The organism is Streptomyces sp. R35 (assembly GCF_041053035.1).
GTDB lineage: Bacteria > Actinomycetota > Actinomycetes > Streptomycetales > Streptomycetaceae > Streptomyces > Streptomyces lutosisoli.
In genome coordinates this window covers 115,344-171,392 of record NZ_CP163440.1, presented here as the reverse complement: position 1 = coordinate 171,392, position 56,049 = coordinate 115,344, and the positions used below count along the sequence as shown (strand labels likewise).

Genomic DNA, 56,049 nt, shown 5'->3' with positions numbered 1-56,049 from the left:
CGACGGACGCCCGGTGGTCGACCGCCGTCGTGGGATGTGCCGGTCGGTGTGTACTCATGATTGGTCGTCCTCCTGGGTTGCGGGGTCAGGCGACCCAGCTGCCGGTCAGGGCCAGGACGGATGAGCCGTCGAGGTCGCCGAGCTTGGTGCCGGCGAAGGTGCGGGCCGCCTCCGAGGTCTGGATCCGGAAGGCGGGCCGGTCCCCGCTGAGCGCCTCGATGATCGGTGCGGCGGCGTCCGCCGGGGGCTGTGCGGCGTTGGCGAAAGTGTTCCGGGTCCGCTCGAGGTAGGCGCGCAGAGCGGGCGCGTACGGACCTGCGGCATCGATCACGGCCGGATCGAAGCCTACGTTGCTGACGAACTCGCTCGCCACCGCGCCCGGTTCGACCACGGTGACGCTCACTCCGGTGGTCGCGGCGACTGGCGCGAGCGACTCCATGAAACCCTCGACCGCGAACTTGGCGGCGCAGTACGCCTCATTGAACGGCTGGCCGACGACGCCGCCGACGCTGGTGACGGTCACCACCCGCCCACCGGTCGCGCGCAGGTGCGGCAGTGCGGCCTTGGTGACGTGCAGCACACCGAAGAAGTTGACCTCCAGTACCTGGCGCACGTCGGCGATCGTCTCTTGTTCGAGGGTGCCCACGTGCCCGGCCCCCGCGTTGTTGACCACGGCGTCGAGGCGCCCGTGGTCGGCGATCACGCCTGCGACGGCGGCCTCCACGGAGTCCGGGTCGGTGACGTCCAGCTGCCGTACCTGGATCCGTCCGGCCACTCCGGCCGCGTCGGCGGCGGCGAGCAGGGCATCGGCCCGGGAGGTGTCGCGCATGGTCGCGACGGTGTTCCAGCCGGCCTGGGCCGCGGCGACGGCAGCGGCCAGGCCGATGCCCGAGGAGGTGCCGGTGATCAGGACGGTTTTCTCTGGAGCCGGGGTTCCGGTGGTCATCTCGGTCTCACTCCCCACAATAGTTATGGTCGACCACTAATATGTTCCATAACTATGGTGACCCATATCTGTCACTGTCAAGCCAATGGCTAGAGTGGAGCGATGTCCTACCGACCGGATGACGTCACCCGCCAGATCGTCGCCCTGTTCGCCGCGATCAACCGCCGGTACGCCCGGGAGTCGGAACAGGCGGCGGCCGAGCACGAGCTCACCCCGCTGCAGGCCAAGGCGCTGCTCGCGGCAGAGGAGCCGGTACCCATGCGCCGGATCGCCGAGTATCTGCACGCCGAGCCGTCCAACGTCACCACGATCGTTGACCGCCTGGAGGGTCGCGGACTGGTCGAGCGGCACCCCGCGCCCGACGACCGCCGGGTCAAGCTGGTCGCCGCCACCGAGACCGGCCTGCGCGTGGCTGCCGATCTGCGGACCCGGATGCCGTTCGCCTCCCGGCCGCTCCACGCCCTGGACGACCGACAGCGCGAGACGCTACGCGACCTGCTCCAACTCGTGGCAGGTTCCGAGTCGCCGAACTGACACCGCCCGGCGACGCAAAGGGACGCGGGCAGGGGTGGATCCGGCTGAGCTTGTCTCTTAACCTCTGGCCTCGAACGTCGCGTCGTACGCACTCACTCGTCTGGGGATTCGCCGGGCAGGCGGACGGCCTTCGCATGATCATGCGTTCCGCCACGGAATCACGTTCATACGAAGGCCGCAGAGGTGAGTTTGCTGCACCACGATGCCCGGCGGGACGCGTTCGACTTCGCATCACACTTCCGGGAGGACTTCTACTCGTGCCTGACTCGGCGCGGTGACACGCTGTTCGAGCTCACGGACGCGATGCTCTGCGAGGACGGGCCGGTGACCTCGCCGGTCGATCTGACGCTGCTGGCCGAACACCGGCGGGGGCACGGCGCGTTGTACGACGACGCCTTGAACCACGGCCGTGTCGACGCGGCCGGGCTGCGGCGGGCGCTTGCGGCGTTGCTGCAGCCCAAGGCCGCCGACGGGCGCCTGGTCCTGGCGGTCGATGTCTCCCCGTGGCTGCGCCCGGACGCACCGACCAGCCCGGACCGTCTGTTCTGCCACGTCTACGGGCGCAACGGACGCTCCAGCGACCAGTTCATTCCTGGCTGGCCTTACTCGTTCGTCGCCGCCTTGGAGACGGGCCGCACCTCGTGGTGCCAGCTGCTGGACGCAGTCCGCCTCGGTCCCGACGACGATGTCGCCGAGGTCACCGCCGCCCAGGTCCGCCGCGTCGTCACCGACCTGATCGACGGCGGCCAGTGGGAAGGCGGTGACGCCGACATCCTTGTCGTCTTCGACGCCGGCTACGACGCCCCGCGCATGGCCTATCTCCTCGACGGCCTCCCGGTGGAGGTACTCGGCCGGATGCGCTCGGACCGGATGATACGCAAGCCCGTCCCGCGCCCGTCCCATGCATCTCGCCGCCGCAAGGCGGCTGGCCCCCGAAGCACGGCAAGGAGTTCCGCTTTGCCAGGCCGGACACCTGGGGTGAGCCGGACACGGCGACCGTGCAGGTCACCGACCGGTACGGCACCGCGCAGGCCATGGCCTGGGACCGCATCCATCCCCGGCTGACCACTCGCTCCGCCTGGATCGACCACGAGGACGAACTCCCCGTCATCGAGGGCACGTTGATCCGTCTCCAGGTCGATCACCTGCCCGGCGGTCAGGACCCGCTACCCGTGTGGCTGTGGCCCTCCAAGACCGGCATGACCGGCGAAGACGTCGACCTGCGCTGGCAGGCGTTCTTGAGGCGCTTCGATCTTGAGCACACCTTCTGCTTCGGGAAGCAGACCCTGGGCTGGACCCGCCCCAAGCTCCGAACTCCCGAGGCCGCCGACCGCTGGACCTGGCTCATGATCGCTGCCCATACCCAGCTACGGCTCACCCGCGAGGCCGCGGCCGATCTCCGCCGCCCCTGGGAGAAGCCGGCCGAGCCCGCACGGCTCACCCCGGCCCGCGTCCGACGAGGGTTTCGGAACCTCCGCCCGCACCTGCAGAGGCTGTCGCACGGCTCCTGCCCGGTGAAGGTCAAGAGTGCTTCTTGGGCTTGTGATTGATGAGCTTGTTGATGTTGTGCACCGTGCCGAGGAGCTTGATCTCGGCGTCCACCGCCTGGCGGCCTTGGTAGTTGAGGTGTCGTCCGAAGCGTTGGAAGATCTGGGCGAATCCCGGCTCGACCAGGGCACTGCGCTGACGGTACTGGGCCCGTCCTGTTGGAGTGGCGAGGCGGGCCGTCATGTCCTGCTGGCCGGCAGGGGCCTGCTGACGTTTAGCGGGAAAGCCTGCCTGGTCGGCATCGCTGGTGACCGAGACCAGTAGCGGGAGGTCGGCGAGGGCCTCGAAAGACGCGGCGGAAGCGTACCCGCTGTCGGCGAGCCAGAGTTGGATGTCGCCGGGGAGCCGTGCGGCCTGGTGATTGTGCTGGGTCTTCTTCACCATCGGAACGAGGGCCGTCCTGTCCGAGGGATTGTCGTGCGCCTCGATAGCCAGCAGCAATTGACGGCGGGCGCACACGATCTGGATGTTGTATCCCTGCAGGTAACCGCCGCGTTTGCCGGGAATCAGCCGGGAGTCGGGATCGCTCAGGCAGGCACGGGACTCCGGGGAGGGGGCCGGTCGGGGTGTGCGGGCCCGCTCCAGCCAGGCACGCATCTTCACCAGCCGCGTTCGCTGGCGAACGAGGACGGTCTTGTGCTCCATCGGATCGGCGGCCGTCCGTTCGCTCCACGACGTCCTGCCGCCCGGTCCTTTCGGACGTGGAGCTCGTACTTCTTCAGCTTCTCCTGGTGAGCCTCGGCTCATGGGGATCGCCGTCAGCCGCACCGCGCTCCTGCGCCGTGTGATGGACATGCTCCATCGGTCGGCTTGCAACACGGAGACGAGCCGTTGGATCATCCTGCGGCATCACGCCGGGAACGTCGGAACCCGGCGGCTGACGTTCCAAACCTCACAGTCGTACGGTGCCCGCATGAGCAGAGACGGGATACCCCGGCTGCGGCTCATCCTGCACACGAAGGAGCACGCCGGGCTGTGCGAGAGAGACCACATCGCCGACCAGCTGCCGTAGTGGCGAGCGATCCCTGCTGTCCACCATCCGCCGATGATCGTGGGGACTCGCCACGCAGTCAGCAGTCCGCGATGACAGACCGAAGGCACCAGGCCACTGCCTGCTCGTCGCTCGGGCCTTCGTCGCCGGCCTCCGCGGGCTGCTTCCGGGCCGGGTGCGCAAGCGGGGAGGCTCTGGCTCGGTGTGTCAGGTCAGGGTCTGGGTTCCGATGGCGCTGAGCAGGGCGAATTGTTCGGCTGTGCTGGTTCCCGGTGGTGCGGAGCAGATGGCGATGCGCAGGTCGTTGCCGGGGACGGTGAGGGTGTCGCAGTCGACGGTGACGAGCCCGAGGTCGGGGTGGTGGACGGTTTTGCTGTCGGTGGTGTGGAAGCCGACCGCGTGGGAGTCCCACAGGTCGTCGAAGCGTTCGCTGGCGCCGCGAAGGCTGGTGATCAGTGTCCTGAGGTGCGTGTCCTTCGGGTAGCGGGCGGCGGAGGAGCGCAGGTCGGAGACGAGGGCCGTCTCGAACCGGTCCTGCTGGTCGGGGGTGTGGGTGACGCGGGTGGGCAGGTGGGTGAAGTGCCGCCAGGCGATGTTGCGGTCCTTGCCGCGCCAGGGCGAGGGGTCGCCCATGAGGGCAGCCCACAGGGCGTTCCAGGTGATGAGGTTCCAGGCGGCGTCGTGAACGCTGAGCGGGTTGCTGTGGAGTTGGTCGAGGAGGCGCTGGACGCTGGGCGCGACGTGCGGGGAGACCTGTCCTGTGGTGGGCGGTGCCTGGCCGGCGAGCAGGTAGAGGTGGTCGCGTTCGGTCTCGGTCAGGTGCAGGGCACGGGCGAGGGAGGCCAGGACCTGCGGGGAGGGTGAGGTGGCGCGGCCTCGCTCCAAGCGGACGACGTAGTCGACGGAGAGACCGGCGAGCTGGGCGAGCTCCTCGCGCCGCAGCCCGGGGGCCCGGCGGACACCTCCGAGAGGGAGGCCCAGCTCCCGAGGGCTGGTGCGGTCACGCCAGTGGCGCAGGGCCTGGCCGAGGGCTAGGGGATCGTCGTTCACGCTCCCATTGTCCGTGCTGGGCCATTCATCAGCCTGGTACTGGCCGACCCCCCGCTGAGGAGAGCTCTCCCTGTCCTCCGGTGCGGCGCGCAGGCTGACTGCCATGACAACAGTCACCGTGATCACCGGGGCCAACAAGGGCCTCGGGTACGAAACGGCCCGCCGCCTGATCGAGCAGGGCCACACCGTCTACGCCGGCGCACGCGATCCGCAGCGCGGTGAGCAGGCCGCCAAGGCGCTGGGAGCCCGGCCGCTCCTGATCGACATCACCGACGATGCGTCCGTGACCGCTGCGGCGGAACTGGTCCAGGCCGAGGCCGGCAGGGTGGACGTTCTGATCAACAACGCCGGCATCGCAGGCCCTGTGGCGGCGACCGGGGAGCTGACCGCCGCCGACCTTCAGCAGGTGTACGACACCAACGTCTTCGGCGCGGTGCGCACCACGCGAGCCTTCCTGCCACTGCTGCAGGCCGCGGACCGCCCGGCGATCGTGAACGTGTCCAGCAGCCTGGGCTCACTGACCATCAACGCTGACCCGGCCGCACACACCGACATCCTGCCGGCCTGGGTACCACTGCTGGCCTACAACTCCTCCAAGGCCGCGCTGAACATGCTGACCCTGCTGTACGCCCAAGCGTTCCCGCAGATCAGCGTGGTCTCGGTCGACCCCGGGTTCAGCGCGACCGACCTCAATGGCCACCAGGGCACCCAGAGCGTCGAGGAAGGCGCGGCGGTGATCGCTGCAGCCGCCACGGCCGGCCCCGACGCGCCCAGCGCCGCCTTCGTCGGCACCACCGGCACCGTGCCCTGGTGACCCCACCGACCTTCCGTCCGGCCGTATCCCGCGGCCGGACCGCACGACCAAGAAGGAATGATCATGAACAGCGTGCACCAGAAGTCTCTCGAGACCGCCCAGGCGTTCATCACCGCGTTCGAGAACCGCGACACGTCCGCTGTGGCGGCCCTGCTGTCGGATGAGGCGATCTTCGTCATCCCGCTGTCGATCGCGGGCACTCCCGAGCCCTGGTACGTCTTCGACAGCCCCGCCGGCGTGCTCGCCTACATCGAGTCGGTCGCGGCGAAGTTCGACCACGTCGCCTTCCTGGACAAGGCCTGGACGGTCAGCCAGGACGCCCGCTCGGTGTTCCTGCAGGCCAACGGCGACATCCTGTCCAGCGCGGAGAAGCTCGTCTACAACAACGTCTACATCTTCCGCATCGACGTCGCCGACGGTCAGATCGTCAAGGTGTGGGAGTACGCCAACCCGGTCGCCTACGCCAACCTCGGCATCGCCGACTCCGAGGCGGAAGCAGCCGCCCAGGCTCGCTGACACTCCAGGTCACCGAGCTACAGAAAGCAGCAGCCGCAGAGGGCGCCCCCAGGGACCGCAAGGGTCTCCGGGGCGCCCCCGGATGCCGTCCGAGCCGGCCACGTCACAGCCGCTGTCGCGCGCAGGTGACCGGCGGTCACCGTCCGCAGGATTCGGCGGGGCCGTCACGCCCTTGCCACACCCCGCAATGTTGGTGCTCCGGCCGGGCCCAGGAAGCCGTCAGGACTGGCGCATCTGTGTTCTCCACCCGCTCACCGGCAGACGGCGATCCGCGGCGACCGCCTCGTCCGCCGGTGCGTTCGGCGCACGCCTGCCTGACGCGTTGGGGTGTCCCACTCCCGCCAGCGCGCCGACCACGGCGTCGTTGGCCTCCGGGCTGCCGATGGTGATCCGGAGTCCCTCGCCGGGGTAGTGGCGTGCCTGAACACCGGCCGCGGTGAGTGCGATGGCGCCCTCGTCGACCGGATCGGGCGTGGGGAGCCAGAGGGAGTTGGCGTGGCTCGGGTGTACGTGCCAGCCGAGGTCGACGAGTCCGTTCTGCAGCCGTTCGCGTTCGGCGACGACGGTGTCCACGCGTCGGCGCAGCTCGCTGCCGGCCTGTAGTGAGGCCTTGACCGCCGCCGTTGCCACCGCGTTGATCCCGAAGGGCAGCTGTTGTCGGCGGACCCGTGCCACCAGGTCGGGGACGCCGAGTCCGTAGCCGACCCGCAGGGCTGCGAGGCCGTAAGCCTTGGAGAAGGTGCGCAGGACGAGCAGGTTGGGGTGCGAGTCCAAGAGCGCGGGTGTGTCCGGCAGGGCGGTGTGGCGGGCGAACTCCACGTATGCCTCGTCGAGCAGCACGGTGACGTGTCGGGGCACCTGCCGCAGGAATGCCGACAGTGTGTCCGCGGTGATGAGGCTTCCGGTGGGGTTGTGCGGATTGCACAGCACCACGACGCGGGTGCGGTGGTCGAGCGCCGCGAGTAGGGCGCCCAGGTCCTGGTGTCCGTCCGGCGACAGGGGCACGGGGACGGGGTGCGCGCCGACCATCGTAACCAGCAGGGGATAGGCGTCGAACGTGCGCCAGCCGTAGGCCACTGTGTCGCCGGGTTGGACCACTGCCTGGAGCAACTGCAGGGCCACGCCCACGGATCCGCTGCCGACCGCGACGCGGTCGGAGGTCACCTGGCACCATGCGGCGATCCGCTCGGTGAGGTCGTCGGGATGGAACTGCGGGTAGCGGTGGGCCTGTGCGACGGCCCGTTGCATCGCCTCGCGTACCGAGGGCAGTGGGGGATACGGGCTCTCGTTCAGGGCAAGTCGGTGCAGTACGGGGATGTCCATCGCTCAGTCCCGTCCGCCGTGCCAGCGGACGGCGACGGCACCGGCGAAGTCGCCCGCGTGGGCGAATCCTCCGAGCACCACCAGGTTGCCGTCCTCGACCTGCCCGGAGCCGATCGCGTGGTCCAGGGTGATCGGGATCGCCGCGCCGAAGAGATTCCCGTACTCGTCGAAGGTGTTCAGGTGCCGTTCCGCCGGCAGCTGCAGCGCCTCCCGCCAGTTCCGTAGAAAGGTGCGGTTGGGCTGGTTGGTGATGAGGACGTCGATGTCGGTGGTCGCCACGCCGAGCCGCCGGCACAGGTCCGCGACCACCTCGGGGACTAGGCGGTTCCCGCGAGCGAGGACCTTGGCGATGCTGGCGTCGGTGAAGCCGATTCGTAGTTGGGACTCTCCCGGTTCCCAGTACTTACGGCCGTCGTCGACCGCCACAGTCATGTCCCCGGCGTACTCGCCGATGTGCCGGGTCTCCACGTCGAGGACCGGTGCGTCGGACGACGTCGTCACATACCCCACACCGCAGCCGTCGCCCGGGATCGCGGCCTGAGCCAGCCTACGCACCTGGGACTGGGTGAAACACTGGCCCGCGGCGCTTTGGGCATTGCAGATCAGGGCGGTCTTCGCATCGGTGGTGGTGAGGATCTGCCGGGCCAGCTTCAGCATGTACACGAAAGAGGCGCAGCCCGCGTTGGCCACGTCGACGAGCCACTCCGGGTTCAGGCCCAGTCGGCGAGCCACCTCGGTGCCGGCGCCCACGAACGGCAGGTCCGGCAGCTGGCTGTGCACCAACAGCACGTCGACGCCTCGGATCTCTTCCCTGCCGTGCCGTTCGATCAGAGGCTGTACGGCGCGTTCGACCATGTCCGCGTTGGTCTCGTCCGCGGCTACGTGGTGCCGTAACGGCGGGACCTTGAACATGGGGTGGTTGCGGAGCTTGTCCTCGGCTCCGGGGTACTCGGTGTAGAACTCCGCGGGGACCGGCTCGCCGGGAAGGTAGCTCGCGACGTCGGTGAGGCTGACCGTCGTCACTGCGCCACCGCCCGTGCCGGAGCCACGCTGATCGGCAGTCCGTTGCGGTGGCGGTGTTCCAGGATCGCCTTGAGGTTGTTCATCTCCACGGTGTGCCCTGCGTAGAAGAGGTCCCAGTAGTCGCCGACCCAGGGCCGGTCCGGGCGGGGCGCGTTCTCGGGATGCGGGTTGGCGTCGTAGTAAGGGTGTCGGCAGTTGGTCCAGGTGATCACCGAACCCGGCTTGTCGAGTACCAGTCGGGCCGGGACGACGCGCATCAGGTAGATCATCCACAGCTTCTCGCCCTGGTCCCACGAGCAGTGGTAGTCCACGGTCATGGCCTCGGGGTTTGCGACCACCTTGCAGTAGATCCTGGTGTCGTCCTCGAGCCGGTCGTGGCCGATCCACAGCCCCGGTGTGCCGGAGGGCGCGAAGTCCCGCAGGCTGCAGGTCCACTCCTCCAGGTGGTGCCCCTGGCGCAGGTAGTCGTAGGCCGACTCCGGGGGGCAGTCGACGTACTCGTGGATGGTGCAGTACTGCCCGTAGACCTGATGGTGGGGGTAGACGGCGTGGGTGAGCTCCATGCAGTGGGCGGTCAGTTCCTCCTTGCCGGGGTTCTCGACCCGCATCAGACCGGGGATGTCAGCCAGCGTGGACGACTCCTCGCTCATCTGAACTCTCCTTGCTCTCGGCGCCGTTGGTGCTCTCGGTGATTTCGGCGAAGGACTGGAAGGGAAGAAACGGCGGGATCTCCCGCGGGTCGCAGTTCACAGCGACGAACGCCGGGCCGCCGCCCGTATTGCCGCGCAGCAGCGCCGTGCACAGCTGCGCCCCGTCGCCGGCCCCTGTGGCATCGAGGGACGGGAAGGCGGCGGCCACTCCGGCGGCGAGGTCGGTCCGGGCGAACAGGTCGTCGTTGCGGACCCCGCCCTGGAAGAACTCCTCACGCAGCGCGCACATGGCGTGGGCGTTGTTGTTGAAGATCACGAAGGTCACGGGTGCGGCGTACTCCACGGCGGTGTGCACTTCCATCCCGTGCATGAAGAAGGCCCCGTCTCCGGCGAGGACGTAGGTACGTCGACCGGTGGCGAGCGCGGCGCCGATGCCGGCACCGAAGGTGTAGCCCATCCCACCCATGCCGACCGCCACCACGAAGCGGCCGTCGCGCGGTGCCGGGAGCAGATGGACGGCGCTGGCCCCCGCGTTGCCGGCGTCCACGAAGACGTGCGCGTCCTGGGGGAGTGCCGCCTCCACCGCGGCGACCGCCTGGACATAGGGGATGGTTTGCCCAGGGGCCTGAGGAAGCGGGCTCGGCACGGGGGTGGGAAGGGGACCGGCGTGCGGCGGACAGGGACGTGGGCCGGGCGGCAGGCGGGCGGTCACAGCGCGCAGCGCGTCCCGCAGGTTCCCGCCCAGCGCGGTGCCTGCCACGAACGGCGGTTCGGGGCCGAGGCAGACGACGTCGGTGGTGGCCAGGGCCCGCTCGAGGCCGCCGCGTGCCATCATCGGCAGTCGGGTACCGACGAGCAGGCATACGTCGGCTCGCCGGAGACAGTCTTCGACGTTGGCGTGGCCCATCACTCCGGCCACGCCTGCGAATCGGGGATCACGGTTGTCGAAGACGTCCTTGGCGTCCGGAGTGACCGCCACCCATGCCCCGAGGCGCCGAGCCAGTTCGGCGAGCTCCGTACGCGCGTCGGCGGCGGCGAGATCTTCACCGGCGATGACGAGAACGCGGCCGGCCTTGCGAAGAGTGTCCGACGCGGTGGTGAGGGCGGCTCCGTCGAGCCGCGCCGCTGGTGCCGTCGGCACGCACGGTGTCGAGCCCGCGCCCCGGCCGGGCACCCGGATCTGTGCCTGCTGCACGTCCTTGGGCAGCAACAACACGGCCGGCCCGCGTGGATCGGCCTGGGCCGCCGCCACTGCCCGGGGCAGCAACTCCGTGAGCGAGTCCGCGTCCTCCACCCGGGCGCAGAACCGGGAGACAGGTGCGAAAACCTCCCGAGCATCGAAGGAGCCCGCCTTGCCGCTGGAGTCCTGGAACGCCCCGTGGCCTTCCTGGCCGGTCGGTGGCTGGCCCACCAGGGCCAGCACGGGCACCCGCGAGGCATGGGCTTCTGCCAGACCCGGAACGAGATTCATCGCCCCACCGCCCGAAGTGGCGGCAACAACGCCGATGCGCCTGGTGGTACGTGCGTATCCGTCGGCCATGGTGACGGCGGAGAACTCGTGTTTGGCGACGATGCCGCGGACGGAGCCGCAGCGGTGCACGGCGTCATACAAGTCCTCGATGTTCGCGCCGCCGACGCCGAACACGTGGGTGACGCCGGCCCTGGCGAGTTCCGCGACCAGATAGTCGACCAGGCGTACCGTTTCCGCCTCGCGCAAGTTCGAGGTCGTGCTGGTCATGCGGGGCTCCTCTCTCCCTCGTGGTGCCGGTCGATGAGGCCGGATGGCGAGATGACCTGAAAGCGGTGCCGGTATTCCTTGGGAGTGAGTCCCAGGGTTCGTCCGAAGGAACGGAAGAACGTCTCGGTCGCGGCGAATCCGCAACGGCCGGCTATCTGGCTGATCGCCAGATCGGTGGTCTCCAGCAGCTCGCGTGCGCGGGTGATACGTGTCCGCTCGACGTACTGGGCGGGAGTCGTGCCCACCTCGCGGCGGAAAACCCGGGCAAAGTTGCGCTGACTCATGTTGGCCTGCCGCGCGATCTCGGCCACAGGCAGCGGGTGGTCCAGGTTGCCCAGAATCCACTCCTGTGCTGCCCGGATCGGCGGATGGTCGGCCAACTGGGCGTCGAGGACGGCGCTGAACTGGGACTGTCCCCCGTGCCTCTTGAGGAACAGCACCAGAAACCGTGCCGTCTCCAGCGCGAGCGCCGCACCGTGATCGGCCTCCACCAGAGCAAGCGCCATGTCGATGCCCGTCGACACGCCCGCGGAGGTCACGAAGGGGCCGTCCCACACGAAGATCGGCTCGGCCTCCACTGTCACCTCCGGATAGCGGCACGCCATCGCCTCGCTGTACGCCCAGTGGGTGGTGGCGCGTCTGCCGTCGAGAAGGCCCGCCTCGGCCAGCAGAAAGGATCCGCCGCATACGGAGGCGATTCTGCGCGACCGGGCTGCCGCCCCGCCGATCCAGGAGATCAGCCCCCGGTCCCGAAGCGCGTTGTGGAGACTCCAGCCGCCGGGCACGAGGAGCGTGTCGATCGGCCCCTGCCCTGCCTCCAGGGGTGAGGCTTCCACCACCACTCCTGAACTCATGCGCACCAGTGGTGCGTCGGCGGAGACGAAGTCGATGCGATAAGGGGCGTCCGAGGGGTCGAGGAGCCGGTTCGCGGTATCGAACACTTCAATCGGTCCGGTGATGTCCAGGGCCATCGCGCCCGCGAACACCACCACAACAACACGTCGCTCCTTCACGTTCACAGCCTGTATCGACTGCCGCACTGGCTGCAATGACAGATTACTGACGGATCCTGCCAACAAGCAGCCGGTGGACGGGGAAGAGGGGCGCTCGCCAGGCAGTTCGTGTGTCCGAGCGGACAGTGCTGCGTGAGACAGCTCACAGGGTGTCGGTGTGGTGCTGCGGCGCACCAACGCCCTCGCCTTCGATTCACGTCCGACTTCGAGGCCTGCCCTCGCCGTGGGTCATTCGACCGCGGCTGGCAGTCGTGCCTTCGCGGTTCCGTCAACTGCCTTGGAGGGCCAGGTAGTTGGATCGCGGCTTAGACCGACCGGCAATAGGTGACGGCTGTAGGCCCGGGGGGTGGGGGTAGCGCGGTCACGGATCTGCGTGATCATGGAGTTCTCGACGCTCTGTAATCACGAAGGACGGCCGTGCCCGCGCTGCCATTTTGCCTGCTCGAACCTCTATGGGACCAGTTTGCTGCGCTCCTGCCCGCACGTGAGGCGTTCGTTGCGGACCACCCGCTGGGCTGTCACCGCCGCCGGATCGCCGACCGGACGGTCTTCGAGCACGTCGTGCTCGCGCTGGTGCACGGCTCCGGCTACGAGCGCATCTCCACTCCCGGATGCTCCGACCGCACCATCCGACGGCGTGTCCAAGAGTGGGCTGAACTCGGAATATCCGAGAAGGTTCACGCCCTCGCCCTGGAAGCTTACGACCGGATGATCGGCCTCGGGCTGGGCGAGATCTCGGTGGACGGCTGCATCACCAAAGCCCCGTCCGGTGGCGAGAAGGCGGGGCGGTCACCGGTTGACCGGGGCAAGCAGGGACTGAAGCGCTCGGTCGCCTCCGACGCCTGCGGCGTGCCGCTCGGGATCGTCTCCGACGGGGCCAACCGGCACGACTCTCCCCTGCTCGGCCCCACCCTTGAAGCAACGAAAGGGCAGGTCGGCACGTTGCCGGACACGGTCAACGTCAACCTCGACCGCGGCTACGACAGCGCCAAGTCCCGTGCATTGATAGAAGAGTTGGGATTCACATCCGAGATCGCCCGCAAGGGCGTCCCGGCGCCGATCCAGGCTGGCAAGCGCTGGGTGGTCGAGCGCGCGCACTCCTGGATGAACGACTACGGCAAGCTACGGCGTTGCACCGAGAGACGTGGCAGCGTCGTGGACTTCTACCTCTACCTCGCCGCTGTACTCGTCACGCTCCGCATGCTCATCCGACGCGCGACCAAGCGCTACCTATGGGACGGCCGACCCACCACCCGCAGGCTCAAGTGATCCATTCTTGGCCGGTCGCCCTTGGCCTGGTCACCCAGCCGTCCCAGCGCTGAACCCGCTATATGCGGGGCGTGGAACTCGAAGCTCAGGCACGTTCTTCGTCGTGAAGCGAGGGGGCGTAGGAGATGCCGACGATCAAGCCATCGTCTGTGAGGAGCCGGGTCACTGTCTGTCCCCACGGCTCGGTACGGGCTGGGTGCAGCAGGTCGAAGCCCGCGCGCTCAAGCTCGCCGCCAGCCGCTGCGACGGCGTCTGCGTCCTCGACCTCGAACTCGATCGACGCCTGGGGGACCACCCGGTCGGCGGGCCACGCCGGCGTGCCAAAGCACGCCTCGGCTGCCTGCGAAAGCGGCCACATGCCGAAGTGCTTGCTGCCCGGAATGCTCCCGCTGGAGTAGTAGCCGTCGTCTTCGCCCTCCAGCGGGAGGCCGAGGGTGTCAATCAAGAGTCTGCGGCTCTGCGGCGGGTCAGCGACGACGACCGCCGTACTCGCGATGAAGAGAACGTTCATGTGACGCAGCCTATGGGCCGCAGTTCCCAGGGGGCGGAAACACCAGCAGCTCGGACGTGTCCTGGTCCTTACAGCAGTTTCACTGCCTTTCTGGCCTACAACAGTCACCCTTTTGCCGGTCGGTCTTAGAGCCACTCCGCACCCTGACCGACAACGGCAGCCTCGACGCCGACTGGCGCCTGCACACCCCGCCGGGCGGCAGCGGCGTCCGCGAGCACGAACGCTCTATCTCGTGCCCGACCAGCAGGAGTACGAACTCAACGCTCGATCACACACTTCCTCGGGACGAACTGCACCCATCCCGGGTTGGTGAAAGTGCCGCGGTTATGGGTATCTCAGCCATCTCTGAACGAGACGAGCGAGGAGCTGTGACGGCATCCGCTCGCACGAGATCTGAGCAGTGTCGCATCGGGGATCTGTACAGGGGGCCGGGGTGGACAGCGATCCCGTAAAGGTGATCTTGGTGGAGTACTACGTCACCGAGAAGCGCACCCTGGTCTTCGGTCTCACCGGCGGGGCCCTTGAGCCCGAAGTCGTCAGTGTGGACCTCAATCGCATGGAGTTGCGGAAGCTCGCCGGCGGGCCGGGCGATGACCTTCCTGACGCGGAGGTGTTCACAGACGGCCGCTTGAGCGAGCTCGTGGCCCCAGTGGAGCGGTGGGCCTGTCCCGGCGACATCGTCTACTTGGTTCCGCATGACGCACTACACCGACTGCCGCTGGCTGCGATCCCGTTGGGCGGCCGGCCGCTGATCGACCGCAACCCGGTTGCGGTGACGCCGAGTTCGTCGGTGCTGCGGTATTGCCGGGCCAAGCGCACGGGGCGCCGAGGGTCGGCGCTGGTCGTGGCGGCTCCGCCGACGGAACGGCCGCTGGCCTTTGCTCAGGAGCAGGCGTACGCGGTGGCCGCCGGCTTTGGGCAGTCGGTGGTGCTCAACGGCCCGGCGGCCCGGCGTGCCGTACTGCTGGAGCGGTTGTGCCCCGGCGCAGCCGCGCCGGACATCGTGCACTTCACCACACACGGTGTCTTCGAGCCTGAAGCACCGATGCAGTCGGGCATCGAACTCGCCGACGGTCGGCTGACCGCACAGGACATCCTCGGCCTGACGCTGCAGGTCGACCTGGTGACGCTGGGCGCATGCAGCACCGGCGTGAGCGACCGGAGGCCAGGAGATGAGCTGATGGGCCTCACCCGGGCTCTGCTCTATGCGGGAGCACCGTCTGTCCTGGTCACCTTGTGGGACGTGGACGAGGTGTCCACCAGCATGTTGTTTACCAGGTTCTATGCCGAACTGGCGGCCGGAGCGTCGAAGGCCGAATGCCTGCGCCGCGCCCAGCAATGGCTGCGCCGCCAGACACTGGCAGACGTACTCACCTACGCCCAACTCGCGGGGGAAAGGCTCCGCGACGATCAGGTGGCGGAGACGGCACTCCTGTGCGAGCAGGCCCGGCTGCACGCCAGGGCGGGCGACCCCGCGTGCGCCGAACGATTGCTCACCGGAATCCTGAAGCGTCGCGATCTTCCTGAGCACCTCCGTGACCAGGTGCAGATCGCTCTGCTTCAGATGCGGCTGCTCGGCTCGGGAGCGGTCGACGGCTCCCCGGCCCTGCTCCCTTTTGACGATCCCTACTACTGGGCTCCTTTCCTCCTCGTCGGCGACTGGCTGTGAAGGAATCGTGATGCGTGACAGACACGCTCGATCGATCGCTGACGTGATGGTCACCGACTTCCGAACCTCGACGAGGCTCGACGACAGCCCAAGCGACGGATCGCTGACCGTACTCGTTGACGAAGAGGGGACACCGCGTGGCCTGATCGACTCCGGGGGCGCCGCGCAGGCCGTCGTCGTGACCGACAGCACCCCGCTCGCGGCGGTCTTGAACAGCCAGAAGGCGCTGCAAGCGCTGCTCGACGGCGCGGTGGGACTCGTGGTGGTCGACTCCTCAGGGGACATCGTCGGTCTCGTGGACAGGACGTCCGTACACAAGGAGCTGGCTTGCGAGATCGCCGCGCCTCATCCCCTCGGCTCTGACTTCCAGCCTCCGGGCGACGCCGTCTGGCTGCCACCACCACTGCGTGTCCACTGCGCTGAATGCGGGACTGTCAACGAGTTCCGCCGTTTCAGCTGGATCAAGACCTACCCCTGTCGAGGCGGCGACCACGATCTCGTGCCTCTCTTCGAGGTGGGATGAGTGAACGGGTTGATCGATGCGGCCGCGGGAGCACTGGACCGGCGTGTGTTCACCACACTGTTCATCCCGGTGTTGGCCTTCGTCGTCGCGCTCTCCGCCCTGGTGGCGGCAGGTGTCGGCTGGTCCGAGACGGCCCGCTGGTGGTCGAGCCTCAATGGTGAGGTCCGCCTACTGGCCTTGGCCGTTGTGCTGGTGGCGGCCCTGCTGCTGGCGCAGCTGCTGGCGGTGCAGCGGGTCGCCCTCATCAGGTTGTACGAGGGGTACTGGGCCCCCATCCCGTTTGGTGGCATCGTGGGCCGGCTTCGCGAGCGCCACCAAACGATCCACGACTCCCTGACCGAGGACACGCAGCTGTGGCTCGCCTATCCGTATGAGCGGGACGACGTGATGCCCACGAGGTTGGGAAATGTGCTGCGGGCGGCGGAGGAGCACAGTACTCACCGCTATTCCATCAACGGTGTGACAGCGTGGCCGCGTCTGTACGTGACCCTGCCGGAGACGTTCCGCCAGATCTTCTCCGCCGCGGCAGCCGATCTCGATCTCGCGGTCACCCTGAGCGCGCTGGGTGCGGCCTTCGCCGTCGTCGGGGGAGGGCTGGGTTTGGTGCTGCTGCCGTGGTACGGCACGGTGTTGTGCTGTGCGAGCGGGTGTCTGGTTGCGCGATACGGCTACGCTGCGGCTGTCCGTGCCGCCGAGGCCTACGGGCAGTTGTTCCGCACAGCCTTTGACGTGCACCGCTGGACCCTGCTCGACGAGATGGGACTGCGCCGCCCCAGCGGCTACCAGGCCGAGCAGGCGCAGTGGCGGGCCCTGGACAAGCTCTGGTTCCGCGGTGGTGTGGGCAGCGGCGATCCCGTTCACCTCGGCTACCCCCGAGATGAGGCCGGGGCACCCGCACCCCGGTCGGCTGCTGCCGTACGGCATGAGCCCAGCGTGCGGCCGACCCCACCACCACGACGCCAAGGACGCCGGGGCCGGGCCCTCCTGACCGGTCTTCTCCTCCTGGCGCTCCTGGGCTCCGCCGTAGTGCTGGCCACCCGGACCACGGCGTCCCGCCTGCCCACCGCGACCGGCGTTCTGCCGCCGTACCACCTCATCACCCGTCACGACGTGGACGGGCCGGGAGCGGAAACGGTCCTCAACCGCTATACCCGGCGCCGCATCAGCGCCCATGCTGAGATCACCTCCGCCGACTTGGGCCCCCTCGTCAAGCCGGAACTGATCAGGAACATGGACGTGGTCACGGTGACGCCCCCGGAAACCAAAGTCGTGACACCGCTGGTCGCACCGGGCGACACCGTCATCGTGACGGCAATGCCCTCAGCCAAGAGTGACGCTCGCGCAGCCAAGCCGCTGACCAGCTTCCAGGTATTAGTGCTCGACGCCGATGGACCGCATGGTGAGAGAGGGCTCACCCTCGCCGTTCCTCACGCGCAGGTCGCCGCGCTGCTCAGCGCGGCCGAAGAAAGCGTCCTTGGCATCGTTGCCACGACCTCGTGATCGGAGCCCGCCATGCCCATATTCGGGGGACTCACCACTCATCTCCTGACGCCCCGTGGCCGCATACCCGTCGTCGAGATCAAGGCCGGCCGTCTGTGCTGGTGGTCGCTCCTCGGCTGGATCCTGGTGCACCCCTATACAGCGCTGCTGCACCAAGGGCCGGCGATCCGCGCCTGCATCATCGCTCTGGGACTCGTCCTGGGCATCCTCGGCAGTCTGTCGGCGCTGGCAGGCGGAATCACGATGGCGGCGACCGGGCTTGCGCCGAGCGAGATCGCGTGGTGGGCGCTGCCTCTCGTCCTCGGCTGGCTGGCCGGCCATCCCCGAGGCGGGCGCCGTCGAGTTCCACTGCCCGGCGGGGGCGTGCCGTACGGTCCGGCCCGGTCCTTGCTTGAGGAACGGCCCTTCGGCACGCGGTTTCCCTGGAAGCACATCGTCCCGAAGCGGCCGAGGGCACTCCCGCGCGAGCTGAGGGTCCGCCTCGCCGACATCATGGCCGTGCTCGTGCTGGGTGTTCCGGCCGCGGCGGTCGTCGCTCACAGCTCCGCTCCGGCCACCATTCCGGTCACTGTGGTGATCATGACCTGGCTGCTCGTCAACTCGCACCTCGGGGCGTTTCGCAGGGAGTCGTACGGGCTCACGCGCTACAACCGCTACAACGTGCGTCTGAGCATGACCTTGTGGGTGCTGGCCGCCACCTTGCTCGCAGCCGGCCCGGTCGGATCCGGATACGTCGGCCTGTGGCCGCCGGGAGCCACCGGCTTCGGGGTGGGCACAGCACTGACCGGACTGGGCTTCTACCTGTTCCAGCGAGGCTATTTGGCGGCTGTCCGGGCCTCTCTGGGCAAGGTGGAGATGAGGCGGACATCGCATTGCACCCGCTTTGAGAGGGACAGGTTCGCGGGCCTGTACGGAGCTGTCCTAGGACCTGGCTGGTTCGCGTTGTTGTCTTGCGGCGTCTTCCACCACGACATCCGGGTGTTCATAGGGGCGTCGACTGCGTTTCTGACAGTGCTCCTGCTCGGTAAAAAACCGATCATGCCGATGGCGCCGCTCCGCCATGTCATCGATCGTCTGGACGCAGCGCTCTACCTGTTCTCCGCTGGAGGCAGGAAGGCCGAGATCCAAGCCGCGTGGCTCGGTGACTTCCGACAAACCCTCCAGCAGGTACGCGGCCTGCGGCTGGATGTCGCGACGCTATATGGTTCAACCACATCTTCGAACACGGCGATTCAGGGCGTGCACAGTGCGGTTCGGAAGGTCTGGTTCGCCAAGGTCAGGGCGTCGTTCTCACTGATCGAGACGCTCGCCGCCGAGAGCGTCAAAACCGCCGTGGGCGATATCGGCGACACCATCTGGCTGCCCTTCGAGAAGACCCGTGGGCGACCAGAGATCATGGATGTGGCGCTGCAGTGGATCAATGAGGCGCTCGCTCTGCTCGACCTGCTCCGTAAGTCCGAGATCGTCGACCTGTCCGATCCCGACGAGCCTGTGCGAGTCATGTACTACATGCACCGCTCGTACTGCTACCAGGCCCGCGCCCTGACCTACTGGCTTCACGGTCACCGTGAGGAAGCGGTGCTCGACTACGACAAGGCTGCCCGCATGTGCCGCAGGATCGGCGCCGTCAACAGCGAAGCGATCATGCTTTTGACCGCTGCGATCATGGCTATCGGGATACCCGGGCTCGGAAACTCAGGTACCCGTTCCTCTCTCTTCGGTGAGCTGGACAACGCCCTGATACATGCGACAACCGATGAACGCCTTCACCCGGGCATACGGCGGCAAGTGATTCTCAACGCGGCATCCCTGCGCTACACAGCGGGCGATCACGCAGAGGCGGAGCGACTGAGGACACTGGCCCTGGCGGTGAGGTTTCCCGCAGATGCCGGGCGGGATACCGGCATCGAGGAGATCAAGCGTGACGGGTCTCTCTACGAGGTCTACGTGGGCTATCTGGGCTACACCGCTGGAACCGCGTCCGAACAGCACGCAGTGCTCCAACAGGACTTCAGCGTGCTTCACGACCGCAGTCTCCCGGGCTACATCCCCAACTGCACATTTCTTCACGTCATTCTGAGCGGTGTCGTCGACGTGCCCGGCGCCCGACAACTCCGATCCAAGGTCACCATGTCGCCCGAAGGAATCATCAGCGGCGACCCCTCGGTAGTGGAATCATGGATCAAGAACATCGAGCTGCGTGGAGGCCATGCCATGGCGGCCGACTTCCACGAATTCATCGGCATCGCGCTGCGTGAGACCGATCCCTACCGGGCAGCCGACCATCTCACCCGAGCCCTTGAATACCGGCAGACCGAGCACTTCTACATCCTGGACGAAGATCTCCGGATCGCCATGCGCGGCAGCCTGGAGGCCTACTACGACCTGGTCATCGACCACCTCGCCCGCCTCGCCGAACACCCGACGCCCGAGGGGATGGAGACGCCTCCCGCGACTGTCGCCCAACACGTGATCACGTCGGTGAAGTCCCGGGCCCTTACCGAACTCATGGGCGTCACCTTGCCACCGCCCTCCCTGCCGGACGCCACCGCACTCCTGGCCCGAGAACGCCGCGCCCACCAGCGCTACATCGCGCTGCGTTCCGCGCCGCGCCGCGGCAACCAGGACAAAGCCCATCGCCGACTCCGCCAAGCCCGCGACGAACTGCAACTGTGCTGGACCGAGCTCCAGGACCACGGCGGACCGGCCGCCGAGTACGCGGACCTGCGGGCCGGCGTCCCCCTGAACCCCACCCAACTCCGCGACTTGCTCGCCCAGATGGCCTCACCCTCCGCCGACGCGCACGGCCACGCACAGGGCGCCCCACCTGCGCCCATGGCGGAAACACCGAACCGATACGCAAGCCCCGGCGATGGCGAATTGTGAAACCTGCCCTGGCCGCAGTTCCGTGATCCCGGGAGACGACGGGCGATGCCGTGAGGCATGCCGTTCGCCTCAGAGGGAGCCAGGCCGACCCGTGGCGGCGAACTCCTCAATGCGGAGCCGGAATTGACCCAGGAAGTCGGTCAGGTCAGTAGCCACCGCGTCGAACTCATCCGTCCAGGACGCCGTCCTGGACTTGTGCACCCGGCCGTCCTCAGCGAGGGCGAAGAGTCTCCCGCCGCCGTCGCTACCGAAGACGATGCGGGATGCGTCGTCCGCGAGGGTGACATCGCCATACTCCGCCAGGTGCTCGGTGACGGCTGTCCCCGTACTCGTCTGAGTGCACCGCCAAGTACAGAGTTACATGCACCACTGCTCAGGCCACGTCGGTGTCCCGCTCGATAGCTTGAAGGCGATTCTTCAGCCGATAGCTGTTGCCGTTGATGGAGACGACTTCGCAGTGGTGCAGGAGGCGGTCGAGGATGGCGGTGGCGAGGACTTCATCGCCGAAGACCTGGCCCCATTCGCTGAAGGTCTTGTTCGAGGTCAGGATCACCGAGCCCCTCTCGTAACGCTTGGAGATCACCTGGAAGACCAGGTTCGCCTCGGCGCGTTCGGGGGGCTGGTAGCCGACCTCGTCGACCACGAGGACGTTGGCCGCAGGTAGGTGCCGGACGGTGCGGAACGTGACCGGCTGGCTCACCCGCCATCCCACGTCCCTGAACGAGGAGGACCGTGCCGCCTTGAAGGACGTCCTGGCCCGCTGCCCTGAACTGGACACCGCGGCCCGGCATATATCCGAGACTTCGGCGAGATACTCACCGGCCGCCTCGGCGCCACACTCCCCGCCTGGATCGACGCCGTTGATGCCAGCCATTTACCCGGCCTCACCGGCTTCGCACTCCACCTGCTTCTCGACCTCGACGCCGTGACAGCCGGACTCAGCCGGGAGTGGAGCTCCGGCGGCACCGAAGGCGCCGTTAACCGCATCAAGAAGATCAAAAGGCAGCGCTACGGACAAGCCGGATTCGAACTGCTCCGCAAGATGATCCTGCTTCAGTGACGCTCCGCGACCGCTCCCCAAGATCTGTGCCAGAACCCCCTTTTCGTGGACAAGGCCAGCAGGAGACAGCGCGCCGGGGCGGCGGGTATGACACCGTGGTGGTCATCTGCCCGTCGCTTCCCTCCGTAGCGACGGGCCAGGCCTGTTTCAGCGAGCGAGGGTGATGGGCTGGTCGGGGCACCTGTCGAGGGTGTCGGAGAACGCGGCTTGTTCGACGGGGTCGATGGCGAGGCCCCACCTGGTCTTGTCGGCGATCTTCTCTGCACCAAGAAGGCCTCTGGTCAGACGGGGAAGTGCCGGAGGAGGAACTGCATGCCCCCCGTCACCAACTGCATGCGGATGCGGGCTTCCTGGGCATCAGAGAGCCCCGGGTGCGAGCCGTTCAGGTGGGAGATGTCCCACAAGCCCTGAATCAGAGTTCCTCCATCCTTTTCGGGCAACGGCTCGCCGATGACGGCCCGACCTTGTCCGCCCCGGACATAGAGGCTCTTGATCGCGAGGCCGCCCTGGTTGACCCGACCGCTGTCCGTGTAACCCGTGTGGTCGATGGCCAGGTTGACGATCAGATCTTCGAGCGCTGTCTGGAGCTGTCCGTTCGACGACGGGTGGTCCTGCTCCGAGAAGTTCTTCACCGCCGCCTTGTAGTGGCCCAAGGCCTGGATGTAGCCCCGGACTGCCAACTCGTGTTCAAGCGCGGTCATCTCTTCATGGAGAGGGACCCAGCTGGGGTCGGTGGGCAGGATCCTCGCCTTGTGGCGGAAGCCGCTAAAGGCGCCGAGGTCCACTTCGGGCTGTACGATGAGCTCGTATCCATCGCTCCGGAGCGATTCCGCGAGGTCTTCGACCAGGTCTCGGAGGTCTTTGCGGAGGTTGAACTCCACCAGGGCCCGAGCGAAGTCGAGAAGCGCCTGGTGCGCCTCGTCGCCGAAGAACTCATCGCTGGCCCTGTCGCGGGCATCGTTCAGGACGGCCCGCAGAAGCTCCTGACGGTTCTCGTCTTTCCTGACGTGCTTGGACCAGAGGTTCGCCTCCGTGATCAGGTCGAGGATGTCGGACTTCGGGAGCTCCTTGCCGATCTTGATCATTCGGGCGAGCGTCCTGGTGCTGAGGGTTGGCATGGCGTCCATCCTGCGGCTGCCGGACGCGGGCAGGTATCCATGTTTCAGGGAGGCTGCCGACTTTCTTGTGACACCTGATGGTTATGCGTTAATTGTGCTTTTGGGAGGGCTGGTTCGGCCCGCTGGGCTGAGGCTCGTGCTCCTGGCTGCGGTGGGTGGTCGGCTGTTCGGGGATCGCGGGGATCCCCAGGGAAACGGGGTCGGACCTCTCGAAGCGGCGAGTCTGTTCGCGCTTGCTGCGAAGGAAAGTGAGCGTCAGGTCGATTCCTTCGATCTCGCCCTGCCAGCCCTCGGTGACGGCCCGCTTGCGGCGGGCCTGCAGGTCCTCCTCGATCTCGTCGAGGCGGGGCAGCATCTTGGGGTTGACGCTGAGCATCGGGCAGCGGATGCACGCTTCTCTGAACTTACTGCCGAGCCTTGCTCGTAGCCACGATGTCGATGGCAACTCGGAGCGGTGTTTCCGCATTTCCCAGCAGTGCCCGGGTGATTGCGATCGCCTGGATGATGCTCATGCCGCGCTCGGCCAGGAGGCTCTGGACAGCCTCCATTCCGTCACTCTGAAGGACTGGGCGGGACTCCTCGACCAGCGCCGCCCAACGTGCAGCTTCCTCGGGGCTTAGCCCGATGACGTGGTCAAACACAACTGCTTCCTTCCCATGTTGAGCCGATGGGTTGTACTCACGTCTCGTCGGAACTGACTGCTGCGCTCAGGGCCTTCACGGCGTCATCGTATTGATGGCGGTCGAAATGGAACGGACCGAATCCCGAGTAGTCGCGTGTCCTGCGGTGGGGTTGTTCGAAGGAGTCCCAGGTCACGTGGTCAGGAGTCACGATGATGCGAGCCATGAGCGGCCAGCATCCCCACTCGCCGCATTCGCAGCCGAGAACGGGGGTCTTCGGCCCCATCGCGTTGGTGGACTGTCCGTGGAAGTGATCCTCCATCGGGCCGAACCGGAAGAACTCTGGGATGAGACCACCGTAGGCGTCGCCTGCGGGCTGCATCCCAGCGTCCATCTCGAACCTGTCGATCAGCTCGGTGAGTGGTGCTCCGCCGATGTGGGGCACGATCACGAGCGGGCCGCCGTCGCCACGGTGCTGGCAGTCGAACCGGATCTCATTGCTGGTCATCCTGTGATTGTCTCAGCGACGCTGTTCCCTCCTTCCGGCTGGGTTGAGCTGGGGCTTTGTGTGGCATGCCGAGGTTGATCGCCGTGCCGCCGGAAGTTCGTCGGTCCATTTGAGCGAGCTTGTCTTCGGCGCCGGTCAGGCTGACCCGGAGTCCTTCGACCTCCCCTGAAGCCGTGCCGGTATCTGAAGAGGCCGTCCGTCACTACCAAGAATTGACCGCCGATAATCGTGACGCCTACCTCCCCAACTTCGCCACCGCGTTGAGCAACTATGCGCTCTGGCTGGCTGAGGCTGGGCGACGGGATGAGCTGCCCGGCCGGGAGAAGGAACCCGTCGCCGTCTGGCTGGCCGGCCACCCCGGGATCGAGGTGATCTGCCGGGACCGGGCCGGCGCCTATGCCGAGGCGGCCCGTGCAGGGGCTTCGGGTGCACTGCAGGTCGCCGACCGGTGGCATTTGTGGGACAACCTCGCCACCGCCATCGAACGCATGGTGATCGCTCACCGTCCCTGTCTGCTGGCACCGGAGCCCAGCGCCCCTTCCGCCCGGCGCCTGGCTGCGGCACCGCCCTCGACAGTCAATCCGGACACCGGCGTGGAGAAATGGCTGGTCACGCGGACACGCGAGCGCCACCAGCACCGCCCGGTCGTCGTGCAGGTGCTCCACCACGTAGCCGCACACGTCGTCGCGGACCTGATCGGCATCCCACTTGGCCCTGCCCAACAGGTGCTGCATGCCGTCCGGAGTGGTCTCGCCAGCCCACTCGGCGATGGTCCAGCAGTTCTTGCGCGGCAGGTCGGCCAATAGACCGAGCACCAACCGCGCCGCCCTGCACCGGGGTTCGACCCGGGCGAAGCGCCCCGCGATCCGGCCCATCAGGCCCTCGAACGCGTCCCGCCAACGGGCGGGTTCTATGCTGTGACCTGCGGCCACCGTCTCTTCGTCAGTCCACACAACTCACGATGATCAACGGTGGCCGCACCCGTCTCCACAACGCGTCAGGGGCGCGCAGTTCCGCCTGCCGTCCTGAGTCAGGAGGACATGTGCAACGTGGCGAAGTCTGGTGGGTGGAGTTCGACGAGCGGCGGCTGGTCGTACTGCTGGCGGCAGACGACGCGTCCAGGATCCGGGCGATGCAGGTCGTCACTCCTGCGGGCGTCGACATCAGCGGTCTGGGCGTCGAAGTGCAAGTAGGTGCCATGGAAGGACTGCCCTTTGAAGGCGTGCTGCGGTTCGCGTTCCCGCGCCCGGGCTTTACCCCCTGCACGTGGCTGACCACCGTGTCCCAGTGCGACCTGATCGAGAGGGCGGGCGTCTTGTCCTCCGCGAAGCTCAGCGAGATTGAGGACGCCCTCCGTCTCGGCGAACAGGCGAAGGAACGGACCCCGGCGACAACCGCGAAGCTCAGCGAGATAAGGGACGCCCTCCGTCTCGGTGAACTCGGGTAGGCGGAGAGGCTCCACTCACCATCGAGATCACGATCTACGGCTGGAGTATTAGTACTCCAGCAGGATTTCGCTGTCTGACCTGCGGGTTTCGCTGGGCGGCTGGAGTGTAGCGGGCTGTGGAGTGGTCGGGGGCGGTCTCACGGACGCAGACCCTCGAACGTGCGACAACGCCGCAGGTAATGACAGCGACGGGCGACTGCCTGGTGTCGTCGGCGCCAGTTCGACCAGCTCATCGCGTGGCGTCGGCCTCGGCGTCCGCGCAGCTGCGGGGGCCGGGGACGACAAGCTGCCAGGAGTCGCCGAACCTCCGCCACTGTGAGCGCGATGACCCCGGCTGCCTCACCGGTTTTGCCCCCTTTTCCCTGGCCTGGTGCGCCGTGGCTGCCAGGAAGGCGTGCGCGAGCATGGCGAGGGTGATGTGCCGGTACCAGCCCACGTAGCGACGGACTTCGTACTGGTCCAGGCCGCACTCGTTCTTCGCAGCCTGGAAGCACTCCTCGATCGCCCAGCGTGTCCCGGCGACCCGCACCAGCTCCCGGGCGGGGGCCTCCAAGGGGGCGTAGGCGAGGTAGTAGGCGGTCTCGTCGGGCTTGCGGATGCTGCGACGGGCCAGCGCCCACCGCATCCGGTGGGGGACCTCGCCCTGGTAGTCGAACTCGGCGACGGCCGGCAGTCGCACCGCCGCCCAGTGGTAGACGCGCGGTCCCTTCGCGCCGTCTCCGCATGAGATCTTCTCCCACGCCTCGGCCGGGGCCTGTGCGAACAGGCCCTCGATGCGGGGACAGCCCACGGTGAACTGGGACTTGGGCACGGCCAGCACATAGCCGACGCCCGACTGCTCCAGCAGTCGACGGAAGCGACTCTCCTGTCCGTAGGCGGAATCCGCAGTGACCCAGGCGATGGACAGCGGTGAGGCGAGGGCACGCAGCACCATGCGCCGGGCCAGTTCGCCCTTGGTGGCGAACGCCTGGTCGTCGGGGACTTTGGCCGCGCGGCAGCGTTCACGGTCCTCGGCCCAGGACTTGGGCAGATACAACTCCCGGTCCACCAAGGCACGTCCGCGACCGGAGGCATAGGCGGCGAAGATGCCGATCTGGCAGTTCTCGGTGCGGCCGGCGGTTCCGGAGTATTGGCGCTGAACCCCGGCGGAGGTGGTGCCCTTTTTGATGAAGCCGGTGTCGTCGATGATGAGGACCCCGCCGCCCTCACCGAGCTTGTCGGCGACGTACTGCTGCAGGTCGTCGCGGATGTCGTCCGGCTGCCACTTCGCGCCGGCGAGCAGGTGCTGCAGACCGTCGGGGGTGGCGTGGCCTGCCGCTGCCTTCACCCGGCTCGAGCCCGTCTGCCCGCACATCAAAGCCGCTGATCGCACCCGCCTGACGTCTCGGTTCGAGCGCCTGCAGTCCCGCGGTCCGGACGGATACACGGCGTCGCGTGAGGCGACGGATTTGCCGGCAGGAGGCGGCGCGAGCAGAGCCTGCGCCTGCGCCTGCCCGGAGTCGCGGTGACCGCGCCGGTCGACGCCGACAAAAGCCGGGTGGTCGTCGTGGGGTTTCTTCGCCGTTTGTCCTGAGGCGGGCCCGTCTCAGTCGTCCGGCTTCTTGCGCAGTTTGTGGCAGGCTCCCGCGGCGGCGATGGCCACGCCGGTGAACACGGCCCACGGGACGGCGTCGACGGCTGGTCCCGTGAAGAGCCGGAAGGTTCCCCGGGTGAGGAAGAACGCCGCCAGCAGCCCCAGGAGCGCCGCGACGGTGTCCGCGATGCGGCGCCGGTGCTTCGCGCGCCGTGCAGTGAGTGCCTTCTCCACCGCGGCATTCAGCTTGGTGCCGGGTGAAGCGGACTTTTCTGCGGTGTCGTCCCTTTCACCGGACGTCGGGATCTCGGTGTCCATGGCGGACTTGACCGCCGCGGCATGCCCGCAGGCGGGAGTGGCCGGGTGCTCCGGCTGTGCCGCCTTCTTCTTCCTGTACGCCGGCGCGGGCGTCTGCGCGCGGCGGACGCAGGCCTTGGACGTGCACGGTTTCCCTGCTGAACCTGCCCGTTGCTGACACCGCGTGCAACGCTTGGACATGGGTGCTGCCCTTCGAAGCGATTCGGGGGAGTGGTACCGGACCAAGGGCCGCCGGACTTCTGGCCTCAGAAGCCGAGTCCGGCGGCCCTCTTCTCATGCCCTCAGTGGGCCGCGGCCGGCTGCATTGCCGCGCCGGCCGGACAGGTACCGGGCGCACGCGACAGCGGTCAGCAGCAGGACGAAGACGGCGAAGCTCACCGATGCCATGCACAGGGCTGCTGCGAGACCGAACGCCACAAGCCACGTGATGACGAGCCGGCTGCCGCCCCCGGACCGGGGGACGTGTGCCGGACAGGTGAATTGATCAGATGTGGTTGAGGAGTGTGCCCAGGTCTCGCGCGAAGGGACATCGCCCACGGGAGACGGGGTGTAGTGGCCCGGGCCTGCGGGAGCCGGATACGGTCCGCTCCTGGCCAGGCAGGGGCTGAACTGGCCGGCCGCATACGGCTCCTGAGCGATGGAGCTCAGCCGCCGTCCTGGGTGTCCGTCGGCCGAGTGCTCGCGGGCGGCCCGGTGGGCGGCCCGCTCCTCCACTTCCTGGCGGATCTCCAGGTAGAGCGCCATGTTGGCGGAACGCCGTTCCTCGAGCGTGGTCGGACCGGCCGGGTACACGAACTGTTTGGCGCCCGGCGTGCGGAGGAACACCCGCACGAGCGCGCGAAGCAGCGCGTAGATCGATTCCACCCCCGGAACGTGACCACCGCGGCCGGGACGGTCGAGGTCAAGGCTCCATGCGTTAACGACAAGCGCATCGACGAGGAGACGGGCGAGCGCAAGCGGTTCTCCTCGTCGATCCTGCCGCCCTGGGCATGGAAGTCCCCGAAGGTCAGCGCGGTGTTGCCGCTTCTCTACCTGCACGGCCTGTCCAGCGGCGACTTCGTGCCCGCGCTCGAGCAGTTCCTCGGCTCCTCCGCCGGCCTTTCCCCGGCCACCGTGACCCGGCTGACCACCCAGTGGCAGGCCGACCACAAGGCGTTCGGCGAGCGCGACCTGTCCGCCACGGACTACGTCTACGTCTGGGCCGACGGCATCCACCTGCGCATACGCCTGGAAGAGGCCAAGGCCGCCGTCCTGGTTGTGATGGGCGTGCGCGCGGACGGCACCAAGGAACTGATCGCCATGGCCGACGGCTACCGGGAATTCGCGGAGTCCTGGGCGAGCCTGCTGCGGGATGCCGCCCGGCGGGGCATGCGCGCTCCCGTCCTCGCCGTCGGCGACGGCGCCCTCGGCTTCCGGAATGCGCTTCACGAGGTCTTCACCGAAACCCGCCACCAAAGGTGTTGGGTTCACAAGACGGCCAACGTCCTCGACAGCCTGCCCAAGTCGGCCCAGCCCGCGGCGAAGAAGGCCATCCAGGACATCTACAACGCCGAGGACAAGGAGCACGCGGCCAGGGCGGTCAAGGCCTTCGAGAAACAGTACAAGGCGAAGTTCCCCAAGGCCGTCAAGAAGATCACGGATGATGAGGCCGAGCTGCTGCCCTTCTACGACTTCCCCGCCAAGCACTGGATCCATCTGCGGACCACGAACCCGATCGAGTCGACCTTCGCGACCGTGCGGCTGCGGACGAAGGTCACCAAGGGTGCCGGCTCCCGCGCGGCCGCCCTGGCGATGGTGTTCAAGCTCGTCGAGTCCGCCCAGGCACGATGGCGGGTCGTCAACGCACCCCACCTCGTCGCCCTGGTGAGGGCCGGAGCCCGCTTCGAACGCGGTGAGCTCCTCGAACGCCCCGAGACGCTCGCGGCATAAGGTCAGGCCACCATGACCGACTACGACACCTACGGCACCAGCACACACACCGCGAGTGAACTGGTCCGCCTCGTCACCGGCCACCTCGATGTGGTTTTCACCGAGCGCGAAAGTGACTACCGGGGCGTCTACCACCTCGCCCAGGGCACCTACGGACGCATCGAGATCCAGCCGAACGCCATCCCCGGCGATGACGGCCAGGACGACCTCTACACTCCGGAACACCCGTCGGTCCGGGTCCTCTTGCTCACCGACACCCCGGCCCCAGAGCCCACCCTGCACACCCGCCTGGGCACCATCCAAGGTCTCGTGCACCTGAGCCGCGAATCATGGTGAGCCGCTGCTGACCCACAACTCTTGACAATTACTCGAGCCGGAGCCGCCTCCGGCCGAGCCGGTCGCCGAGCTGGTCATGCGGCCGGGCGACGTGCTGTATCTGCCGCGCGGCTGGTGGCACGCCGTTACCGCAGACCAGGGCACGCACTCCCTGCACCTGACGTGCGGCATCACCCCGCCGCACACCGGCGCCCGGCTGCTGGCCTGGCTCGCCGACGAACTCCTCGTCAGCGACACCTTCCGCGCGGACCTGCCGCTGCACGCCGACCAGGCCGAGCAGACGGCCTTCGTCGAGGTCCTCAGAAGCTGTGTCACATCCCTTTGCGCAGGTCAGAGCGATCAGGCTGGACCGTTCCGGGCATCAGGGTTCTGTCATGTCCCAGGCCGACAGAGCTTCTGAGCCGCGCATGGGGATCGGCCCGCCCGGGAGGGTCCGAAGACCGCGGTATCAATTGTCCGGCCCACGAGTTCACGATCATGAGTTCCTCGCCCCCTTAACTCTTGCCCGGCCTCAAGGACGGGTCCGTAGTACGAGCAAGGGGGGATCCCTGATGGACCCGACCACGGCCGTCATCGTCTCGACCGTCATCGCCAAGGCCTGCACGCTGTTGGCACTCTGGATCCGCCTGCGCTGGCGGGCACGCCGTGAACAGCAGCGGCAGCGATACCTTCTCCAGGTCACCGAGACGGTGGCCCCGGACGGCCAGGTGGAGCTCGATGACCGGGACGGCGAGGGCAACCACCTGCACGTGAAGATCACCCGCACTCCGGTTCCAGGAGAGGACCAGGCCGCGTGAGCGAACATGACCCGGCGGACAGCGCCGACCGCCCTGTGACCGCGCCCGCACCCCCTGGCCCGCCCGGCCAGCGCCACGGCGCCCGGCAGCAGACGGACCAGGAGTTCTCCGCCTTCTATCGCGAGAACATCCGCCCCCTGACCGGCTTCCTGATCAACCACGGCGCCGCCGTTCAAGTGGCCGCGGACATTGCCCAGGAGGTCATGACCGATGCCTACCGCAACTGGGGGCGCATCACCTATCCGAAGGCCTGGGTCCACAAAGCCGCCTCACGCGCACTCGTGCGCAAAGTCGCCTCCGTCGAAGAACCCGTCGGCGACGTCCCCGAGCCCACCTCCCTGGTACCCCGCCCCGACGCCATCGCGGAATGGGAGGCCCAGCACGACGCGCTACCCCTGCTACGCAGTCTGCCGATGAAGCAGCGCCAGGCCATGGCCTGGACACTGGCAGGCTTCACCCCCACCGACATCGCCGACCACCTCGGCCTGCCGGCCGAGAACGTACGCGCCAACCTGAAAAAAGCCCGCCGCGCCGCAGCCGCCTACCTCAAGGCACGGGAGGGGGAACAGTGACCCGCCACTTCGGACCCAACGACCACGATCAGGCCGCGCATCACTGGCTCACCCAGCATCAGCACGCCTTGACCCACGCCCTCGACGACCTCCTCGATACCGAAGCAGGCCTGCGCGAAATCCTCCTTCACTCCCACCACGACACTGCCACAGACAACCTCGACACCGTCCTCGACACCGAAGCAGGCCTTGCCGCCATCCTCCCCGCCCCCCCAACCCCACCGGCTGACACACACGACACGCCGCCCCACCACACCGACACAACGGAACTCCTCCGCGCGCTCAGCCCCGCAGACCGAATGACCCTGCGCAACGACCCCAACGTCAAAACAGCCAGCCAAGCCCTCGCCCGCGACCTCGGCCTCGCCCTCGCCGTCGGCCTCGACTTCGCCCGCGACCGCGCCCGCGAACTCGCCCGCGACCGCGCCCGCGACCTCGCCCGCGACCTCGCCCGCGACCTCGCCGACGCCCTCGCCGTCGGCCTCGGCCGCGCCCTCGGCCGCGCCCGCGACCTCGCCCTCGACCTCGACCGCGCCCGCGACCTCGCCCTCGCCGTCGGCCTCGCCCGCGACCGCGCCAGCGACCTCGCCAGCGAACTCGCCCGCGACCTCGCCCGCGCCCGTGACCTCGCCCGCGAACTCGCCCGCGAAATCGCCGACGCCCGCGCCCTCGACCTCGCCCGCGCCAGCGACCTCGCCCTCGACCTCAGCCTCGGCCTCGGCCTCGCCCGCGTCCTCGACCTCGCCCGCGTCCTCGACTTCGTCCTCGCCCTCGACCTCGGCCTCGACCGCGACCTCGGCCTCGACCTCGACCGCATTGTCGAAATTCGTACCGCCGAGGTTGGCCGGGCCATCGGCCTGGCACTCCACCGGGAGCCCCTCGTGCTCGACAAGGATTCGCTGCACGCGCTCCTGAACGATTTCACCGCCACCGACCTGAGTAACGCTGACCTGACCGGCATTGACCTCAGCGGTGTCCACTGGTCTGAACACACCACGCAGTGGCCGCCGGCCATCGACGTCGAAGACCTCAAGACCCGCTCGGACGAAACCCCGCCCGGCAGCGGTACCTGGATCGTCCGGTCCGGCACCGCGACCATCCGCGACCTCGCCGAACGGTGAGACGTACTGGAAGCTGGCGGCGCCCGGGGGAGGGAGTTCACGGATGGCTTCAGCCCCGTTGGCATGGCCTTCGTGCCAGGCCGGGTATCTCGTTCACCGAGACGTCGTCACGACGCTCTCCCGAACGGCACTGCCGGCGCCGTACCCAGCCTGATCGCTTTGACCTGTCGCCGGCTGGACCCTGACCAAAACACTGACCGAAGGGTGGCGCCGCACCATCGGACGCCGGCGCTATGTCACCACCCGACTCCGCAAGATCTCCCCGGGTGTCCGGCACGACTATGTCGCGTCCCTGCTCGGTGAGCCGAGGTGGCAGTCGACGATGCGCTACACGCGGCTCCCCTCAATCGAGGCCCCTGAGGCCGATGCCGGGGAGTGGAAGGTCGGGCTCACCGTCCGGACCTGGCTCCTGTCGAAACTCTGCTACCTGGTCACCTGGTGTGAGGACGATGCCGTAGTGATGTACGGGATCACCACGACCAGCTGGTGGTTCAGGCCCTGGGTACGGATCCATGAGGCGCGGATCCGGCTGGGCAAGAGCACCTTCGCGGATCTCGCTGATCGCGACGACCATCAGGCCTGGCTTGGCAACCGCCGCTTCGGGTAGTTCGAGACGCACTACTTCGGCAACGTCGGCGGATACCGCTCGTGGTACGTCGGCGTCAACGACTCCGGATACAACGCCTTCCCCGTCGCCGACGACTGGTTCGACGACGCGGACGAACTCGGAGGCCGGCTCCTGCCCGAGCTCCGCGAGACCTATCGTGCGAGCGCGCCAATCAACACGGTCGTCGTCAGCGGCTACGCCCTGTACGAGGAAGTCCTGGATGGCAGCTTCTTCGGCATCTCCCTGGGCGCCGACCAGGACCTGGTCCGGCTGGCCGATCCCGAGTACCGCGTGCTCGACAGCCGAATCGGTCGCGCGCACCGGCGGATCCGGGCATGGCGCGGGGACCGGCGATACCGCCGCTAAGAGAAGAGACAGCAGGCCCGGCAGGGCTAGCGACCGTGGTGGGTGAGGGCTCTCGGACGGAGGGGACAATGACCGCCCAATCAAGATCAAAAGGAGTTTGCCATGCCCGGTACACCAGATGAGCCCGACTTCTCCGGCCTGGGCGGGGGCGAGGATCAGCAGGCTGACGACATCGTGCGGGAGGTGGTGGGCTGGTACAACGCTGAGATCATTGCGGAACGTCGGGCACCGGTGCCCGACGATGAACGGATCGAGGAGCTGAAGGCCGGCCGTGAGGCCGCTCTCGCTGACCAGACACAGCTGGCGACCGCCGATTTGGAGGAGGCGGCCCGGATCGCCGCCGTCTACGCGGCCCGGCTGAGAGAGCTCAAGGAGTCGTAGCCGGAAGTCTGCCACCGTACGGGCAGGGGCCAGACGGGTGGGTGCGGCCGGTCGATGCGGGCCGGCTGCATGTGAGGCGGCATCAGGGGCCGGGCGAGCGCGGCAATGTCGTCCAGTTCGCCGCGGTGGCGGGGCAGCGCCCGGCGCAGCGCGTGGTGGAGCTGGAGGAATGCCATGGCCTCCTCCTCGGTGTACGGGCGGAGCCGTTCCGCGGCGAGCGCCCACGATGCCCGGCCGGAGCCGTCGGCTTCGTGGCGCACCAGGGCCTGCCCGTCACGGCGCATCACGGTGATGGCCGCGATCTGCGGGTGCCGCTCGGCAACGGCGACGGTATCGGCGAGCGCCCTGAAGCAGGTGTCGTGCCCGGAGCGCGTGGTGAACCGGCCAGTACCGCCGATCTGCAGCGCCCGGGCGTAACGCAGCGCGGTGGCGAGACGGCTGTCGGCTGCGCGTACGGCCAGGACGACGAGCTCCACTGGATAGCCGTCGGCCGCGAAGGGCAGTGCGCTGTCGAGGAACTCCTCCACGCTGCCGGGAGCGGCCTCGATCAGGACGCCGCGGCGACGGCGTACGTACTCCTCGGCCCGGGAGAACCATGCGCGGTAGTCGGTGCGGATCGCCGCCCCGGCGCTGCGAGGAGCGTTGCGCAGCAGCTGGAAGTAGTCGGGGTGCGAGGCCCTTGAAGTCGTCGCCGACCAGTCGTGTCGTGCCGGCCCTCATCGCACGCCGGACCATCCTGGCGGCCAGCAGCTTGCCCGCCCCGGGCTGGCCCAGGACATACACGGCGCGCGGGTCGTCCCGGGCCGTGACGCCTGCCAGGACCGTCGGGGTGATCAGCTCGTCGAAGATCCACCGGTGCTCATCCGCCGACAGCCGGTGATAGGCGACCCCGGGCGGCGCCGCGGTGGGCTGGGCGGTGCGGGCTGGTACTGGCGGCCTGCGCGGGCATCGGACGTGAAGAGTGATCCCGCACGTGGTAGAAACCTCTGCTCACCTGGGCCGATGAGGCTACTCAACGGTGGATTGCGGGGGATTCGGAAGCTGGTATTCGGCGGCGACGTCCGCGTGCTTCATGATGACGTCCCGCACCATGGCCGCTAGGTCGGGATGCCGATCGAAGCCATCCAGCAGGTATTTGAGCTGTTGCTCCTGGCGGCGGGTTTCCAGCCAGCGCTCCACCGAGCGCCCGATCATGACCACCGTCGTGGCCAGCCCGGTGGCCAGCACCAGACTGATCGTGACCGGCTCGAACGCCACCCCGGCGGCCGGGCCGAAGGAGCGTTCCACGTCGATCTCGTCAAGCCTGTCGTCGTCAAGTGCATCGAGGATGAAGGCCGCCAGATCCTCGGTCTCCGCGCCCGCCGAGAGCGTGATCCGCAACTGCTCAGCCGGTGTGGTCCGGGGCATGCTGCGGGCGGGTGTTTCTTGTTCTTCGGGCCTGTCGGTCATTGTCGTGTCCCCCTTACTCGTCGTGCACCCTCCCGGGCGAGCGCTACGTTTTCCGGGAATTTGCAGTCATGCCAATCCGCCGGTACGGCTGGGTAGGAGTTGCAGAAGTTGTGTTCCCATTCGGGGCACCGCCGGTGCGGGCAGAGCCGGTGATCGGGATCGAAATGGGCGCCGCTCGCCCGTCTGACAGCCGAGTAGGTGGTCAGGAACATCAGCCGAATCTGGAAGTCCTCAGTCGCTGTGCTGGTGCCCCCGCCGCCGATAGTGATCACTCTGTCGATGTCCTCGTCCGACCGGCGGTGGAACCGGACCGCGGTGAAGGGCACGATGGTCTTCAAGGCCATGTCCAAGGAGTCCCTCGGTGCGTATCCGGGCGCGTCAAGGAGTACGTCTGCAGCGCTCTCGCGGGCCAGTTCCTCCCATCGCAGCGCGGGTGCTGTGAGGAATGGGTGCTCCACCGGATTGCCGTTCAGGGTCGCATGCAGCCAGTTGTCGAGGTGAATTCGGTGGAAGGGGCTCCCCAGCAACCTGGCGTCCTCGGAGCTTGACTCGTAGGAGAGTTCGTCCCGCAGCCATGCGGTCAGGTGCGACCAGCGTTCAAGCGGTGCTTCCCGGATGGCGCCCTCTCCAGTTCGCATACGCCCGAGCAGGACTCTCATCCTCACCAGTTCTTCGGCAAAGGCCCGCACCGGGTCCGAGGTGTGAAAGGCCGAGTTGATCAGCGGGATCGTGCCGGTGAGCGCGAGATCAATGGGCAGGACCCGGCAGGCCAGATCGAACGCCTCACGGTAGACGGGGTGTCTCTTCGCCCAGCGGCGGAACGCCTGCACATCGTCCGGACGCGCCCCGGAGCAGGCTTGGAACTCGGCGATGGATGCGGCGCTCTCCAGCAGGTCCACGGGGCTCAACGTCGCCGAGTCAGCCCAGTCCGCCGCGTTCGCCGAGGAAGCGCCTTCGGACTGATCCCAAGGGCCGACGGAGAGTTGGTCCTCCCCGAGCCGTACCGTGACCTTCAGGTCGAGGCGGTGGAGGTCGGGGACGAGGAAATCCCAGTCGTGCAGGTCCTCCCAGGTGGCGTCGGCGTTGGCGAAGGCATGGATGGCAGCCCGCGCGGCGAGGTTGGCATAGCGGTAGAGGAAGGGGAGCCGCAGGCCTTGCCAGAAGTGGTAGGTCTCGTGGAAGAAGACTTTGGGACTGGCCTGTGTTTGGAGTTCAGCCGCGGCACGAAGGGCCGAGACGTCCTTTCGATCGGCGAGGAGAGCGTCCACGCCAGGTGCTCGGTCCTCAAAGCGCACATGCATGAAACGGGTAAACATGCACAGGTCGACATGTGAACGGATGCGCATGGCTCTCCCTTTGGGATGCCACTGCAGCAGTGGTGCCCCCTGCTCCATGATGCTCGCAATCGGGACCGTCAGCCAGGGACGACGGCGCCGGAAGGCGGAGGGTGCTGCGGGCCTATCGAACAGCTTGAACGCCGGCACGACGCCGAACGCCCGGCGGCAGTCGCCACCGGGCGTGCCAGGGCACTGGGGTCAGGCCGAGGCGGCGGACAGGCCACCGCGACCGAGAGCGGCGTGATCAGCTGTCCGTTGTCCGCGTGACCTACCTCTATTCCCCGTAGCTTCCCCTCCGATCGGGCACGGCTGGGGCACGACGGCGTTCCTGCGGCACCTTCACCTGTGCCGACCGGCACCCCTCCGAGCTCCGGCAGTGCTTCCTGGTGCCAGTCGATCGGTTTCGCCTCGGGCAACGCAGATCATGACATAGATGGTTCTGGCGGCGTGTCCCATCAAGGCGATACCGAAGACCAGGAACAACCGACCGCGCGTTGCGCCGAGGTAGGTGAACACACTGGCGGCTGCCACACCAAGCAGAAGGTTCGCGATCAGCAAGGGCCAGCCGGAGTCGGTCTTCGCCATGTTGAACCGCTCCCACGTGGAGCGGGGCGTCGATTTCGGGTAAGGGCTGATCCGCTGCTCGAAGGTGCCCCTGTCGGACCGCGTTAGCATGCCGCCCATCCAACAGGCTGGGTGATCCCTTTACAAGATCTTGCAGCCAACCGCCCACCAGCCCCATCGAGGGCATGCGCGCCAAGCTCAAGCGCCTCGTCGGCCGCGGCATCCTCACCAAGACCGAACCGGGCTTGTTCGCCCAGACGCGCCCGTAACCCGCCGCCGAGGCAGGCGACCAGCCGACCTCACCCAACCCCAACGGCTAAACGGACATCAAGTCTCAAAAAGCCCTCTCAAAGTCCGTGGCCAAATCTCACGGCCGATGGCCATGCCGTGTCGGCCGCAGGGCCGCGAACAGAGAGCACCCGCCGCGTGTCCGTAGTCCCCAGCAGCGTCCGCGGGACCACCATGACCATGTGCTCGCCTCGCTGCTGCCCGGCCTCCGGCAACTCCGCACCCCACTGGCGACCGGATACCTCTACGCGCTGTCCCTCTATCTGCTGCTTCGCGACAGCATCCCGACGACAGCCAAAGACGAGGGGCACCTGAAGCCGCTCTACGACGTGATGCCCTGGCTCGGGAAGCTGGCGGCTCTCGCGGTCGGCGCCTTCCTCGCCTACCTCATGGGAAGCGTGCTGGAGGTTCGTGCCGCAACCCTTAGCCGTTGGTTCCGGATCGTCATCACCCTCTCTCGGAGACCGCTGCCGGATCCATGGGATGAAGCGGATGAGGGCAGGTTTCGCTGGGGCAGCATCGATACAGGCGAGCTGACCAAGCCGGCTGCGAAGAAGCTTACGAAGTACAGCTGGGACAGACTCAGCCGCAGGGTGCACCCAACAAGAAGGTCTCCCGGCACTGCTGACAAGGCCATGCATCAACTAGTTGAGGACCTGCCGCAGCTGAGCACGCGTCTGTACACCGCGAACAAGGACATGTACGGGGACTACGACCGGCTGACGGCCGAAGCCGATCTCAAGGTGAACGTGGGCCTGGCAGGCATCTTCCTGAGCTGTGTGATGACCGCCCAAGTGCACTGGTTGTGGGTACTCCTGTGGATCCCCATGGCGCTCCTCGGACTGCGGGGTCTCTCCACGCTCCGTCGGGCCAACGACCTACTGGTGCAAGCGATCGTCACCGACCTTGTGAAGTCACTCGCGTTCGAGGAATTCATCGACGATCTTGGCCCCAGCACGGGCGACCCTGACTCGTCCGATCCCGGCTATCGGTAGCTCCCGCGCGACACCGCACTTCGCGGTCGTCGACCGCGATCACGAACTCGCCTTCAACCGCGTGCGCGACTACGCCGACACCACCGGCGGACTCGTCGCCGACATGCGGGTCGTCGTCCCTGGCATGGACGCGCGCTCACCCAACTGCTCTGATCGCCCGGTGGACTGGCCTTTGCCTCCTTGGGGTACGGCCGAGATGCGCGCCAAAGGGGCAATGAGATGATCTTGAAGCCCTGGGCACCCGCCCCCGTCACCCGTTCGGCTCAGTGTCGTTGGTGGTGATGTTGAGCGTCGTCTGGGGCCTGGGGTGGGTTGTGACATCGATCGAGAGGACCGCGTATCCGCGGTTCAAGCGGCTGATCACCGCGCACGAGCTGCATCTGTTCTTCTCGCCGAGCCGTGATGAGCTTAAGAACTCCTAACGAAATGAGTGTTGGAGAACGGTAGGCTCGGTGGCCATGAGTCAGAGCGGTTCGCAAGCGGCGGCATTCTTCCGAGACGTCCGCCAAAGCAGCGTGGTCTGGCTTGTCCGGGATGACGACGGAAGCCCGACTCACCTCTCTGCGGACGGCACGCGAAGTCTTCCCTTCTGGTCGACCTCGCCCCGCGCCCAGAGGGCAGCAAAGATCTGGGGGCATGAGCTCCGCGTTGAGTCCATGCCCTTGGACACCTGGTGCGATCGCGTACTGCCCGATGCCGCCCGGGATGGACTCGTGATCGGCATCAACTGGAGCGGGCCGCGCCTGGTCGGCTGGAGCTTCACCCCCAACGAAGTTCTTAACCGGCTATCGGCGGCTCACACAATGACCTGAGTTGTCTGTGGGTGATCAGGCAGCAGGCGAGCTTGAGGAAGGCTTCGTGGATGTCGGCTCGTCTTTCCCAGCGGATGCGGAGCCGGCGGAAGCCATGTAGCCAGGCGATGGTTCGCTCGACCACCCACCGGTAGGTGCCCAGGCCGGTCCCGTGCAGGGTTCCGCGTCGGGCGATGGCGGGAACGATGCCGCGGGCGCGGACCTGGTCACGGTAGACGTCGTGGTCGTAGCCGCGGTCGGCGAACAGGGAGTCGGGCCTGCGGCGGGGATGTCCGACCCTGCCGCGCACCGGCGGGACGGCGTCGAGCAGCGGCAGGAGCTGAGTGACGTCGTTGCGGTTGCCGCCGGTCAGCAGGACGGCGAGCGGGGTGCCGTGGCGTCGGTGATCACGTGGTGTTTCGACCCGGCCCGCCCTCGGTCGACCGGCGACGGCCCCGTGTGGAGCCCCCTTTTAAGGCCCGAACGTGGGAGGAGTCGACCACGCACCTCGACCAGTCCAGTCGCGCGGCCGCGTTCAGTTCGGCCAGGAGCACTTCGTGCAGCCGCTGCCACACGCCCGCCTCGTTCCAGTCGCGGAGCCGGCGCCAGCACGTCATCCCCGAGCCGAACCCGAGTTCCTGAGGGAGGTGTTCCCACTGGATGCCGGTGTGCAGGACGTACAAGATCCCGCAGAAGACCTCCCGGTCCGGCAACGGCTTCCGCCCCGGATACCTGAACCGCCTCGGCCGCTTCGGTAGCAGCGGCTCCAAGCTGTCCCACAACTCATCCGGCACGATCCAAGGCGACGCCCCCATACCGGGCTGAACGCTCAATTCCCCCCATGGGCACGGCCAGCAGGACCGAACCAGCTCATTGTGTTAGCCGCTGTAAGGGGCCTAGCCCGGCCGGACACCGTCGAAGGTCTGCATAGCCTGCTCCACTTGCGCCAGGAAGAGCGTTGCGGACTCCTCCCACGCCTGGTTGGCGGTGGCGTGTGCAATGGCGCGCTGGTCTGCTGGCGGGTTCGCTGGATCACGCCAGACGGCCACAGCGTCGTACAGAGCTGCGCGCATCGCAAGCCCATTCCGGGCGACGCGCGGCGGGCCCACGACCGCGACCGTGCGGCCGGCCCGGTCGACCTCCCTGAGCGCGGCGTTCACCGCGCGCCAGGCCGCGTGTTGCTCGTCAGGCGGCGCCGGGGTGATCGTGTGGCCGATGACGGTGTTCAGCTCGTCCTGCAGGGCGTCGCCCGTACTGAGCAGGGCCGCATACGCCTCTTGGCGGCGTTCCCGGAGCCAATGGTCGAACCCCTGCTCTGCCTGTTCGCGGACCTGGCGGACCATGGCCCGTCCGGTCGCCCATGCGGCCAGAGCGGCTCCGCCTGCCCCCGATGCCCCGGCGATGACCGCGGCCCATCCTGCGTCCATGGGCCAGTCTTACAGCACGCCGTGCAGCCCTCGGTGGGTAGGCCCTGCGGGTAGGGGTGCCGGGCGCTGACCCACGGGGCCGAACCTACGGGTGCCAACTGCAACCACAGATCTCCGAGTCCTGTCTCCATCCTCATGACAGCGAACCGAAGGCCGCGACCAACCCCGAATGATCGGGAGTTGCGACTGTGGAAGGTCGGCCGAGCCTTGACGGTCACCTTCGCCGCTGCGGTCGTGGTCGCGGGCGGCGTCTTCTACGGCTTGGTGGTCCTCCTGGACTTCCAGGAGATCGAGAACTCCGCCAAGCTCGACGCGAAGACACTCTTCGATTTGGTGAAACTCTCCTTTGGAGTGGTCGCCGGGGCAGGCGCGCTCGTCGCCCTCGTCGTCGCCTACCGCCGTCAGCGCGTCGATGAAGCCGGCGCCCACCGCGAGGCCACCCGGCTCCACACCGAGCGCTTCTCCCAGGCCGTCGACAAACTCGGCTCGGCCTCCCCGGCCGTCAGGCTCGGTGGCGTCCACGCCCTAGCCGGCCTTGCCGACGACGCCCCCGACGACAGCCTGCGTCAGACCTGTATCGACGTTCTGTGCGCCTACCTCCAGCTTCCCTTCACACCCGACCCCGGAAGCGACCCCGCCCACCAGGAGGAACATCACCGCTACCTGGCCTTTCGCAAGGTCCGCCACACGATCCTGCGCCTCATTGGAGACCACTACCGACGCCCTCGGGGCACCCATCGCTCCTGGCAGGGCTGCGATCTCGACCTCACCGGCGTCACCATCGACTGCAGCGTGGACTTCGGCGACGCGGTGTTCTCCGGCGGCGAGATGCTCTTCGGCGACGCGGTGTTCTCCGGCGGCGCCGTTGCAGGCTGAGTCCGGCTGTCACGGCGTCGAGGTCTCGAAGTAGGTGGAGTGCGAAGCCGGTGAGGCCGGGCAGTTGGCTTGAGTCGACGGCGTCTATCCAGGTGGGGAGCGTGGCGCCCTGGGGGCGAACCATCCGCCCCAGCTCCGGCACACCTCATCTTGCATGTTGTTCCTCGATCCGCTTGGCCGCGAATTCCACGGCTTCGGCGGGATCAGTGGTCTGGAAAAGGACTGTGCCTTCCGAATGGGGCCAGGCCAGCACCGTGTAGACGCCGTCCATCGCCGCGATGGCGGGAAGTGTGTCTGTGGAGTCCTCGAAATTGTCGGCGTCGGTCACTGTCAGCGACCACATGGAGATAACGGGGTACAGGGATCGGAAGGTCGGATTCTGGTGAGCTGCCGGAAGCAAGGAGGCCAAGCTCTCGGTGAAACGACTGTCCAGCGCCTGCGGCAACGCGTACCTCTGGAGCAGAACTTGCCACTCTTCACCGCGTGTTCGCATGCGTTCCCCTCGGTCACCGTAGCCGTTTCTGTATGTCGCGAAGCATGTTCGTTCGCTCGCACACTCTCAGCATGGTGCGTTGCCGTTCACGAAGGTGGTGATGGCCCTGGCAGCTGCGTGGCCGCAGATGTATCTGAGCTCCTGGGCTGTCACGGACTGGCCTGCGTACGTCGGTGCTCCGGACAGCATCTCGTCGAGCATCAGAATGCCCTCCATGTTGAAGGAGATGCGTCCCTTCCCGTTGACGACCACGTCGATCATGTCGGCCACCATCTTTGGCGTCATCGTGGTACCGCCGCCCGGCAGCCCGAAGATCGGATCCGTGAACATGATCGCGCCTTGCTCCCGCGCGAACCGTTTCAGAATCCCTCGCTCGCCGCCGCGGATGTTGCGCAGCCCGAGGGCGAGATGCGGCCCCGTACCCGCCGACGGCACGACCGCCGGATCATCCGCGTGCGCAGCCCCCGGCCCGAAGCGAGGTGGCACGGATGACGATGAAAGGGACAGTTTCCCCCGGAGCCAGGTGTAAGCGGGGCTGAGAAGGCTGCTGGCGCCTCCGCCGAGGGCGCCGAGGATCAGATCCCACGGGCCGGTCGGGCGGCAGTTGACCTGGTTGACCGCCCAGGAGAAACCCGCTCCGACGGCCGCGTTGACTGTGGCCGACGTGGCGAGGGCCCGGCCGCCGCTGAGGCCGAGGCCTCGGGCCGTGGCGTTTCCGACGCCCGGCATGAGGGCTCCGGCGATGGCGCCGGTGATCGCTCCCTTCCCGCTCGCCTTGGCGAGCGCGCTCCAGCTGAAGCCGCCATTGCGGTGCTGCCAGGAGTAGATCCCGCCTTCGATGACGGCACCGAAGGCCGCGCCGATGCCGGCGCTGACGCACAGCGCGCACCGGCCGGACGGGTCGGAGAGGTTGACCGGGTCGTTGGCGGCGTACGCGTACGGGGAGGGGTTGGCGCTGCCGACGTCGGCCGGTACCGGGTCGACGGTGGTGAAGCGGCCGAGTGTGGGGGCGTAGCTGCGGGCCCTGAGGGCGAGGCGGCCGGTGAGGTACGGATCGGTGTACTGGCCGGTGAAGGCGAACGGGCTGGTCTGTCCGTTGGCGGTGGCGGCCGTGCCGGCGGCCTCGCCCCACGGAGAGTAGGTGTAGGTGTAGGTCGCTGCGCCGGTGGCGTCCCGGACCGAGCTGATGGAATCCTGGCGGTCGTGCAGGAGGTAGAAGACTCCGGAGGGCTTGTTGAGGGCCTGGGGGATTCCGGCCGGGTTGTAGTTGTAGTCGGCGATCCGTGCGCCGGTGCTGTCGGCGTCGGTGGCGATCTGGGCCAGCGGGTTGTTGATGTCCCAGCGTGTGGTGCGGTCCAGGGTGCCGTTTTTGTTGGTGATCGCGCGGTTGCCGTCGGCGTCGTTGACGAAGGTGTAGGAGTTGGCGCCGACGGTCGCGGACTTGACCCGGCTCAGGGCGTCGTAGGCGTAGGTGCCGTTGGCGTCCTTGGTGAGGTTGCCGTCGGCGTCGTAGGTCAGGGACGTACTAGTGGTTCCTGCTGTGCGGTTGGTGAGCTGGTCGGCGGCGTCGTAGGCGTTGGTGACGCTGGTGGTGCCGGTCTTCGAGACGGTGAGGTTGCCGGCCTTGTCGTAGCCGTAGGTGGTGCCGCTGGTTCCGTCCAGGCATGAAGTGGTGGAGATGGTGTCGGTGCAGGACTGGCTCAGGCGTCCGGCGGGGTCGTAGGCGTAGCGATTGGCGAGGCCGGTGGTGGTGGCGTCTTTGAACTGGTCGGTGGCGACGCGGCCGTCGGGGTCTCTCGTCAGCTCCCGGACACCGGTTCCCTCGGAGATCGAGGCGAGCTGGCCCGCGCGGTTGTAGGTGCGGGTCTCGGTCAGAGCCGTCGTGGTGGGCAGTTGCGTGGTGAGGAGGTTGCCCGCCGGGTCCCAGCCGTAGGTGATGGCCTTGCCGCCTGTGGTCTGCGCCTTGATGCGGCCGTCTGTGTCGTAGGCGTAGCTGATGGCGTAACCGTCGGGGTAGATGCGCGTCTTGACGGTGCCGTCGTTGTTGTAGGTGTACTTGAACGGATTGGTGGCGCCGGGTGAGGTGATGGTCAGGGGGCGGTTCTCGGCGTCGTAGGTCAGGGTGCGGGTGCCGGTGCCGTCGGCGACCGTCGCGAGCCGTCCTGCTGTGTCATATGTGTAGCTGACGGTCGGCGTTCCGTCGGAGAAGGTGACCTTGGTCGGCAGATCGCGGGCGTCGAAGGCGTTCGTGATGGTCTGGCCGCGGGCGTTGGTGACGGTGGTGCGGTTGCCGTCGGCGTCGTAGGCGTAGGACGTGGAGCGGTTCAGCGGGTCGGTGACCTTGGTGAGGCGTCCGGTCTCGTCATAGGCGTATGTGGTCGTGTGCTGGTTGGCGTCGACGCGTGACGTCATGTTGCCCAGCGCGTCGTATGCGAGGTCGGTGGTGCCGGCGTCGGGTGCGGTGACCTTGGTGAGCTGGTCCAGGTCGTCGTAGGCATAGCTGGTCGCCTTGCCGCGGGCGTCGGCGGTCTTGACGACGTTGCCGACCGCGTCGTACGCGCTGGTCGTGGTGTTGCCCAACGGGTCGGTCTCGCCGGTGGCGTTGCCCGCGGCGTCGTAGGAGGTGTGCCAGGTGTACTGGGCCGGGTTTGCGCCCGTCGCATTGCCCCGGGGCTCCACGGTGTCGGAAAGGAGGCCGTCGCCGTTGTAGGCGTAGGTGATCTTGTTGCCCAGTGGCGAGGTCTCGGCCGCGAGCCGGCCAGCCGCGTCGTAGGTGTAGGTGGTGGTGTTGGTGGAGCGGTCCCTGACCGTGGCCAGCTGGTTGTTGGCGTTGTACGTGCTGATGGTGATCCGGCTCAGGGCGTCGGTTGCCCGCAGGACGTTGCCCATGCCGTCGTAGGTGTACTTCTGGACGTAGCCCAGCGGGTCGGTGACCGAGGCGGGCTGGTAGTCGGCGGTGTACGCGGTGGCGGTGGTGTTGCCGAGCGGGTCGGTGATCGTCGTGTTGTTGCCCGCCGCGTCGTAGCCGTACGTCCAGGTGTACTGCGCGGCGTTGGCGCCGGCCGCGTTGCCGCGCGGGGTGGTCATCGACACACTGCGGCCGGCCTTGTCGTACGCGTAAGTGGTCTTGCCGCCGGCCGCGTCGGTCGCGGAAAGAAGGCGTCCCATCGCGTCGTAGGACTGCAGGGTGGTATTGCCCGCGGGGTCACTCAGACCGGTGGCCCGGTTCGCCGCGTCGTAGGTGTACGACGCCGTCCTGCCCGCGGCGTCGGTGAACGAGGTCGCGTTGCCGACGGCGTCGTAACCGTGCTTCGCTGTGCGGCCCTTGGGGTCCGTGGTGGTCAGCAGCCGGTCGGCGTCGTCGTACGTGTACCTCGTAGTGAACGCGGCGGGGTCAGCGCCGGATTCGTTGCCGCGCGGGTCGGTGCTGCTGATCACGCGTCCCGACGCATCGAAGGCCTGCGTGGTGGTGGCCCCGCTCGGAGACGTGACGGACGTACGGTTCCCGGCCGCGTCGTACCCGTAGGCCGTCGTGTTCTGCAGCGGGCCGGTCTCCGTGGCGAGCTGCCCGGTGGCGGTGTAGGTGAAGGCGGTGGTGTTGCCCAGGGGGTCCTTGACCGAGGCCAGAAGGCTGTCCGCCGTGTAGGTGAACGACGTTGCGTGCACCTCGGCGTCTGTCGACTTGGTCAGGTTCCCGTTCGTGTCGTAGGCGTACTGCCAGCGGGCGCCGGACGGCGCAGTTTCCGTCTTGAGGCGCCCTGCGGTGTCGTAGCTGTACGACGTGAAGTTGCCCAGCGGATCGGTGGCCCTGTTGAGGTTCGCCGTACCGTCGTAGTTGTAGAACGTCCGGTTCCCGAAGGGGTCGTACTGGACGAGCAGGTAGTTGTGCGCGTGGACGTCGGTCCACACGCCGCCGTCCGGGGCGGTGGTGTCGGTCTCCCCGTTCCGGTAGGTGTAGGACGTGTTGTTCCCGAGAGCGTCCTTCTGCGCGGCCACGCGCCCTTGGGAGTCGTAGGTGTTGCGGACGGGATAGTGCCCGGCTGCGTCCTGGATCGAATCGAGGCGGCCCTCGGCGTCGTAGCCGTAGGTGATCTGCTTGCCGTCGGTTCCGGTGACGCTCGCCAGGCGGCCGCCGGTGTATCCGTAGTCGACGTGCCGGCCGTCGCCGAGCTGCACGCGCGAGAGCAGGTCACCGGAGTACGTCGCGGTCGACGCCCGGCCCGCCGCGTCGGTCACGGAGGCCAGGTGGCCGGCCGTGTAGCGGTAGGTCACACCCTGACCGGAGCGGTTCTTGGCGGAGGTGAGGTGTCCGCCGGAATCGAAGCTCAGGATCCGCTTGTCCGGGGTGGTCAGGGTGTACGTGCCGTCGGCCAGGGATTTCAGGGCCGACCGTGTGGTGGCGGGGGCCGTGAATGTACCGTCGGACTTCTTGGTGTACGGGTACTTCGCCCCGCTCTCCGACGTGTAAGTGACGTTGCCGTCGGCGTCCTTGGACAGCTGGGCGTCCCAGGGAAGTGTCCACCCTCGGCCGAGGGAGCCGGTGGCGGTGTTGTCGGAGGAGTAGCGGCGGGTGAGGTCGAGGCCGCCTCCGACGGACGACTGTCGGATGTCGGTAAAGGCGCCCGAGAACGCGCCCGTGGCCGTGTTCACCGAGGCGCCGCGCTGGGCCTGCGGCTGTGCGAAGGCAGTGCTCAGGGACGCGCATTCCGGGGCGCATCCGTACGTCTGGTTGTCAGGTATCACCGGTGCCAAGGACATCCCCGTGACCGCACCGCCGGTGCCGCCGCCCTCGACGTCCACGACAGTGACGAGGGCCTTGATGAGGTAGTCACCGGTGGGGTCCCTGGCTTCGACGCACTGGGCTGGGTCTACTGGTGCCTGCAAGGTCAGGACCGGATTGCTGACTTCAGGATGGACCAGCGAATAGGCACCCGAGTGAGCCGTCACGACCTGGCCAAGATCGTATGGAACAGCAGTACCGCCGCAGTTGACTTCCCAGGTCACCTTGACCTGGTGCAGCACGTCGGCGAGCTTGCCGTCCGCGTCGTGGGTGTAGTCGGAGTGGGTGACTTCGACACTCGCAAGAAGCGTCTCGCCTTTAAAGACCTGCCCGACGAGCGCGTCGGGGCCCAACGGGCTCGCACCCACCAGCGACCGGTAGGAACCCTCCGGGCCGACCACGGCGATGTAGTTCGGATTCCCGCTGGGCGCATCGGCGGCTTGCGCGGCGGTGCGCCCCCGTGTCGTGCCCTCGGTCGCCGCTGCTACGGAGCGGGCTCGGGCTGCGTTCCTTCCAGAACTGGCGATTGCTTCGGCGGCAGTCACCTCCTGCCGTCGGATCTTCCGAGGCGGGGCCTTGAAATGCTGTCGCCTCACCTGTTCCTGGCGCTGCTTCAGCGTCATCGGTCTCTGAGGCTTTGCGGGTCTTGGCCCGTCTGTAGTGGTGGCGGGCGCGGACGGGACTTGCGGCCTCTCCGTCGCCACCGCATTCGCGGCGGCGCTCGCGAAGATCACGGCCCATGCGGTCACAACGCCGACAACGGCCTGCCGCAGCCTGGAAGATCGTGCCACTTCAACCCCCTCGATCACGGCCCGGCCCGAATGCAACCCGAAGCGATCATGAAGTTACCGAATGTGACCATACGATTCTGGTCGTGCTCATGCCATCAGGACCGCTACGTGTGGCCTAGACCGGTCAGTCATTGGCCAAAAGCGCCGCCCGGTCGACCTTTTCCAGCAGCGCGGCGCCCACGAGGCCAGCTGGACCGCATCGCGGGTGGAAGTGCCAAGGCATCCCGGGAATCGTCTGATCGCGACGCCACTGGACGCCGTTTCGACTCCGGCGGCGAAGCGCCACCAGAAGCGGGCTCCGCTGCTGCCACCCGCCAGGTGCAGCAGACAGGCGAATGGGACAGCGGCGCGTCCGCGCGGACAGCGAGGGAGCGCGAGACGTACGCCAACGACCAGGACGATCCCGCGTGCTCTGATCGCGGTGTCAGCGGCGAGCAACCGACCTCATGCGGCCTGGTACGTGCCTGGCGGGTGGTGCCGGGTTGCATCCTCCTGTACCCACGGGCGGCGGATGGCCAACCGCCGCAGGCTGAGGGAACGTCACGTCCTCAGCGAACACCGCCACGTGGCCTCCACACCCTGGAGTTCCTCGCTCGCGTCCGGATGCGCCCCGGAGCGGATAGGCCACGCGCACTCATTGTCCTACTGGGTGGGCGCTCCGTGGTACCTCGCGCGGTGTAGTGGCGGTCGGCTGGGGCAGCATCTGCTCAGCCGTTGCCTGCTCGTGAAGGGTCGTCATGCGTTCCGCTGCCCGCGCCGCGACGTCCGTGCTGCTCGCCTCCGTGTTCGTGGCCGGCTGCTCGCCCGCTTCGCTTGGCGGCACGAGCACATCCCCGAGTGGGACGCCGGCGGCGGGCCCGTCGGGAACCGGCGCTGCGGGCGGGGCGCCCGGGCGGGCGATCGCGGTGGGGGCCGGGCCGCAGGAGACGTACACGGTGCAGCAGCAGCCGGATGCGGGCAGCTGCCACTACCAGTACGAAAAGGGGGAACCGCTGGAGGATCCGAAGTGCACGCCCGGCGCGATCTCCCCGGCGGTCACGCAGGCGAATCTGAAGTCGACGATCTGCCGCAAGGGCGGCTACACCTCCGGCATCCGCCCCTCCACGTCCGTCACCGGCAAGGAGAAGGAGCTCAACGCAGCCTCCTACGGCTACAAGGGCGAGCTGGGCGATGCCGAGTACGACCACTTGTTATCCGGGGTCGCGACCCTGTGAAGGATTGATTGTCCTGGCCCGTTCGTCAGCGGTATGCCGCTGAACGCCTTCTACTGGTGCGGCTCATCAGCATCGCCAGCGTTGGCCCGGACTGGTTCGTTGGCATAGACGGGTTCATCGCTTGGTGCCAAAGGCGCGAGGTCGAAGGGACGTACTACCCGGCGCCGGGCTATGCGCCAGATCCCTCCCTCGCGCCGGTATTCGTCCTCGTAGGTACCTCCACCGGCAATCCAGCGGTGGTCGCGGAGTTGGGCCAGGACCACGACGTCCGATCGTCCGGTCGCGGCAGCGCCGTCGATTTCCACCGTGTGGTTGGCAGTGGCATGCTGCATGATCGGGAATGCCTGCCACTGCTGCTCGACCGCCGCGCGGATGGCTTCGATCCCCGTGAATATCTGGTCCGAGCTGGTCTCCCACGCGGCGTCCGCTGTCCAAATTGCCTCCCAGCGGACTGGGTCGCGGTGGTCGGCACCCACGCAGTAGTCGTGGGCCAGCCGGTGCAGTGCGAGTTCCGTCTCGACTCGGTCCAGGCGAGCGGCGAGATCTTGTAGCGTCGTCATTCCTGAGAGGCTACTGACGGTTGAGATGGCCCGCAGGGCGGCCGCCTCACCCCTGCAAGTGCCGTCACAGGGCGAGTAGTTCGCCGTGCGCCGTAGCAAGAACGGCCTGCAGTTGGGCAACTTCTTCACGGTGTTTGCGGCGGTCGGCGGCCAGCTGTTGAGTGAGGCGGCGGACCAGCGTACTGGCGGCAGCCTCAGCGTCGGGGGCACCAGCTGCGTCGCCCGGGATGGCATCGCGTCGGGGATGGGAATGTGTTGCGGCTGTGTCTGCGCGGTACCGCGGGCGCGGTGCGGGTATCCGGCCCGGTCGCGGCCTACGGAGGCGTACTGATTGGCCGGACTCGGCAGGCAATGCTTCGCGCAGCCCGCCGGTAACTCACCCACCCCGAGTTACACCAGTAGCTGGAAGACCCGGGCACGGGGTGCGGGCCAGTGGTTCGGGCCGGTCCGGGAGCCGCGGTCCGGATACGCTCGGGGCTCGTCGCCCTTTCGCGTCGGCTGACGCAGACGGGTGATCGGGCCGGGGAGTTCAGGGGGCAGGGCGGTGGATGCGCTGACGTTTGTGTCCGCGCTCGTGGCGCTGGTAGGCGCGGCCACGACGGCGGTGCTCGGCTACTGGACGCAGCGGCGCCTGCGCCTGCTGGAGCAGCGGAACCTGATGGACTCCTACGGGGCCTCGCTGGCCTGGGCCGCGTACGACCTGCAGGCCAGGCTGTACAACATCCTGCACGGCCATGAGGTCGACCTCTCGCCGGGCCCATCCCGCGGTTTCATGACCTCCTTCCATCTGCTGGGCACGCCGGAGGAGCGGGAGTACGTGCGGCGCAGCACGGTGTTTGTGCTCGCCGAGTACTTGGGGTGGGTGGAGATCCTACGGCGGGACATCCAGTTCCTCGACCTCGGTCAGTCACGGGCCAACCAGCGCGCCGTGACCATGATCTCGTCCGTCGGCACAGCCCTGAGTCGCATCTCGACGGCCAGCAACGCACTGCGCCTCTTCCGTGCCGAGCAACGGGCCGTCGGAGAGTTGATGGTCCATCCGGAGGGAGAACCGGGCCGACGCAGGTGTCTGGGTTACGCCGAGTTCTGCGAGAAGCTCGATGGTGACGAGACGTTCCGTCGCTGGATCGCCCCGCTCCTTGCGGACATCGACCGGCTCGCCGAGAACACCGCTCCGGCCGTGCCCCGGCTTGCCGAACTCCAGCAGAAACTCATCACCCTGATCGACGTGTTGGACCCAAAGGCCGAGCGGTTCCCGCATTTCCGTGAGCCGGCCAGAGCGGCACTGAGCGTCAGAGTGGCCAGCTGATGGGTTGTGACCGCTCTTCCATGATGACTACGCCTGGCTGACGACTCCCGCGCTGAGCAGGGTGAGGCAAGGCGTCGGGTCAGGAATCGGGCTGCGGAGGCTCTCCAGTCGCCTGGGGCGGGCCGATGCGGTAGGGCTCGAAAGCAGTGTCAGCGGCCGGAGCGTAGGGCTTGGTGGACATGCGTGTGACCAGCCGCCACATGCCGCGTTCGTCTTCCAGGCTTTTGGGGAGGGCGAGTCCAAGCCCGTCGGCAAGGGGCTTGCGGCCCAGGTTGACCAGGGCCCGTACGGCTGCGGCCCACTCGTCCGTGGCGGCCACTGCGGCGTGGTACCAAGCCGGGGTCAGGACGACCAGGCTGACCCCAGTGATGACGAGCACTGGTCGGTGGGCGTGGGAGGCAGACAGCGAGGCGAACGCGGTCACGGCCACGGCCACGTGCCCGTACAGCAGGGCCACAAAGAAGTCGACGCTCGTGCGGGCGGTGACGACCTGCTTGGTGGCGGGCTCCGGGGCGGCGCTCGTCAGTTCGTTCCACAGCACCTGAGTGTCGAGGCGGTAGCGATCGTATCCGTACTCCTCGAAGCGGCGAATGGCGTTGCCGAGCCGGGTCGGAGTGATCTGTTTGTCGCTCACCGGATAGCGGCTGAGTTTCTCCCGGAGGAGGGCGCGTCGGATGGACGACGTGAAGGCGGGGTCGGCGAGGCGGTCGGCTGTCCTTTGGCGCCGGGATCGCTGCACCCGACAACCTCGCTCGTAAGCAGAAGCCGGCCACAGGGCGTACCCCTCCAGGAGGCGGTAGAGGGGTGTCTGCAGGGCGTTCAGGACGAGTCCGAGCAGGACGGCGGCCACAAGTAACACGAGCGCGGTAGGGCCATTGGATGTCGGCCACAAAGAATCGAGCACGGTGGGACGATGCAGACTCGGGGCAACGGCGAGGGCAAAGACCGCAAGGTTGAGAGCTGTAGGCAGGATCCACCCCACCAGCAGTGCCCAACCGCCTCCGAGCACACCTTTGGCGATGTCTCCCACGGTTATCGCTCCGGCGTTTCCCGTGGCCAGTCATCATCTGGGTCGAGCGGGGGCCCGGGAGGAGTGTGACTATCGAGTGTGGTGATCGATTCGTCCCGCTGCTGGCTCCCTGGTGCCGCCAGGACGCGGCTGAGCTCGGCTGCGTCGTCAGGGCTCGCGTCCGTGAGGACCACCTGCTGGCCCGACGGACCCTCAATGGTGACCTGGGCGGATCCCCTCCGGGAACGCAGCCAGGCCGTGACCGCCGAGGCGAGCGCCGAGGCCGAGGCAACGGACACCTGGATCTGCGGCGGTTGACCGTGAAGGATACCGGGCGTCGGTGGGCTGTGAACGATACGGACGAGCCCCCTGAGAGAGGGGTCGTCCAGAAGCCAGTCGGCCAGTGAAGCCGTTGCGGACTCGTCAGGAAGAGAGATGATGAGGTCCACGCCGCCCCCGTCCACTGATGACCTGATCGCGCAGCCAGCATAAGGCCGGGTCGGTGATCCCGACTCGTAGGTCTCAACTGCCAGGTGGCTCACGCCCGTTCGGCTGCCTCATCACTTGGTGCACGGCCACGAGACGCATCTTCACCGACACCGTCCGCCAGGACCTCCACACCGTCTCCGTCGGCCTCGCTCTGGTCGAAGCCCGCACCCTCCTCCGGCCGTAGCCATCATGGAAGCGCGGCCACAACCCTGAATCTCCCCACTGGGTGCTCGGGGTGGCTTCAGAGTTGCTTGGCTGGATTCCTCAGCCACAGGTGCTGTGAGCTGCGAGGCGTCCAGGTAGGGCCGATTCACTTCTCCCTTCCGGGGCTCAAGGAAGTGCTGGCGGCGGCACTGCCGAATCTGGCGGCACAGATGCAGTAGCTGAAGTGACCGTGCCCCGGCCGCGCAGCCGGGGCACGGGGTGGCACTACTTCTGCTGATAGCCGAGTGCGGTGCCTGTCGTTGCGGCGATGGCCGCGAGCCATTCGGCGCTGAGCCCTACTTGAGCAAGGACACCGACGATGATGATCACGGTGATGACGGTGATGGTCCACCGTTGGTTGCCGTGTGCGGGGCCGCAATGTGGGGAACAGGCACAGTGAGGTACGAGCACGTACTTCTCCTTCCGGGTTCGCCTGGGAGAGGCCCTCGGAACGCGTCAGGTTGGGAAGCCGGTGCGCGTTTCGGGGGCCGTCGTCGTGTAGAGGACTCGTTCCCACCAGCCCAGCGTTGCACCCCAACCGGCAAACGCCCATCCGAAAATAGCAGCGAGTGACGGGGTCCACCCACTTCTGTCACTGAGCAGAAGCAGTGGGAAGGCGTACATCACGTCGACGGTGGCGACCCCTTCAAGGAAGTTCATCTGCGGCGATGGAACCCGTGCTGGACTGGTGGCCCGCCATCGCCGCCAGCCTCTCGCCGAAGCTGCCCGACCACGTCCAGGCCGTTGCCTACAACCCGGCGGGCGGGAGCCGGCGACCCGGGCACAGACAACGCGGGGAGTGGGATGAGGAGTTGGGAGAAGGCTGTCCGTGCTGGAGGCGCTGTGCGGGCGCTGGCAGGTGGCCGGGCACGGTTGGACGCTCGACACGGAGCTCCTCCCACCGCACCAGCAGCAGGTGAACGCCCTGGAGAATCAGGGCCTGGTGGAGCTCGGCCTGCCGGGAGGACCGCGCGGAGCTGTCCGTTCTGAAGGGCCAGCCCGTGCGGTGGGCGGCCCGTCTGACCCCGTACGGCCACGACACCCTCACCTACAGCTGCTCCCGCCCGAGGGCCAAGCCCCCGCCCGGCGGGGAGGTAGTAGACCGGTACGTCGACCTGACACGGCGCAACCAGGTGACGCCGTGCACGACGCTCGATCGTCTCCTTCCCAAGCAGGATGAGGAAACCGCGGCCTGGAACGTGGAAGTGGCCAACCGGTTCGCCGACGAGCTGCGCCGCGTCACCCTCGCCGCCCGCAGACTGCTCAGCACGGTCGTCGAGTTCGACGGAAAGATCGGCGTGCCGGAGGCCGCTCGACGGGCCGAGACCACCGAAGAACGCGTCCGTAAGCTCACCCTCGAACTGGACCGCTTCAAGCTGGCCTACATCGACGACGACGATGACGAGATTCCCGAGCGGCTCATGCTCTGGAGGTGCCGGAACAATCCCCTCCTCGACGGATGGGAGTTCTGGGACGACCTACACCCAAACGTGAGCGACCGGACGGACCTCACCTTCGATGACGTCATCGTGAGGCTCGACTTCTCCGTACTGGACTGAAAACCGGTCGTACCGCCAGGTGTCGGCTGATTCACGCCGTGTCGCCTCCGTCGCGGTCGGGTACGGCTTCGGCAACTGGCCGTCGGGTGGGGGAGGTTGCGGGGTGGGGTAGGCGAGCCGGGCCAAACGGGAGCGCAGCAGGGACAAGGCCGGGCAGTGGACGGCGGCGAACGCGGCACGGGCGGCGCAGCGGCTGCGGGAGCAGACGCAGCGGTGCCTGGCCGGCAACTCGTGGGTGCAGATGATGCTCGCCTCCAACCTGGACAACGTCATCACCGAGTTGCACGCCGTGCTGCTGCACAGCGATCTCGCGGACATGGCGGAAAGACCCGAAGGCATCGAGCGGGACGCGGCGTTGTCGATGACGCTGGGCAAGCAGGGCTACCGGCCGCCGTGGCCCCGGGGAGCCGGGGAGGCGGCCTCGTGGGAGATACAGCAGATCCAGAAGCTGCTGAGGCGGGCGGAGGTTCTCGTCATCTCCCCAGCCGCACACGCCGCGGTGATGGCTGCGGCCGCCACCCTCGAGCCGGCCGACGTCAGCACTCTGGACCGCGACCGGGACGTCCTCGTTCCCAGCGGACTGCTGGTGTTGCCCGAGCCGATCGTGGTCGTCAACCGCACCGGCTCCCTGTCGGACACCAGGGCGTTCGGCTGGCAGTTCGTCACCCAGCACCAGATCCTGCCCACCGCTCAGTACTCCGGTGTGCAGGTGACGACTTTCATGGACCGTGACGGGCCGGTGCAGCCGACCGGATGGCGGCAGGCGGTCTCCCAGGCACGCGCGTCCGGCAGTCCGCTGCCCCCGCTGATGCCGGACGGCATGTACGGGATGCGGGGCGACGCCTGTCTGGCGGAGGAGAGCACCGAGATGATGGCGGATCTGTCCGAGCGCCACCGGGAGCTCCAGAAGGCCCTCGGCCAGGCCTCCCAGTGGCGTACGGAGCCGGTTCCCGAGACCGGGGAGTGGGGCGGCGGCCGGGTGGACGACCCGTACGACGACTTCGTGGGCCGCTACATGTTCGCCTTCTGGCGGCTGATCACCCAGGGCGTCACCGCCGCAGGCGGGTCCGGCGTGCGCCCGGGGCCGAGCGGCGTGGACGGCTCTGTACCGCGCGATCCCGATGTGCGGGTCATCCGACTCGCTGCGCCCTCGCCCCGTCCGTCGGATCCGGCGGGGGAGGAGAAGCGGGTGTATCACCATCGGTGGCCGGTGCGGATGCACAAGGTCAGGCAGTGGTACCCCAGCCTCCAAGAGCATCGGGTGATCTGGCGCGGTCCGTACATCAAGGGGCCCGCCGATGCTCCGCTGATGATGGGGGAGAAGGCCTATCTCGTGGACTCGTAACCGTCGGCGAGGAGTCGACGGCGCACGGGGGCGAGAAGTGTGCAGTATCGCGCGGCACCCCGCGCGGTGTCGTACCGGGCCGGTAGGGCAGCATCTGCTCAGCCGTCGCCTGCCCGTGAGGGGTCATCATGCGTTCCACCCGCCGCGCCGCATCCACTGTGGTGCTCGTCTGCCTGCTCTTGGCGGGCTGTAAGTCCGCCTCGCTCGGCACGTCGACGTCGTCCGAAAGCCACAGCCCGGTGGCGGGAGCATCGGGCACGGCCGCGCCGGCTGGCGGGTCGTCCGGCCCGATCGCGGTGGGGGCGGGCCCGCAGAAGCACTACACGGTGCAGCAGCAGCCCGCCGCGGGCAGCTGCCACTACCGCTATGAGCACGGGGAGCCGCTCGAGGACCCGAAATGCACGCCGGGCGCGATCTCCCCGGCGGTGACCCAGGCGAACCTGACGTCGACGATCTGCCGCAAGGGCGGCTACACCTCCCGCGTGCGGCCCTCCACGTCCATTACGGGCAAGGAGAAGGAGCTCAACGCCGCCTCCTACGGCTTCACCGGCAGCATGCGGGATGCCGAGTACGACCACCTCCTATCCGGCGTCGCTGAGGTGATGCGCGGGATTTGAGCTGGTAGTGGCGTCGACGGCATGCCGCTGACGTCGGCTGGGCTGAGGAGCTCGTGAGGTGGGCCGTAGAGTCGGGCCGTGAAGCCGTTGATGAAGTGTTCGTTGACGTCAGTGATACGGACTGGCCGTGTCTATGGGGCTTGGCCTGTTCTGGCCGAGTCGGACGGCGAGTTGGTGTTGTTGTCGTTCTCCGACGGTGCGAACCGGGTCTCCCGTTGGGACCCGCAAAGCGGCCGGGAAGTCTGGCAGGTGGACTTCTGGGCGGGGGGCGGTGAGTGCACCGTGGCTCAGATAGCCGGGGGCAGCGCTGTTCTCGCTGTTGCGTCGGAGGAGGGCGTCGAGCGTCTGGACGTGTTGACCGGCACGTCTTTGCCGAGCCCCCACATGGAAAGGGTCAGCACTGTCTGGGACGTGGCGGCAGGCGTGCTGCCCGATGGGCGCTCGTTCTTCGCAGGCGCCAGCCACCACGAATTGGTTCATCGCTGGGATGCCGTCAGCGGCGACCCGTTGAGCGCGCCGCTGGTTGGGCATATGAGCTGCGTGATGGCTGTCGCGGTTGTGCCCGCAAGCGAGGCGGGACGCGCAGTGATCGCCTCTGGTGATGAGGCGGGCGTCATCCTCCTCTGGGATGCGGCGACTGGCGTAAGGGTCGGGGAAGCGATCACTGGTCCCGGCGACGCTGTTCGCCAGATCGT

At 67.7% G+C, this 56,049-nt stretch carries 51 protein-coding genes and 8 pseudogenes (2 of these 59 running past the window's edge); 28 read left to right on the top strand and 31 right to left on the bottom strand.

Annotated elements, in window-relative coordinates:
- A protein-coding gene (locus AB5J50_RS00840; RefSeq protein ID WP_369253931.1) for a maleylpyruvate isomerase family mycothiol-dependent enzyme crosses the window boundary here: on the bottom strand, positions 1-58 show its 5' end (the start). Its footprint begins 734 nt before the window's first position; the window shows 58 of its 792 coding nt (coding positions 1-58); it begins with the start codon at positions 56-58; its stop codon lies off the left edge, out of view.
- A 27-nt stretch (positions 59-85) separates the two neighbouring features.
- Positions 86-946: an SDR family NAD(P)-dependent oxidoreductase gene (locus AB5J50_RS00835; protein ID WP_369253929.1), complete on the bottom strand. Its 861-nt coding sequence runs from the start codon at positions 944-946 to the stop codon at positions 86-88.
- A 102-nt stretch (positions 947-1,048) separates the two neighbouring features.
- On the opposite strand from AB5J50_RS00835, the gene AB5J50_RS00830 reads away from it, so the two are divergent.
- Entirely contained in the window at positions 1,049-1,480 is a 432-nt protein-coding gene (locus tag AB5J50_RS00830; protein WP_369253927.1) for a MarR family winged helix-turn-helix transcriptional regulator, read from the top strand.
- Positions 1,481-1,669: 189 nt separating this feature from the next.
- Positions 1,670-2,967, top strand: a pseudogene (locus AB5J50_RS00825) (NF041680 family putative transposase); the annotation flags it as partial.
- A gap of 34 nt (positions 2,968-3,001) precedes the next feature.
- Here the strand turns inward: AB5J50_RS00825 and AB5J50_RS00820 are convergent.
- Both AB5J50_RS00820 and AB5J50_RS00815 read right to left on the bottom strand, forming a co-directional pair.
- Positions 3,002-3,673 (bottom strand): transposase, encoded by a 672-nt coding sequence (locus AB5J50_RS00820; RefSeq protein WP_369253925.1) that lies wholly within the window; start codon positions 3,671-3,673, stop codon positions 3,002-3,004.
- Between the two features lie 553 nt (positions 3,674-4,226).
- Positions 4,227-5,069 (bottom strand): helix-turn-helix domain-containing protein, encoded by an 843-nt coding sequence (locus AB5J50_RS00815; RefSeq protein ID WP_369253923.1) that lies wholly within the window; start codon positions 5,067-5,069, stop codon positions 4,227-4,229.
- Positions 5,070-5,172: 103 nt separating this feature from the next.
- Between AB5J50_RS00815 and AB5J50_RS00810 the strand changes: the two genes are divergently transcribed.
- Together AB5J50_RS00810 and AB5J50_RS00805 are read left to right on the top strand one after the other, a co-directional pair.
- Positions 5,173-5,883 (top strand): SDR family NAD(P)-dependent oxidoreductase, encoded by a 711-nt coding sequence (locus tag AB5J50_RS00810; RefSeq protein WP_369253921.1) that lies wholly within the window; start codon positions 5,173-5,175, stop codon positions 5,881-5,883.
- Positions 5,884-5,946: 63 nt separating this feature from the next.
- Complete coding sequence (locus AB5J50_RS00805; protein ID WP_369253919.1) at positions 5,947-6,399, top strand: nuclear transport factor 2 family protein; 453 nt, start codon at positions 5,947-5,949, stop codon at positions 6,397-6,399.
- A 219-nt stretch (positions 6,400-6,618) separates the two neighbouring features.
- Here AB5J50_RS00805 and AB5J50_RS00800 read toward each other — a convergent pair whose 3' ends face one another.
- The 5 genes from AB5J50_RS00800 to AB5J50_RS00780 are packed head-to-tail and all read right to left on the bottom strand — an operon-like array spanning position 6,619 to position 12,152.
- A complete protein-coding gene (locus AB5J50_RS00800; protein WP_369253917.1) occupies positions 6,619-7,722 on the bottom strand; it encodes a histidinol-phosphate transaminase in 1,104 nt (367 codons plus the stop codon).
- A 3-nt stretch (positions 7,723-7,725) separates the two neighbouring features.
- On the bottom strand, positions 7,726-8,745 hold the full coding sequence (locus AB5J50_RS00795) for a 3-oxoacyl-ACP synthase III family protein (RefSeq protein ID WP_369253915.1): 1,020 nt from the start codon (positions 8,743-8,745) through the stop codon (positions 7,726-7,728).
- Entirely contained in the window at positions 8,742-9,395 is a 654-nt protein-coding gene (locus AB5J50_RS00790; protein ID WP_369253913.1) for an SRPBCC family protein, read from the bottom strand. The genes AB5J50_RS00795 and AB5J50_RS00790 overlap by 4 nt, the downstream gene beginning before the upstream one ends.
- On the bottom strand, positions 9,367-11,133 hold the full coding sequence (locus tag AB5J50_RS00785) for a thiamine pyrophosphate-binding protein (RefSeq protein WP_369253911.1): 1,767 nt from the start codon (positions 11,131-11,133) through the stop codon (positions 9,367-9,369). The genes AB5J50_RS00790 and AB5J50_RS00785 overlap by 29 nt, the downstream gene beginning before the upstream one ends.
- A complete protein-coding gene (locus tag AB5J50_RS00780) occupies positions 11,130-12,152 on the bottom strand; it encodes a GlxA family transcriptional regulator (RefSeq protein ID WP_369253909.1) in 1,023 nt (340 codons plus the stop codon). The genes AB5J50_RS00785 and AB5J50_RS00780 overlap by 4 nt, the downstream gene beginning before the upstream one ends.
- A 411-nt stretch (positions 12,153-12,563) precedes the next feature.
- On the opposite strand from AB5J50_RS00780, the gene AB5J50_RS00775 reads away from it, so the two are divergent.
- Entirely contained in the window at positions 12,564-13,415 is an 852-nt protein-coding gene (locus AB5J50_RS00775; protein ID WP_369253908.1) for an IS5 family transposase, read from the top strand.
- Between the two features lie 85 nt (positions 13,416-13,500).
- On the opposite strand, the gene AB5J50_RS00770 is transcribed toward AB5J50_RS00775, so the two are convergent.
- The gene (locus tag AB5J50_RS00770; protein ID WP_369253906.1) at positions 13,501-13,926 is read right to left on the bottom strand and encodes a VOC family protein; all 426 of its coding nucleotides are present in this window, start codon (positions 13,924-13,926) and stop codon (positions 13,501-13,503) included.
- Positions 13,927-14,389: 463 nt separating this feature from the next.
- Between AB5J50_RS00770 and AB5J50_RS00765 the strand changes: the two genes are divergently transcribed.
- The 4 genes from AB5J50_RS00765 to AB5J50_RS00750 all read left to right on the top strand — a co-directional run bounded on the left by AB5J50_RS00765 (position 14,390) and on the right by AB5J50_RS00750 (position 20,504).
- Complete coding sequence (locus tag AB5J50_RS00765) at positions 14,390-15,595, top strand: CHAT domain-containing protein (protein WP_369253904.1); 1,206 nt, start codon at positions 14,390-14,392, stop codon at positions 15,593-15,595.
- A gap of 46 nt (positions 15,596-15,641) precedes the next feature.
- A complete protein-coding gene (locus AB5J50_RS00760) occupies positions 15,642-16,118 on the top strand; it encodes a hypothetical protein (RefSeq protein ID WP_369253902.1) in 477 nt (158 codons plus the stop codon).
- A 72-nt stretch (positions 16,119-16,190) separates the two neighbouring features.
- Positions 16,191-17,618: a hypothetical protein gene (locus AB5J50_RS00755; protein WP_369253900.1), complete on the top strand. Its 1,428-nt coding sequence runs from the start codon at positions 16,191-16,193 to the stop codon at positions 17,616-17,618.
- 12 nt (positions 17,619-17,630) lie between these two features.
- Positions 17,631-20,504, top strand: a complete 2,874-nt coding sequence (locus AB5J50_RS00750; RefSeq protein WP_369253898.1) for a hypothetical protein — start codon at positions 17,631-17,633, stop codon at positions 20,502-20,504.
- Positions 20,505-20,877: 373 nt separating this feature from the next.
- On the opposite strand, the pseudogene AB5J50_RS00745 reads toward AB5J50_RS00750, so the two are convergent.
- Positions 20,878-21,156 (bottom strand): annotated as a pseudogene (locus AB5J50_RS00745) (ATP-binding protein); the annotation flags it as partial.
- A gap of 141 nt (positions 21,157-21,297) precedes the next feature.
- Between AB5J50_RS00745 and AB5J50_RS00740 the strand changes: the two are divergent.
- A complete protein-coding gene (locus tag AB5J50_RS00740; RefSeq protein WP_369265265.1) occupies positions 21,298-21,564 on the top strand; it encodes a transposase in 267 nt (88 codons plus the stop codon).
- A gap of 281 nt (positions 21,565-21,845) precedes the next feature.
- On the opposite strand, the gene AB5J50_RS00735 is transcribed toward AB5J50_RS00740, so the two are convergent.
- The 5 genes and pseudogenes from AB5J50_RS00735 to AB5J50_RS00715 form a co-directional block, all read right to left on the bottom strand.
- Entirely contained in the window at positions 21,846-22,649 is an 804-nt protein-coding gene (locus tag AB5J50_RS00735; protein ID WP_369253896.1) for a hypothetical protein, read from the bottom strand.
- 121 nt (positions 22,650-22,770) lie between these two features.
- Positions 22,771-23,058, bottom strand: coding sequence for a hypothetical protein (locus AB5J50_RS00730; RefSeq protein WP_369253894.1), 288 nt, complete (start codon positions 23,056-23,058; stop codon positions 22,771-22,773).
- A gap of 28 nt (positions 23,059-23,086) precedes the next feature.
- Positions 23,087-23,323 carry a hypothetical protein gene (locus AB5J50_RS00725; RefSeq protein ID WP_369253892.1) on the bottom strand — a complete coding sequence of 79 codons (237 nt, stop codon included), beginning with the start codon at positions 23,321-23,323 and terminating at the stop codon, positions 23,087-23,089.
- 37 nt (positions 23,324-23,360) lie between these two features.
- Positions 23,361-23,810, bottom strand: coding sequence for a hypothetical protein (locus AB5J50_RS00720; protein ID WP_369253890.1), 450 nt, complete (start codon positions 23,808-23,810; stop codon positions 23,361-23,363).
- A gap of 629 nt (positions 23,811-24,439) precedes the next feature.
- A pseudogene (locus AB5J50_RS00715) lies at positions 24,440-24,685 on the bottom strand (transposase); the annotation flags it as partial.
- A gap of 167 nt (positions 24,686-24,852) precedes the next feature.
- Here AB5J50_RS00715 and AB5J50_RS00710 point away from each other — a divergent pair.
- A complete protein-coding gene (locus AB5J50_RS00710) occupies positions 24,853-25,257 on the top strand; it encodes a type II toxin-antitoxin system PemK/MazF family toxin (protein ID WP_369253889.1) in 405 nt (134 codons plus the stop codon).
- 229 nt (positions 25,258-25,486) lie between these two features.
- On the opposite strand, the gene AB5J50_RS00705 is transcribed toward AB5J50_RS00710, so the two are convergent.
- The 3 genes from AB5J50_RS00705 to AB5J50_RS00695 form a co-directional block, all read right to left on the bottom strand.
- A complete protein-coding gene (locus tag AB5J50_RS00705) occupies positions 25,487-26,584 on the bottom strand; it encodes an IS701 family transposase (protein ID WP_369253887.1) in 1,098 nt (365 codons plus the stop codon).
- 258 nt (positions 26,585-26,842) lie between these two features.
- A complete protein-coding gene (locus AB5J50_RS00700; protein ID WP_369253885.1) occupies positions 26,843-27,328 on the bottom strand; it encodes a hypothetical protein in 486 nt (161 codons plus the stop codon).
- Between the two features lie 93 nt (positions 27,329-27,421).
- Positions 27,422-28,012: a hypothetical protein gene (locus AB5J50_RS00695; protein ID WP_369265755.1), complete on the bottom strand. Its 591-nt coding sequence runs from the start codon at positions 28,010-28,012 to the stop codon at positions 27,422-27,424.
- Between AB5J50_RS00695 and AB5J50_RS00690 the strand changes: the two are divergent.
- From AB5J50_RS00690 to AB5J50_RS00655, 8 genes and pseudogenes are all read left to right on the top strand, one after another.
- A pseudogene (locus AB5J50_RS00690) lies at positions 27,989-29,077 on the top strand (IS256 family transposase); the annotation flags it as partial. The gene AB5J50_RS00695 and the pseudogene AB5J50_RS00690 overlap by 24 nt on opposite strands.
- Positions 29,078-29,089: 12 nt before the next feature.
- Entirely contained in the window at positions 29,090-29,413 is a 324-nt protein-coding gene (locus AB5J50_RS00685; protein WP_369253883.1) for a hypothetical protein, read from the top strand.
- Between the two features lie 37 nt (positions 29,414-29,450).
- Positions 29,451-29,636 (top strand): annotated as a pseudogene (locus AB5J50_RS00680) (cupin domain-containing protein); the annotation flags it as partial.
- 328 nt (positions 29,637-29,964) lie between these two features.
- On the top strand, positions 29,965-30,210 hold the full coding sequence (locus AB5J50_RS00675) for a hypothetical protein (RefSeq protein WP_369253881.1): 246 nt from the start codon (positions 29,965-29,967) through the stop codon (positions 30,208-30,210).
- Positions 30,207-30,782: an RNA polymerase sigma factor gene (locus tag AB5J50_RS00670; RefSeq protein ID WP_369253879.1), complete on the top strand. Its 576-nt coding sequence runs from the start codon at positions 30,207-30,209 to the stop codon at positions 30,780-30,782. Before AB5J50_RS00675 ends, AB5J50_RS00670 begins: the two co-directional genes overlap by 4 nt.
- The gene (locus tag AB5J50_RS00665) at positions 30,779-31,903 is read left to right on the top strand and encodes a hypothetical protein (protein ID WP_369253878.1); all 1,125 of its coding nucleotides are present in this window, start codon (positions 30,779-30,781) and stop codon (positions 31,901-31,903) included. Before AB5J50_RS00670 ends, AB5J50_RS00665 begins: the two co-directional genes overlap by 4 nt.
- A gap of 181 nt (positions 31,904-32,084) precedes the next feature.
- Positions 32,085-32,876, top strand: a pseudogene (locus AB5J50_RS00660) (ETEC_3214 domain-containing protein).
- Between the two features lie 102 nt (positions 32,877-32,978).
- Positions 32,979-33,257, top strand: a complete 279-nt coding sequence (locus AB5J50_RS00655; RefSeq protein WP_369253876.1) for a hypothetical protein — start codon at positions 32,979-32,981, stop codon at positions 33,255-33,257.
- On the opposite strand, the gene AB5J50_RS00650 is transcribed toward AB5J50_RS00655, so the two are convergent.
- The 4 genes from AB5J50_RS00650 to AB5J50_RS00635 all read right to left on the bottom strand — a co-directional run bounded on the left by AB5J50_RS00650 (position 33,221) and on the right by AB5J50_RS00635 (position 36,628).
- Positions 33,221-33,907, bottom strand: coding sequence for a zeta toxin family protein (locus tag AB5J50_RS00650; protein ID WP_369265264.1), 687 nt, complete (start codon positions 33,905-33,907; stop codon positions 33,221-33,223). The two genes, AB5J50_RS00655 and AB5J50_RS00650, sit on opposite strands and share 37 nt — an antisense overlap.
- Before the next feature lie 358 nt (positions 33,908-34,265).
- On the bottom strand, positions 34,266-34,706 hold the full coding sequence (locus tag AB5J50_RS00645; RefSeq protein ID WP_369253874.1) for a hypothetical protein: 441 nt from the start codon (positions 34,704-34,706) through the stop codon (positions 34,266-34,268).
- On the bottom strand, positions 34,703-36,052 hold the full coding sequence (locus AB5J50_RS00640; protein ID WP_369253872.1) for a hypothetical protein: 1,350 nt from the start codon (positions 36,050-36,052) through the stop codon (positions 34,703-34,705). The genes AB5J50_RS00645 and AB5J50_RS00640 overlap by 4 nt, the downstream gene beginning before the upstream one ends.
- 330 nt (positions 36,053-36,382) lie before the next feature.
- Positions 36,383-36,628 (bottom strand): hypothetical protein, encoded by a 246-nt coding sequence (locus AB5J50_RS00635; RefSeq protein ID WP_369253870.1) that lies wholly within the window; start codon positions 36,626-36,628, stop codon positions 36,383-36,385.
- A gap of 449 nt (positions 36,629-37,077) precedes the next feature.
- On the opposite strand from AB5J50_RS00635, the gene AB5J50_RS00630 reads away from it, so the two are divergent.
- Both AB5J50_RS00630 and AB5J50_RS00625 read left to right on the top strand, forming a co-directional pair.
- Positions 37,078-37,890 carry a hypothetical protein gene (locus AB5J50_RS00630; protein ID WP_369253868.1) on the top strand — a complete coding sequence of 271 codons (813 nt, stop codon included), beginning with the start codon at positions 37,078-37,080 and terminating at the stop codon, positions 37,888-37,890.
- A 458-nt stretch (positions 37,891-38,348) separates the two neighbouring features.
- Entirely contained in the window at positions 38,349-38,702 is a 354-nt protein-coding gene (locus AB5J50_RS00625; RefSeq protein WP_369253866.1) for a DUF2750 domain-containing protein, read from the top strand.
- Here the strand turns inward: AB5J50_RS00625 and AB5J50_RS00620 are convergent.
- Positions 38,668-39,496 (bottom strand): annotated as a pseudogene (locus tag AB5J50_RS00620) (IS5 family transposase). The gene AB5J50_RS00625 and the pseudogene AB5J50_RS00620 sit on opposite strands and share 35 nt — an antisense overlap.
- An 81-nt stretch (positions 39,497-39,577) precedes the next feature.
- Complete coding sequence (locus AB5J50_RS00615) at positions 39,578-40,108, bottom strand: hypothetical protein (protein ID WP_369253864.1); 531 nt, start codon at positions 40,106-40,108, stop codon at positions 39,578-39,580.
- A gap of 180 nt (positions 40,109-40,288) precedes the next feature.
- Between AB5J50_RS00615 and AB5J50_RS00610 the strand changes: the two genes are divergently transcribed.
- A complete protein-coding gene (locus AB5J50_RS00610) occupies positions 40,289-40,984 on the top strand; it encodes a hypothetical protein (RefSeq protein ID WP_369253862.1) in 696 nt (231 codons plus the stop codon).
- Positions 40,985-41,129: 145 nt separating this feature from the next.
- Here AB5J50_RS00610 and AB5J50_RS00605 read toward each other — a convergent pair whose 3' ends face one another.
- The gene (locus AB5J50_RS00605; protein WP_369253860.1) at positions 41,130-41,477 is read right to left on the bottom strand and encodes a DUF6193 family natural product biosynthesis protein; all 348 of its coding nucleotides are present in this window, start codon (positions 41,475-41,477) and stop codon (positions 41,130-41,132) included.
- A 66-nt stretch (positions 41,478-41,543) separates the two neighbouring features.
- Complete coding sequence (locus tag AB5J50_RS00600) at positions 41,544-46,802, bottom strand: RHS repeat-associated core domain-containing protein (protein WP_369253858.1); 5,259 nt, start codon at positions 46,800-46,802, stop codon at positions 41,544-41,546.
- Between the two features lie 983 nt (positions 46,803-47,785).
- Between AB5J50_RS00600 and AB5J50_RS00595 the strand changes: the two genes are divergently transcribed.
- On the top strand, positions 47,786-48,262 hold the full coding sequence (locus AB5J50_RS00595; RefSeq protein ID WP_369253856.1) for a hypothetical protein: 477 nt from the start codon (positions 47,786-47,788) through the stop codon (positions 48,260-48,262).
- A 50-nt stretch (positions 48,263-48,312) separates the two neighbouring features.
- Here AB5J50_RS00595 and AB5J50_RS00590 read toward each other — a convergent pair whose 3' ends face one another.
- Complete coding sequence (locus AB5J50_RS00590) at positions 48,313-48,822, bottom strand: nuclear transport factor 2 family protein (RefSeq protein ID WP_369253854.1); 510 nt, start codon at positions 48,820-48,822, stop codon at positions 48,313-48,315.
- Positions 48,823-49,366: 544 nt separating this feature from the next.
- On the opposite strand from AB5J50_RS00590, the gene AB5J50_RS00585 reads away from it, so the two are divergent.
- Positions 49,367-50,131 carry a hypothetical protein gene (locus AB5J50_RS00585; protein ID WP_369253852.1) on the top strand — a complete coding sequence of 255 codons (765 nt, stop codon included), beginning with the start codon at positions 49,367-49,369 and terminating at the stop codon, positions 50,129-50,131.
- Between the two features lie 79 nt (positions 50,132-50,210).
- On the opposite strand, the gene AB5J50_RS00580 is transcribed toward AB5J50_RS00585, so the two are convergent.
- The 3 genes and pseudogenes from AB5J50_RS00580 to AB5J50_RS00570 all read right to left on the bottom strand — a co-directional run.
- The gene (locus tag AB5J50_RS00580; protein WP_369253850.1) at positions 50,211-50,990 is read right to left on the bottom strand and encodes a hypothetical protein; all 780 of its coding nucleotides are present in this window, start codon (positions 50,988-50,990) and stop codon (positions 50,211-50,213) included.
- 173 nt (positions 50,991-51,163) lie between these two features.
- Positions 51,164-51,589 (bottom strand): hypothetical protein, encoded by a 426-nt coding sequence (locus AB5J50_RS00575; protein WP_369253848.1) that lies wholly within the window; start codon positions 51,587-51,589, stop codon positions 51,164-51,166.
- A gap of 700 nt (positions 51,590-52,289) precedes the next feature.
- A pseudogene (locus AB5J50_RS00570) lies at positions 52,290-52,597 on the bottom strand (hypothetical protein); the annotation flags it as partial.
- Positions 52,598-52,834: 237 nt separating this feature from the next.
- On the opposite strand from AB5J50_RS00570, the gene AB5J50_RS00565 reads away from it, so the two are divergent.
- The 4 genes from AB5J50_RS00565 to AB5J50_RS00550 form a co-directional block, all read left to right on the top strand.
- Positions 52,835-53,392 carry a hypothetical protein gene (locus tag AB5J50_RS00565; RefSeq protein WP_369253846.1) on the top strand — a complete coding sequence of 186 codons (558 nt, stop codon included), beginning with the start codon at positions 52,835-52,837 and terminating at the stop codon, positions 53,390-53,392.
- A gap of 244 nt (positions 53,393-53,636) precedes the next feature.
- Entirely contained in the window at positions 53,637-54,737 is a 1,101-nt protein-coding gene (locus tag AB5J50_RS00560) for a hypothetical protein (protein WP_369253844.1), read from the top strand.
- 128 nt (positions 54,738-54,865) lie between these two features.
- On the top strand, positions 54,866-55,354 hold the full coding sequence (locus AB5J50_RS00555; protein WP_369253842.1) for a hypothetical protein: 489 nt from the start codon (positions 54,866-54,868) through the stop codon (positions 55,352-55,354).
- Positions 55,355-55,432: 78 nt separating this feature from the next.
- A protein-coding gene (locus AB5J50_RS00550; RefSeq protein WP_369253840.1) for a WD40 repeat domain-containing protein crosses the window boundary here: on the top strand, positions 55,433-56,049 show its 5' portion. Its footprint extends 340 nt past the window's final position; only the first 617 of its 957 coding nucleotides appear in the window; the start codon lies at positions 55,433-55,435; the stop codon falls past the right edge of the window.

Coding starts and splice junctions, on each gene's coding strand:
- AB5J50_RS00770 (WP_369253906.1), bottom strand. CDS start 13,926: ATGAACGTTCTCTTCATCGCGAGTACGGCGGTCGTCGTCGCTGACCCG.
- AB5J50_RS00625 (WP_369253866.1), top strand. CDS start 38,349: ATGAGTCAGAGCGGTTCGCAAGCGGCGGCATTCTTCCGAGACGTCCGC.
- AB5J50_RS00730 (WP_369253894.1), bottom strand. CDS start 23,058: ATGCTCAGCGTCAACCCCAAGATGCTGCCCCGCCTCGACGAGATCGAG.
- AB5J50_RS00640 (WP_369253872.1), bottom strand. CDS start 36,052: ATGCGCATCCGTTCACATGTCGACCTGTGCATGTTTACCCGTTTCATG.
- AB5J50_RS00800 (WP_369253917.1), bottom strand. CDS start 7,722: ATGGACATCCCCGTACTGCACCGACTTGCCCTGAACGAGAGCCCGTAT.
- AB5J50_RS00605 (WP_369253860.1), bottom strand. CDS start 41,477: ATGCGAACACGCGGTGAAGAGTGGCAAGTTCTGCTCCAGAGGTACGCG.
- AB5J50_RS00685 (WP_369253883.1), top strand. CDS start 29,090: ATGACCGACTACGACACCTACGGCACCAGCACACACACCGCGAGTGAA.
- AB5J50_RS00790 (WP_369253913.1), bottom strand. CDS start 9,395: ATGAGCGAGGAGTCGTCCACGCTGGCTGACATCCCCGGTCTGATGCGG.
- AB5J50_RS00785 (WP_369253911.1), bottom strand. CDS start 11,133: ATGACCAGCACGACCTCGAACTTGCGCGAGGCGGAAACGGTACGCCTG.
- AB5J50_RS00635 (WP_369253870.1), bottom strand. CDS start 36,628: ATGGCGAAGACCGACTCCGGCTGGCCCTTGCTGATCGCGAACCTTCTG.
- AB5J50_RS00645 (WP_369253874.1), bottom strand. CDS start 34,706: ATGACCGACAGGCCCGAAGAACAAGAAACACCCGCCCGCAGCATGCCC.
- AB5J50_RS00820 (WP_369253925.1), bottom strand. CDS start 3,673: ATGGAGCACAAGACCGTCCTCGTTCGCCAGCGAACGCGGCTGGTGAAG.
- AB5J50_RS00805 (WP_369253919.1), top strand. CDS start 5,947: ATGAACAGCGTGCACCAGAAGTCTCTCGAGACCGCCCAGGCGTTCATC.
- AB5J50_RS00615 (WP_369253864.1), bottom strand. CDS start 40,108: ATGGACGCAGGATGGGCCGCGGTCATCGCCGGGGCATCGGGGGCAGGC.
- AB5J50_RS00830 (WP_369253927.1), top strand. CDS start 1,049: ATGTCCTACCGACCGGATGACGTCACCCGCCAGATCGTCGCCCTGTTC.
- AB5J50_RS00590 (WP_369253854.1), bottom strand. CDS start 48,822: ATGACGACGCTACAAGATCTCGCCGCTCGCCTGGACCGAGTCGAGACG.
- AB5J50_RS00655 (WP_369253876.1), top strand. CDS start 32,979: ATGCCCGGTACACCAGATGAGCCCGACTTCTCCGGCCTGGGCGGGGGC.
- AB5J50_RS00560 (WP_369253844.1), top strand. CDS start 53,637: ATGCTCGCCTCCAACCTGGACAACGTCATCACCGAGTTGCACGCCGTG.
- AB5J50_RS00835 (WP_369253929.1), bottom strand. CDS start 946: ATGACCACCGGAACCCCGGCTCCAGAGAAAACCGTCCTGATCACCGGC.
- AB5J50_RS00595 (WP_369253856.1), top strand. CDS start 47,786: ATGCGTTCCGCTGCCCGCGCCGCGACGTCCGTGCTGCTCGCCTCCGTG.
- AB5J50_RS00760 (WP_369253902.1), top strand. CDS start 15,642: ATGGTCACCGACTTCCGAACCTCGACGAGGCTCGACGACAGCCCAAGC.
- AB5J50_RS00810 (WP_369253921.1), top strand. CDS start 5,173: ATGACAACAGTCACCGTGATCACCGGGGCCAACAAGGGCCTCGGGTAC.
- AB5J50_RS00555 (WP_369253842.1), top strand. CDS start 54,866: ATGCGTTCCACCCGCCGCGCCGCATCCACTGTGGTGCTCGTCTGCCTG.
- AB5J50_RS00750 (WP_369253898.1), top strand. CDS start 17,631: ATGCCCATATTCGGGGGACTCACCACTCATCTCCTGACGCCCCGTGGC.
- AB5J50_RS00735 (WP_369253896.1), bottom strand. CDS start 22,649: ATGATCAAGATCGGCAAGGAGCTCCCGAAGTCCGACATCCTCGACCTG.
- AB5J50_RS00720 (WP_369253890.1), bottom strand. CDS start 23,810: ATGACCAGCAATGAGATCCGGTTCGACTGCCAGCACCGTGGCGACGGC.
- AB5J50_RS00700 (WP_369253885.1), bottom strand. CDS start 27,328: ATGTCCAAGCGTTGCACGCGGTGTCAGCAACGGGCAGGTTCAGCAGGG.
- AB5J50_RS00675 (WP_369253881.1), top strand. CDS start 29,965: ATGGACCCGACCACGGCCGTCATCGTCTCGACCGTCATCGCCAAGGCC.